Annotated in this window: 56 protein-coding genes (1 of these 56 running past the window's edge); 7 read left to right on the top strand and 49 right to left on the bottom strand. The window is 44.9% G+C overall.

Features of this window, described 5'->3' with window-relative positions; translation table 11 throughout:
* From ACJMM4_RS09990 to ACJMM4_RS09880, 23 genes are all read right to left on the bottom strand, one after another.
* Nucleotides 1-164: the start of an MlaD family protein gene (locus tag ACJMM4_RS09990; RefSeq protein ID WP_405380414.1), read on the bottom strand. It extends 1,105 nt beyond the left edge of the window; the window shows 164 of its 1,269 coding nt (coding positions 1-164); its start codon is at nucleotides 162-164; its stop codon lies beyond the left edge, outside the window.
* Nucleotides 151-906, bottom strand: a complete 756-nt coding sequence (locus ACJMM4_RS09985; protein ID WP_405380442.1) for an ABC transporter ATP-binding protein — start codon at nucleotides 904-906, stop codon at nucleotides 151-153. Before ACJMM4_RS09985 ends, ACJMM4_RS09990 begins: the two co-directional genes overlap by 14 nt.
* 27 nt (nucleotides 907-933) lie before the next feature.
* Nucleotides 934-1,704, bottom strand: a complete 771-nt coding sequence (locus tag ACJMM4_RS09980) for an MlaE family ABC transporter permease (RefSeq protein WP_405380412.1) — start codon at nucleotides 1,702-1,704, stop codon at nucleotides 934-936.
* 71 nt (nucleotides 1,705-1,775) lie between these two features.
* Entirely contained in the window at nucleotides 1,776-3,431 is a 1,656-nt protein-coding gene (locus ACJMM4_RS09975; protein ID WP_405384274.1) for a SpoIVB peptidase S55 domain-containing protein, read from the bottom strand.
* Between the two features lie 146 nt (nucleotides 3,432-3,577).
* The gene (locus tag ACJMM4_RS09970) at nucleotides 3,578-4,957 is read right to left on the bottom strand and encodes a phosphodiester glycosidase family protein (protein WP_405384272.1); all 1,380 of its coding nucleotides are present in this window, start codon (nucleotides 4,955-4,957) and stop codon (nucleotides 3,578-3,580) included.
* Nucleotides 4,958-5,211: 254 nt separating this feature from the next.
* A complete protein-coding gene (locus tag ACJMM4_RS09965) occupies nucleotides 5,212-6,237 on the bottom strand; it encodes a rod shape-determining protein (RefSeq protein ID WP_405384270.1) in 1,026 nt (341 codons plus the stop codon).
* 33 nt (nucleotides 6,238-6,270) lie between these two features.
* Complete coding sequence (gene murA / locus ACJMM4_RS09960) at nucleotides 6,271-7,533, bottom strand: UDP-N-acetylglucosamine 1-carboxyvinyltransferase (protein WP_405380404.1); 1,263 nt, start codon at nucleotides 7,531-7,533, stop codon at nucleotides 6,271-6,273.
* A gap of 118 nt (nucleotides 7,534-7,651) precedes the next feature.
* Nucleotides 7,652-7,837: a hypothetical protein gene (locus tag ACJMM4_RS09955; RefSeq protein ID WP_405380402.1), complete on the bottom strand. Its 186-nt coding sequence runs from the start codon at nucleotides 7,835-7,837 to the stop codon at nucleotides 7,652-7,654.
* 122 nt (nucleotides 7,838-7,959) lie between these two features.
* A complete protein-coding gene (gene ftsH, locus ACJMM4_RS09950) occupies nucleotides 7,960-9,834 on the bottom strand; it encodes an ATP-dependent zinc metalloprotease FtsH (RefSeq protein WP_405380400.1) in 1,875 nt (624 codons plus the stop codon).
* Nucleotides 9,835-9,937: 103 nt separating this feature from the next.
* Nucleotides 9,938-10,483: a hypoxanthine phosphoribosyltransferase gene (gene hpt / locus ACJMM4_RS09945; RefSeq protein ID WP_405380440.1), complete on the bottom strand. Its 546-nt coding sequence runs from the start codon at nucleotides 10,481-10,483 to the stop codon at nucleotides 9,938-9,940.
* Between the two features lie 40 nt (nucleotides 10,484-10,523).
* Nucleotides 10,524-11,552: a tRNA lysidine(34) synthetase TilS gene (gene tilS, locus ACJMM4_RS09940; protein ID WP_405380398.1), complete on the bottom strand. Its 1,029-nt coding sequence runs from the start codon at nucleotides 11,550-11,552 to the stop codon at nucleotides 10,524-10,526.
* 62 nt (nucleotides 11,553-11,614) lie between these two features.
* Nucleotides 11,615-12,064 carry a S1 domain-containing RNA-binding protein gene (locus ACJMM4_RS09935; RefSeq protein WP_405380396.1) on the bottom strand — a complete coding sequence of 150 codons (450 nt, stop codon included), beginning with the start codon at nucleotides 12,062-12,064 and terminating at the stop codon, nucleotides 11,615-11,617.
* 94 nt (nucleotides 12,065-12,158) lie between these two features.
* Complete coding sequence (locus ACJMM4_RS09930) at nucleotides 12,159-12,464, bottom strand: septum formation initiator family protein (protein ID WP_405380394.1); 306 nt, start codon at nucleotides 12,462-12,464, stop codon at nucleotides 12,159-12,161.
* A gap of 72 nt (nucleotides 12,465-12,536) precedes the next feature.
* On the bottom strand, nucleotides 12,537-12,815 hold the full coding sequence (locus ACJMM4_RS09925) for an HU family DNA-binding protein (protein WP_405380392.1): 279 nt from the start codon (nucleotides 12,813-12,815) through the stop codon (nucleotides 12,537-12,539).
* Between the two features lie 158 nt (nucleotides 12,816-12,973).
* Nucleotides 12,974-14,521, bottom strand: a complete 1,548-nt coding sequence (gene mazG, locus ACJMM4_RS09920; RefSeq protein WP_405380390.1) for a nucleoside triphosphate pyrophosphohydrolase — start codon at nucleotides 14,519-14,521, stop codon at nucleotides 12,974-12,976.
* Nucleotides 14,522-14,535: 14 nt separating this feature from the next.
* Entirely contained in the window at nucleotides 14,536-16,092 is a 1,557-nt protein-coding gene (locus ACJMM4_RS09915) for an oligosaccharide flippase family protein (RefSeq protein WP_405380388.1), read from the bottom strand.
* 51 nt (nucleotides 16,093-16,143) lie between these two features.
* Nucleotides 16,144-19,428, bottom strand: coding sequence for a transcription-repair coupling factor (gene mfd, locus ACJMM4_RS09910; protein ID WP_405380386.1), 3,285 nt, complete (start codon nucleotides 19,426-19,428; stop codon nucleotides 16,144-16,146).
* Nucleotides 19,429-19,498: 70 nt separating this feature from the next.
* On the bottom strand, nucleotides 19,499-20,461 hold the full coding sequence (glpX, locus tag ACJMM4_RS09905) for a class II fructose-bisphosphatase (RefSeq protein ID WP_405380384.1): 963 nt from the start codon (nucleotides 20,459-20,461) through the stop codon (nucleotides 19,499-19,501).
* A gap of 97 nt (nucleotides 20,462-20,558) precedes the next feature.
* A complete protein-coding gene (locus ACJMM4_RS09900) occupies nucleotides 20,559-21,122 on the bottom strand; it encodes a YIP1 family protein (protein WP_405380382.1) in 564 nt (187 codons plus the stop codon).
* A 5-nt stretch (nucleotides 21,123-21,127) separates the two neighbouring features.
* Nucleotides 21,128-22,078, bottom strand: coding sequence for a signal peptide peptidase SppA (gene sppA, locus ACJMM4_RS09895; protein WP_405380380.1), 951 nt, complete (start codon nucleotides 22,076-22,078; stop codon nucleotides 21,128-21,130).
* Between the two features lie 57 nt (nucleotides 22,079-22,135).
* On the bottom strand, nucleotides 22,136-23,752 hold the full coding sequence (locus tag ACJMM4_RS09890) for a CTP synthase (protein ID WP_405379098.1): 1,617 nt from the start codon (nucleotides 23,750-23,752) through the stop codon (nucleotides 22,136-22,138).
* Nucleotides 23,753-23,794: 42 nt separating this feature from the next.
* Nucleotides 23,795-25,462, bottom strand: a complete 1,668-nt coding sequence (gene argS, locus ACJMM4_RS09885) for an arginine--tRNA ligase (protein WP_405379095.1) — start codon at nucleotides 25,460-25,462, stop codon at nucleotides 23,795-23,797.
* Nucleotides 25,452-25,889 carry a DUF1934 domain-containing protein gene (locus ACJMM4_RS09880; protein WP_405379093.1) on the bottom strand — a complete coding sequence of 146 codons (438 nt, stop codon included), beginning with the start codon at nucleotides 25,887-25,889 and terminating at the stop codon, nucleotides 25,452-25,454. The genes argS and ACJMM4_RS09880 overlap by 11 nt, the downstream gene beginning before the upstream one ends.
* A gap of 286 nt (nucleotides 25,890-26,175) precedes the next feature.
* Between ACJMM4_RS09880 and ACJMM4_RS09875 the strand changes: the two genes are divergently transcribed.
* Together ACJMM4_RS09875 and ACJMM4_RS09870 are read left to right on the top strand one after the other, a co-directional pair.
* Nucleotides 26,176-27,627, top strand: coding sequence for a sodium/proline symporter (locus ACJMM4_RS09875; protein ID WP_405384268.1), 1,452 nt, complete (start codon nucleotides 26,176-26,178; stop codon nucleotides 27,625-27,627).
* Between the two features lie 217 nt (nucleotides 27,628-27,844).
* Nucleotides 27,845-29,326: a DASS family sodium-coupled anion symporter gene (locus ACJMM4_RS09870; protein ID WP_405379087.1), complete on the top strand. Its 1,482-nt coding sequence runs from the start codon at nucleotides 27,845-27,847 to the stop codon at nucleotides 29,324-29,326.
* Between the two features lie 228 nt (nucleotides 29,327-29,554).
* On the opposite strand, the gene ACJMM4_RS09865 is transcribed toward ACJMM4_RS09870, so the two are convergent.
* Nucleotides 29,555-29,878 carry a hypothetical protein gene (locus ACJMM4_RS09865; protein ID WP_405379085.1) on the bottom strand — a complete coding sequence of 108 codons (324 nt, stop codon included), beginning with the start codon at nucleotides 29,876-29,878 and terminating at the stop codon, nucleotides 29,555-29,557.
* Between the two features lie 155 nt (nucleotides 29,879-30,033).
* Here ACJMM4_RS09865 and ACJMM4_RS09860 point away from each other — a divergent pair, with 155 nt between their 5' ends.
* Entirely contained in the window at nucleotides 30,034-30,606 is a 573-nt protein-coding gene (locus ACJMM4_RS09860) for a hypothetical protein (RefSeq protein ID WP_405379082.1), read from the top strand.
* A 393-nt stretch (nucleotides 30,607-30,999) separates the two neighbouring features.
* On the opposite strand, the gene ACJMM4_RS09855 is transcribed toward ACJMM4_RS09860, so the two are convergent.
* The 19 genes from ACJMM4_RS09855 to ACJMM4_RS09765 form a co-directional block, all read right to left on the bottom strand.
* The gene (locus tag ACJMM4_RS09855) at nucleotides 31,000-31,737 is read right to left on the bottom strand and encodes a M48 family metallopeptidase (protein ID WP_405380792.1); all 738 of its coding nucleotides are present in this window, start codon (nucleotides 31,735-31,737) and stop codon (nucleotides 31,000-31,002) included.
* Nucleotides 31,738-31,795: 58 nt separating this feature from the next.
* A complete protein-coding gene (gene aguB, locus ACJMM4_RS09850; protein WP_405380794.1) occupies nucleotides 31,796-32,674 on the bottom strand; it encodes an N-carbamoylputrescine amidase in 879 nt (292 codons plus the stop codon).
* Nucleotides 32,671-33,801: an agmatine deiminase gene (gene aguA, locus ACJMM4_RS09845; protein WP_405380796.1), complete on the bottom strand. Its 1,131-nt coding sequence runs from the start codon at nucleotides 33,799-33,801 to the stop codon at nucleotides 32,671-32,673. Before aguA ends, aguB begins: the two co-directional genes overlap by 4 nt.
* Nucleotides 33,798-34,958 carry a carboxynorspermidine decarboxylase gene (nspC, locus tag ACJMM4_RS09840; protein WP_405380798.1) on the bottom strand — a complete coding sequence of 387 codons (1,161 nt, stop codon included), beginning with the start codon at nucleotides 34,956-34,958 and terminating at the stop codon, nucleotides 33,798-33,800. Before nspC ends, aguA begins: the two co-directional genes overlap by 4 nt.
* Nucleotides 34,933-36,192: a saccharopine dehydrogenase family protein gene (locus ACJMM4_RS09835; RefSeq protein WP_405380800.1), complete on the bottom strand. Its 1,260-nt coding sequence runs from the start codon at nucleotides 36,190-36,192 to the stop codon at nucleotides 34,933-34,935. The genes nspC and ACJMM4_RS09835 overlap by 26 nt, the downstream gene beginning before the upstream one ends.
* A gap of 17 nt (nucleotides 36,193-36,209) precedes the next feature.
* The gene (gene speE, locus ACJMM4_RS09830) at nucleotides 36,210-37,064 is read right to left on the bottom strand and encodes a polyamine aminopropyltransferase (RefSeq protein WP_405380802.1); all 855 of its coding nucleotides are present in this window, start codon (nucleotides 37,062-37,064) and stop codon (nucleotides 36,210-36,212) included.
* Between the two features lie 129 nt (nucleotides 37,065-37,193).
* Complete coding sequence (locus tag ACJMM4_RS09825; protein WP_405380804.1) at nucleotides 37,194-38,642, bottom strand: aminotransferase class I/II-fold pyridoxal phosphate-dependent enzyme; 1,449 nt, start codon at nucleotides 38,640-38,642, stop codon at nucleotides 37,194-37,196.
* Between the two features lie 418 nt (nucleotides 38,643-39,060).
* Nucleotides 39,061-40,728 (bottom strand): biosynthetic-type acetolactate synthase large subunit, encoded by a 1,668-nt coding sequence (ilvB, locus tag ACJMM4_RS09820; RefSeq protein ID WP_405380806.1) that lies wholly within the window; start codon nucleotides 40,726-40,728, stop codon nucleotides 39,061-39,063.
* Between the two features lie 27 nt (nucleotides 40,729-40,755).
* A complete protein-coding gene (gene ilvN / locus ACJMM4_RS09815; protein ID WP_405384266.1) occupies nucleotides 40,756-41,289 on the bottom strand; it encodes an acetolactate synthase small subunit in 534 nt (177 codons plus the stop codon).
* Between the two features lie 178 nt (nucleotides 41,290-41,467).
* Nucleotides 41,468-42,151: a DUF554 domain-containing protein gene (locus tag ACJMM4_RS09810; RefSeq protein WP_405384264.1), complete on the bottom strand. Its 684-nt coding sequence runs from the start codon at nucleotides 42,149-42,151 to the stop codon at nucleotides 41,468-41,470.
* Nucleotides 42,152-42,254: 103 nt separating this feature from the next.
* The gene (locus tag ACJMM4_RS09805) at nucleotides 42,255-43,979 is read right to left on the bottom strand and encodes an LTA synthase family protein (protein ID WP_405384262.1); all 1,725 of its coding nucleotides are present in this window, start codon (nucleotides 43,977-43,979) and stop codon (nucleotides 42,255-42,257) included.
* Nucleotides 43,980-44,232: 253 nt separating this feature from the next.
* Nucleotides 44,233-45,405: an O-antigen ligase family protein gene (locus ACJMM4_RS09800; RefSeq protein ID WP_405384260.1), complete on the bottom strand. Its 1,173-nt coding sequence runs from the start codon at nucleotides 45,403-45,405 to the stop codon at nucleotides 44,233-44,235.
* 41 nt (nucleotides 45,406-45,446) lie between these two features.
* Nucleotides 45,447-46,466, bottom strand: a complete 1,020-nt coding sequence (gene rfbB, locus ACJMM4_RS09795) for a dTDP-glucose 4,6-dehydratase (RefSeq protein ID WP_405384258.1) — start codon at nucleotides 46,464-46,466, stop codon at nucleotides 45,447-45,449.
* A 125-nt stretch (nucleotides 46,467-46,591) separates the two neighbouring features.
* Complete coding sequence (locus ACJMM4_RS09790; RefSeq protein WP_405384257.1) at nucleotides 46,592-46,909, bottom strand: nucleotidyltransferase domain-containing protein; 318 nt, start codon at nucleotides 46,907-46,909, stop codon at nucleotides 46,592-46,594.
* Nucleotides 46,910-46,932: 23 nt separating this feature from the next.
* Nucleotides 46,933-47,325, bottom strand: a complete 393-nt coding sequence (locus tag ACJMM4_RS09785) for an HI0074 family nucleotidyltransferase substrate-binding subunit (protein ID WP_405384255.1) — start codon at nucleotides 47,323-47,325, stop codon at nucleotides 46,933-46,935.
* Between the two features lie 130 nt (nucleotides 47,326-47,455).
* On the bottom strand, nucleotides 47,456-48,244 hold the full coding sequence (locus ACJMM4_RS09780; RefSeq protein ID WP_405384253.1) for a DUF4422 domain-containing protein: 789 nt from the start codon (nucleotides 48,242-48,244) through the stop codon (nucleotides 47,456-47,458).
* 2 nt (nucleotides 48,245-48,246) lie between these two features.
* Entirely contained in the window at nucleotides 48,247-49,338 is a 1,092-nt protein-coding gene (glf, locus tag ACJMM4_RS09775; protein WP_405384251.1) for a UDP-galactopyranose mutase, read from the bottom strand.
* Between the two features lie 60 nt (nucleotides 49,339-49,398).
* The gene (locus tag ACJMM4_RS09770; protein ID WP_405384249.1) at nucleotides 49,399-50,586 is read right to left on the bottom strand and encodes a glycosyltransferase; all 1,188 of its coding nucleotides are present in this window, start codon (nucleotides 50,584-50,586) and stop codon (nucleotides 49,399-49,401) included.
* 23 nt (nucleotides 50,587-50,609) lie between these two features.
* Nucleotides 50,610-51,374, bottom strand: a complete 765-nt coding sequence (locus ACJMM4_RS09765) for a glycosyltransferase family 2 protein (protein ID WP_405384247.1) — start codon at nucleotides 51,372-51,374, stop codon at nucleotides 50,610-50,612.
* Between the two features lie 272 nt (nucleotides 51,375-51,646).
* Here ACJMM4_RS09765 and ACJMM4_RS09760 point away from each other — a divergent pair, with 272 nt between their 5' ends.
* Nucleotides 51,647-53,443, top strand: coding sequence for a phosphoethanolamine transferase (locus tag ACJMM4_RS09760; RefSeq protein ID WP_405384245.1), 1,797 nt, complete (start codon nucleotides 51,647-51,649; stop codon nucleotides 53,441-53,443).
* A gap of 70 nt (nucleotides 53,444-53,513) precedes the next feature.
* Here ACJMM4_RS09760 and ACJMM4_RS09755 read toward each other — a convergent pair whose 3' ends face one another.
* The 5 genes from ACJMM4_RS09755 to ACJMM4_RS09735 form a co-directional block, all read right to left on the bottom strand.
* Nucleotides 53,514-53,849, bottom strand: a complete 336-nt coding sequence (locus ACJMM4_RS09755) for a YrbL family protein (protein ID WP_405384243.1) — start codon at nucleotides 53,847-53,849, stop codon at nucleotides 53,514-53,516.
* Nucleotides 53,795-54,136, bottom strand: a complete 342-nt coding sequence (locus ACJMM4_RS09750) for a YrbL family protein (RefSeq protein ID WP_405384241.1) — start codon at nucleotides 54,134-54,136, stop codon at nucleotides 53,795-53,797. Before ACJMM4_RS09750 ends, ACJMM4_RS09755 begins: the two co-directional genes overlap by 55 nt.
* Before the next feature lie 28 nt (nucleotides 54,137-54,164).
* The gene (locus ACJMM4_RS09745) at nucleotides 54,165-54,440 is read right to left on the bottom strand and encodes a YrbL family protein (RefSeq protein ID WP_405384239.1); all 276 of its coding nucleotides are present in this window, start codon (nucleotides 54,438-54,440) and stop codon (nucleotides 54,165-54,167) included.
* Nucleotides 54,441-54,462: 22 nt separating this feature from the next.
* Nucleotides 54,463-54,789, bottom strand: coding sequence for a YrbL family protein (locus ACJMM4_RS09740; RefSeq protein ID WP_405384237.1), 327 nt, complete (start codon nucleotides 54,787-54,789; stop codon nucleotides 54,463-54,465).
* A gap of 244 nt (nucleotides 54,790-55,033) precedes the next feature.
* Nucleotides 55,034-55,702, bottom strand: a complete 669-nt coding sequence (locus ACJMM4_RS09735) for a Fic family protein (RefSeq protein ID WP_405384235.1) — start codon at nucleotides 55,700-55,702, stop codon at nucleotides 55,034-55,036.
* Nucleotides 55,703-55,917: 215 nt separating this feature from the next.
* Here ACJMM4_RS09735 and ACJMM4_RS09730 point away from each other — a divergent pair, with 215 nt between their 5' ends.
* Nucleotides 55,918-56,199 (top strand): hypothetical protein, encoded by a 282-nt coding sequence (locus ACJMM4_RS09730; RefSeq protein ID WP_405379374.1) that lies wholly within the window; start codon nucleotides 55,918-55,920, stop codon nucleotides 56,197-56,199.
* Entirely contained in the window at nucleotides 56,186-56,458 is a 273-nt protein-coding gene (locus tag ACJMM4_RS09725; RefSeq protein WP_405384233.1) for a type II toxin-antitoxin system RelE/ParE family toxin, read from the top strand. The genes ACJMM4_RS09730 and ACJMM4_RS09725 overlap by 14 nt, the downstream gene beginning before the upstream one ends.
* Nucleotides 56,459-56,613: 155 nt before the next feature.
* Here ACJMM4_RS09725 and ACJMM4_RS09720 read toward each other — a convergent pair whose 3' ends face one another.
* The gene (locus tag ACJMM4_RS09720) at nucleotides 56,614-56,946 is read right to left on the bottom strand and encodes a nucleotidyltransferase domain-containing protein (protein ID WP_405384231.1); all 333 of its coding nucleotides are present in this window, start codon (nucleotides 56,944-56,946) and stop codon (nucleotides 56,614-56,616) included.
* A 428-nt stretch (nucleotides 56,947-57,374) separates the two neighbouring features.
* Between ACJMM4_RS09720 and ACJMM4_RS09715 the strand changes: the two genes are divergently transcribed.
* The coding region (locus ACJMM4_RS09715) for an S-layer homology domain-containing protein (protein WP_405382778.1) at nucleotides 57,375-57,671 on the top strand (297 nt) is incomplete at its 3' end.

The raw sequence follows: 57,671 nt of genomic DNA, 5'->3' as shown, positions 1-57,671 counted from the left end.
CGCACTACATGACCGGGCATCAAACCGCTTACCTGAGGATACTCTACCCGCAGTTCGTAACCCTTTTTGCCAAAGGAAAACGCTCCCATAAAGGTGATGATGCCTGCCAGCACCACAGCGCCGCCTAAAGCAAAAGCGCCTACCTTAACTTCACTGTTTCCCATCTGCATCCTCCTCTTTCCACTCCAAGCCGTTTACGAAAGCGTGCACGACCGGATTTGTGCTATTCCTGATTTCGTCCGGTGTCCCCACTTGGACGATTTTTCCTTTATACAACATGGCAATCCTGTCAGCAGCGTAATAAGCACTGTCCATATCATGAGTTACCAAAACTGATGTCACACCCAGCTGCTGCTGAGTCTTGCGAATCAGTCTGCTGATATTCATCGTCATTACCGGATCAAGTCCGGAAGTAGGCTCGTCATAAAAGACTATGGCAGGCTGCATAGCTAACGCCCTTGCCAAGCCAACTCTTTTCTTCATACCGCCGGAAAGCTCCGCAGGCAGCATCGCCTGTGTTCCCGGCATACCTACTAAATCTAAAAGCACTGCCACTCTGCGTTGGATTTCTTCCTCCGCCAGTTGAAAGTGACGTCTTAAACCAAAGGCTACGTTTTCCCCTACAGTTAAAAAGTCAAAGAGAGCAGAATATTGGAAAACTACGCCCATCCTGCTGCGCAAGGTATCCCATTCTTCTTCACTGTAGGTGCTGGTCTCCTTGCCGCCAATGATTACACTGCCATCATTGGGAGCCAAAAGCCCGGTCAACACCTTAATTACCGTGCTCTTACCTGTACCGGAAGGCCCGATAATCGCCAAAGTTTCACCTTTATATACATCCAAATCTAAATCATCTAGGACCACTTTGCTGCCAAAGGCTATTTTCAGTTGGCGTATTTTAATCATCGTTTCTGTATTCATCACGCCAACTCCTTACACATAAATAAGAATGGACAAAAAGTAATTAAAAATAAAAATCAGAATAATGGACAACACTACGGAAGCAGTAGTTGCCAGGCCAACGCCTTCCGCACCATTAGGAGCATTCAAGCCCTTGTAGCAACCTACGATAGAGATAATGGCGCCAAAAACGCAGCTCTTCAGCATACCGCCAAAAACATCGTAGAACTCTGCCAAGGTACGGATGGAATTTTCATAAGTAAATGTACCAATGCCTGCGTAGTAGTGGGCAACAACCCAACCACCGATATTGCCAATAAGATTAGCGAACACCACTAGTACCGGCATCATCAACACTACCGCAATAAAGCGCGGCACAACAAGATAGCTGATAGGATTGGCTGCCATTACCCTTAGTGCGTCGATCTGCTCCGTAACCTTCATGGTTCCCAGCTCCGCAGCAATGGCCGCGCCAATGCGCCCTGCCACAACTACGCCTACCAAAACAGGCACCAGTTCACGGGCCATAGCAATGGCCACAATACCGCCAACTGTGGAGGCAGCGCCTAGACGGACAAACTCCTTGGCAGTCTGCACGGAGAAAACCATACCTGTGCAAAGGATAGTCATCAAAACAATGGGCAGAGAATCTGCACCCAAAAGCGCCATCTGGCGCACAACTTCCTTCAGGTCTGCGTCTTTGAGGCGCTTCAGCGTCCCCAAGAACAGCAGTGTCATTCTGCCGCTAGCAGCGCAAAATAACATTATTTGTTTGCCTATTGCTGCACAAATCGACTTTAACATAGTAAGCATCCTTTTCTATCTTGCTATTTTTATTATAGCCTAAAAATATGGCATACTTGTGGCAAAAGCAATTATTTTTCCACAGTCAAAACTATTTCGCTTTCACCATCAATAATAAAATCAAAGGGATATTTCTGTTTGAAAGGAGAACCTTGCAGCAAGCCAATCAAACCTGCATCATTTTGTTCGCCGGCAGGAGCCATATTAGGCTGCGCCAAATCCACGACGATTTCGTTATTCTTATCAGCGTTATTTACGCTCTTAATATAATCCTGCAAAGTGCGGCGGACTTCCTTCTTCTTAGCTTCCGGAGCGCCTTCCTGCTGCTGTTTACGCAGCAGCTCGACAACCCACGCCATGCTGCTGCCACCGCGTACACTAAGAGGTAGCTTGCCGCCTACATGATCTTTGGGAACCTTGAAGTAAACCGTACGGGTAAATTCCTGCCCGCGGAAAGGTTTCAAAGTAACGTCAATGGCTACCTTTTCGCCGGGTTTTACTTTGCGGTTCAAAGTTTTTACGGACTGAATTTCTGCCACTTGGGCTTCATCGCTTACCTGTGCTTCCACAGTAACGCCATAAAGCTGTACCGCATCAAACTTATTCCGCATCAAAGTGGACAGTGCTTCCGTCATTTCCCCAGTCACATTCTTCAATAAAGCGTCACCGGAATAATACATATTCTCGCGATCAATTAGGATATTTCCTTTTTTGCCGTCCACACCGGTAATCATAAAACGCAGCTTGGCAGTACCACCGCCACCACGGTCAACGGACTTGCTCAAACCATTGGCAACTACAGCATCTACGATGGCAGGCAAAAGTTTTTCGTCTTCTGCCACACGCACACGCAAACTGCAACCACGCCCACGTCCCAAATCATTCACATTAACAAAGACAGGAACGGAACTAGGCAACTTGCCTTCCACACCACCGATACCGCTGCTGCGGTCCTGGGTAAAGCTGCCCACAGCTTCGCCTAAATTGCCAACTTTATAGCCGCTCTGCAGATTGGGGACAACGCCCAACACCCAGGCTTTAGTCATATAAAAATTACTATCGCCTCTCTGCATGAAGGGATGACCAAAAGCCAGCACATGACCTGCATCATCGGTCCAAGTAACTGTGCCCAAAGCGCCCAAAGTCATATCGCCCTGCATCAAGGACGCACCTACGGCGCTGCCTGCTTCTAAAGCTTTAGTTGAAGTTTGACCTGTACTGCCGCCGCTGACAGCATCCAGGCCCAAGGGCTGCAGTTTCTCCTGCAAGTAAGCTAAACCGGCTTCCGTAAAACCACCAGCCTGCAAAGCAGTACCTTTAGGAATCCAATCGGAGGGAGTGTTGAAAGGCTCGTCTACCAAAGGCAGCATCCTGCCAATGGGAGTTAGGAAACAATAGTTAGGATCGTTAAAGACCTTGCCAAAAGCTACTGCGCCTACCAAACGGCCATCCACATAAACAGGACTACCACTCATACCTTGAGCAACACCACCTGTTTTATCAATCAAATCACCATATAAACGCACAAAAATACTGTAACCGGTGGCTTCGTTACCGCTAACGCCTAAAATCTCTACGTTAAATTCTTCGATAGTATCGCCACTGATAACAGTTTTGCCTATGCCTTGCATCCCCGGTTTAATATCACGGACAGGCATCAAGGGTACGTTCGCCGCTGCCATTACCATTTGACAGCACAGAAGGAATGTTAAAAGTAAAATCTTCATTAATTGCTCCTACACGCCCTTGTTCAAGGGCTAATATTTCAATACCGGCGTGGAAATCACGCCGGCACATGTTGCTGACTAACTAGTCTACTATTAAATTAATTATACAGCCTGCCTTATCATTTGACAAGTTAAGAAACTGTGTATTATTGCGCTACAAGCCCCAAGCCAATGCTTACGAGACGTTCCCTGCCATCGGAAGGTTTGTTGACCACCTTGCCATTGATAGCCATTACGCTGCTGCCGCCGCCATCAAAATTTACTGCTTCTTGCGCACCTAGACGCAGCATATAGGTTGCCAGCTCCTGCAGCGTCATCCCAGCGGAGTTATTGCTACGCCCGTCCACAACTACTAAGAGCAGACTGCCATCCTTCTTGATACCTACGGCAGTACGGGGAGCACGGCCTCTGGCAATATCATTGGCAATCGCTTCTTCCTGCACCCGTACATTAACACGTCCATGCTCTACTAAAAGCGGTCCGCCGCTAACCACGGTCTCCGCAGCATCCGCAGCACTATTGCCTAAAGTTTCCTGCAAAGCAACTCTGTCACCAACGTGCAATTTCAACAAGGCATCTTTGTTAGTACCATGACCGCTGACAATAATGCTATTGGCAGCAATGACCATATTGCCTTTCGTAGAAACATCTGTTACGCGGTTGTTAATAAGCTTAACTTCACAGCCCCATTGGTTAGTTTTAGTAGTGGGAGCAAAATGATGATTGTACAGCACTAAATCTTCGGCAACACGCAGACGGTTCATGCCTTTAATGTGCAGTTTCCTGCCACCATTGATGGTCAGCGTACCTGTATAGGCAATATCCTTCACGATATCCGGCTCACCATCTTTAATGACAAGACCGCTGCGCGGCTGCTCATCCATGGCCAGCAGTTCCCCATCCTTCTTTACATTACCGATAACCCAGCCATCCGTATCGAAGTAGGAAGCATTAATAGCAGCCAGCATTTTTTTTGCAGCAGCCTGTCTAGAAACTAAGCCCCTGCCATTATACGCGCCCGCTGCAGAAAAAGGTTGCAGTTTGTACTTGGCTTTCGGAGCAACACTTACTACGTACGCTTGAATCTGCCTGCCGTTCATTTCGTCCTGCGCGTAAGTATAAGTCACGCCCTTGGCGAGTTCCCTGCTCTGCTTAATAATATTAATGCGGAAAATATCTACTACCAGACGATGAGGATTAGGTAAAGCATATACTTTATATTGGCAGTCCTTTTTTAAGTCAATAATAAGTTTAGCTGCTTTATTGCCTACGGGAACTAAGCGCACGCTCTTAACTGCAGCATCCTTTAAAGGTGCCTGCTGTTTAACAGCCGTACTTTCAGGCAGTTCCACTTCCAGTTGTAAATTATCCTTATCCACCTTGTAGGCGATGGGCTCTTTGCTATCAAGCACCACCCGCACCCTAGCCGGACTTACGCTGGTTCGCAGCTTTTCCACAGGCGCAGCGCTGGCTACTGATACCATTGCCAACATGGCCATCGCAACACCTACAATGAGTTTCCTCATACTATGCAACCTCCATGTTTCACGCGAAAAAGAGACCGTGACAGTGGTCAACACATCATATTCCCAGACGAATCATTGCGAACTTAGCTCATGAGTGCCTAGAATCACCGAAGTGAAGCGAACAGCAGCTTATTCTATGAACAAGCTCGGCCGCGAATCTTCGCTGTGATTCTGCACGAAATGAGCGTTAAGAAATCGCATGTGAGGCGGGAATAGATATATTGACGAACTTCGTCACAGCCTCTCAAATTTACTTACATATCTAAATTAGAAACAGTATAAACAGTTCCTGGATGCAGCTTGTCTAAGTTTTCCAGTGCTTTACCGGTGCCTAAAGCCACACACTCCAAGGGATTATCAGCAATATGAGTGGTAATACCGGTTTCGCGCTGCATAACTTCTGCCAAACCGTCCAGCATTGCGCCACCACCAGTCAGATAGATACCATTATCCACGATATCTGCAGCCAGTTCCGGCGGGCATTTTTCCAATACTTGGCGCACAGTAGCGATCAAAGAAGCAATTGCATCCTCCAAAGCAGTACGGCAGTCATCGCTGCTAACTTCAAAAGTTTTCGGCAGACCTGTCACCATATCGCGACCGCGTACAGTAATGCTTTCGTTTCTGCCATCAGGTGCTACAGTAGCAACCTTGATTTTGATTTCTTCCGCAGTACGCTCGCCAATCAAAACATTGTGTACTTTTTTTACATGACGGACAATAGCTTCATCAAAATGGTCGCCACCAATGCGGATAGAAGAATCAACTACAATACCGCCCAAGCTGAGGACAGCAATATCGGTAGTACCGCCACCGATATCCACAACCATGTTGCCACGCGGTACAGAAATATCAATACCTGCACCTAAAGCCGCAGCTAAAGGTTCTTCAATCAAATAAGTTTTAGAAGCACCGCCTTGAGTAGTAGCTTCCATAACGGCACGCTTCTCTACGGAAGTAATACCGATGGGCACACAGGTCATAACACGGGGCTTGAAGAACAAGCTCTTGCCTGCTACCTTTTCAATTACGTAAGCCAACAATTTTTGGGTTACGGTATAGTTAGCAATAACGCCCTCTTTTAAAGGACGGATTGCCACAATGCTTCCGGGAGCACGCCCCAACATTTCGCGAGCATCCTCGCCCACTGCCAACACTTTGTTGTGCACTTTGTCAATAGCCACAACACTGGGCTCCTTCAGCACCACGCCCTTGCCCTTAACGAACACAAGGATATTGGCGGTGCCCAAATCAATACCTATATCCATACTTTTAAACATAATCTGTCTCCTCTTTTTCGTAAAGCCAATGGATTAGTCTACATCAATACGCTCAATTACAGCGCCCAAGCCACGCAGCTTGTCCACAATATGCTCATAACCGCGGTCGATATGGTGCAAATCACCAATACGGGTAGTGCCTTCTGCCACCAACCCAGCTAAAATCATAGCAGCACCGGCGCGCAAGTCTGTGGCACGTACATCGCAGCCTGTCAACTTGCTGGGACCTTCAATCACAGCACTTCTACCTTCAGTGGTAATATCAGCGCCCATGCGGTTTAACTCAACCACATGCATAAAGCGGTTCTCAAAAACAGTTTCCGTCACCTTGCTACGGCCTTCAGCAATAACCATCATGGCCATCATCTGCGCCTGCATATCCGTGGGGAACCCGGGATAAGGCAAAGTTTTAATGGACACAGCCTTCAAAGGCAGCCTGCCCACCACACGTACCTTGTCGATATCTTCCTCAACCAAAGCGCCTGCCTCACGCAGTTTAGCAATCAAAGGCTTTTGGTGTTCAGGCAGCACGTTTTCTACAATGACGTCGCCACCGGTCATAGCAGCTGCAATCATATAGGTACCTGCTTCAATGCGGTCGGGAATAATGGTATAGTCGGCGCCATGAAGTTCCTTCACACCTTCAATACGGATGGTGTCCGTACCTGCACCGCGAATCTTGGCACCCATCTTATTCAGATAGTTGGCAAGGTCGACTATTTCCGGTTCTTCCGCTGCATTTTCGACAATAGTAACCCCTTCAGCTAAAGATGCTGCCATCAAAATATTTTCGGTAGCACCTACGCTGGGGAAATCAAAATAAATATTGGTACCCTTCAAACCGTTGGGAGCAGTAGCATCAATGTAACCATGACCTTGTTCAATCTTCACACCCAAAGCTTCAAAAGCTTTCAAATGGATATCGATGGGGCGGGCGCCGATAGCGCAGCCACCGGGCATGGAAATGCGGGCTCTGCCCATACGCGCCAGCAAAGGGCCCATAACCAAGAAAGAAGCACGCATGGTACGTACCAATTCGTAAGGAGCCTCACAAGAGGTAATCTCTCTGCTATCTATATCAAGCACATTAGGCTCAGGGCAATTTACCTTCATCCCTAAGCGACGCAAAACTTCACTTATAGTATGCACATCTTCCAACATAGGCACTTCGTCCAAATGGCTAGGCGTGGTCCCCAAGATAGAAGCAGCAATAATCGGCAATACAGCATTTTTAGCACCGCTTGTTTTAACAGTACCCTGCAAGCGGTTGCCGCCTTTTACAACTAACTTTTCCAAAATAGTCCTCCTACACGAGCATAACTGGGAATAAAAATTATCGTAAATTATATTTTATCATCATTACCGGAACTTTTTCAATACTTACACACAGAAAAAGCCGGCAGTTGATTCCGGCTTAGTAGTTGATGCGCTGGCGGTCTGCAAGGATATTGTAGTATGTTTCTTTTTCCATCAGTTCGCGACGGATGGCTTTCTTGGCATCTTCATCAGTGCATGCTGCCAAGCGCTCCCGCAAAAAAGCAATATCCTGCTTGAGCATCAGCATCTTGTTGCCCGCTAGGCTTTCAGCAATATCAGTCATCTTACAGTCCTCCTTTTCCATATATAGGATACTATAAACACAACCATTCTGCAAGAATATTATTAAGGAAAAATTGTAAAAAAGAGGTCGGAGTTATTCCGACCTCTGAGAAATTATTTTCTTTATGCTTCAGCTTCAGCAGCGTTAGCAGCTTCTTCTTCCGCTACAGACTGCTGTACCAAGTACAGTTTTTCTTCTGCAGAAAGAATATGGCCATATTTGACCAGTTGGTTGATTTCTTCCTCATCCAAGGTTTCTTTTTCCATCAACGCTTGAGCGATAACATGCAGCTTATCAATGTTTTCGCTTAACAGCTTTTCAGTAGCAGCGTAAGCATCTTCCAAGAAAGCACGTACTTCCTTATCGATTTCCGCAGCAACCTCTTCACTGTAGTCTTTATCGCGAGCAATATCGCGACCTAAGAAAACTTGGTCTTGACGATGACCAAAGGTTACAGGGCCGATGTTTTCGCTCATACCGTATTCGCAAATCATTTGACGTGCCAATTGGGTAGCACGCTGCAGATCGTTGCTGGCACCACTAGAAATTTCCTTCAGCACCAAAGCTTCCGCCACACGACCGCCTAAGAGCACCTTCAACTCGTCCAGCATTTCGCTACGGGTTGCGTAATACTTATCCTCTTTCGGCAAGCTCAGGGTATAGCCACCGGCACGGCCGCGGGGGATAATGGTAACCTTATGGACAGGATCAGTATGTTCAAGGAGCATACCTACAATGGTATGACCGCCTTCATGATATGCAGTCAGGCGTTTCTCCTTATCGCTGATAACACGGCTCTTGCGTTCAGGGCCCATGATAACGCGTTCAGCAGCTTCTTCCATTTCCGGCATGTTGATGACTTTTTTGTCCTTACGGGCAGTCAACAGTGCAGCTTCGTTGACCAAGTTGGCCAAATCAGCACCGGTAAAGCCGGGTGTACGTTGAGCGATTACGTCCAAAGAAACGTCGTTGCCAACGGGTTTGCCTTTTACATGAACACCCAAAATTTCTGTTCTGCCTTTGATGTCAGGACGGTCAACCACGATTTGACGGTCGAAACGGCCCGGACGCAGCAAAGCTGGATCTAGAATATCAGGACGGTTGGTAGCAGCAATCATGATAATGCCTTCGTTAGCACCAAAGCCATCCATTTCTACCAACAGTTGGTTCAAGGTTTGTTCGCGTTCATCATGACCGCCGCCTAAACCGGCACCACGTTGACGGCCTACAGCGTCGATTTCGTCAATGAAGACGATGCAGGGAGCGCTTTTCTTAGCCATATCAAACAAGTCGCGGACACGGGAAGCGCCTACACCAACAAACATTTCTACGAAGTCAGAACCGGAAATGCTAAAGAAAGGCACGCCTGCTTCACCGGCAACAGCTTTAGCCAACAAGGTCTTGCCTGTACCAGGAGGACCATAAAGCAGTACGCCTTTAGGAATCTTGGCACCCAAATCGTTGTACTTTTGGGGGCTCTTCAAGAATTCTACAACTTCTTCCAGTTCCTGTTTAGCTTCAGCTGCACCTGCTACATCTTTGAAGGTTACCTTCTTTTTCTCATCATCATAGCGACGGGCACGGCTCTTACCAAAGTTCATCACCTTGCCACCACCGGCACCGCCTTGGTTCATCATCATGAACCACAGGCCGACGATAATCAGCATGGGCAGCAGGCTGCTTAAAATGCTCATCCACCAAGGTGGTTGCGGGGGCAGCTCAGCTTTAATATCAACATTTTTGGCTTCTAGTTTTTCCACCAGCTTGCTGTCATTAGGAGCAACGGTAGTAAAATCTTTGCCATCCTTCAATTTACCGCTGATAACATTATCAACAATCTTTACCTGGGTAATTTCTTCAGACTGAACATGCTGCATAAAGCTGCTGTAGCTAATCTCATCAGCCTTAGGTGTTTTCTGCCCGTAGAAATCAAACATCCAGATAAGTACCATGATTACCAGCAGATAAAAAAGTACGTTCTTAAAAAATTTATTCAAGGACGTATCCTCCTTCCACTTTACGGTAATGTTTTTATTATATTATAGTAAGCAAAATCAAGCAACTATTTTGGGGAAATTTTCCTTTTCACCCCGAGCCCTATTATTTTCTAGCATATACAGAAGGTTTCAGTACCCCGATATAGGGCAGGTTGCGATAGTCGCCTGCATAGTCCAAACCATAGCCTACAACAAATTCATCAGGAATCTTAAAGCCCACATAATCTGCCTGCAAACCGTTTACGCGACGCTCAGCCTTGTCGCACAGGGCAGCAGTCTTTAAAGATGCAGGTTTATATTGGCGCAGCATATCGCTGATGGCAGCAAAGGTTACACCACTGTCAATAATATCGTCAATAACTAAAACATCCTTACCCTTAATATCTTCGCTCAAGTCCAGTTTTACCTTTACATTGCCGGTGGTGCTGGTGCCGTTACCATAGGAAGAGGCAACCATAAAGTCCACACGCAGGGGCAGGTCGATTGCACGAGTCAGGTCGGTAGCAAACCAAGCTGCACCTTTTAACAATACTACAACAACCAAATCCTTGTCTTTGTAGGCTTCAGTGAGTTCCTTGCCCATTTCTACAACACGGGTATCAATTTGCTCTTTAGTCAACAAAATAGTTTTAATGTCGTCATGCATGATAAAAACTCCTTTTATAAAATTTCTTTGACATATAATGTATTTATTCGGAAAAATCTTTCCTACCTGCAACACGTAAACGTCGGAAGATAAGCACACCCTTGGCGCAGCTAACAATGACGCCATCAGGAAGCTGTACCGTCTTACCACCTGCATTACGTACGTATAAATCGTAAACTGCTTGAGTACGCTCATAGCTCAATGTTGCTCTGCTTAAAGCAGCATAGGCTTTACGAATAACTCTTTTGGCTACAGCAGCAGGGTATTTTTTCAACTTTTTGCCGTAAATACGTACACAGCAACCATCGGTTTCCGCCCCTGTATCTACAGCTGCAGCTTCGGCAAAAGCCTGCCAAGCAACAGCATCTAAAGCATCATTTTCTTCCTGCATCAGCATCGCCATCGTAGTTAGACTGCTACACAAATTACTGTTAAAATTTTGCTCTAAATAGGTAACAAGCTCGTGACGGATACGGTTTCTGGTATAAACTAAATCATCATTGCTGCTGTCATGACGATAAGCGATTCCCTGCACGCGGCAGTATTCTGCCAATTGAGCGTGGGAAAAGCCTAACAGGGGATGTAACCCTGCATGGCTGCAGCTACGGATACCGCCCAAGCCTTTCAGCCCTGTGCCACGCAAAATGTTCATCAGCACCGTTTCCACCTGGTCATCGCTGTTATGAGCGAAAACGACAGTGTCGCACTCTTCCCGCAAAGCAACGCTTTGCAAAACACCATGGCGCAGATTCCGGGCAGCTTCCTCTACAGAAAGCCCTTGCTCCGCCACTTGGGCAAGCACGTCCACATGTTCTACAAAGCAAGGAATACAGCGCTCCTTACAGAAGCTTGCAACAAAATCCGCATCAGCGATAGCTTCCTCGCCCCGCAGACCGTGCTCCACATGACAGACGCTATACGTACCATAGCCTTCATTTTGCAAAGCTATACAAGCACTCAAAAGCGCCATACTGTCAGAACCGCCGCTAACGGCAAGCAAATAATGTTTGTCAGCCTCCAGCGCCTTGCGTAATGCTTTATGCAGTTTGAATACTAATGCATCAATCTTCATAGCTTTATATTCTGCTACATGAAAATAAAGGGCACCCCGCAGAGTGCCCCTTTTCACCAAACTTATCTTTCACGTCTGGCGCCACGGCCGCCACGTTTGGATTCAGTATTGCGTTTTAAATCCAGCATGCGGTCATCGCTGTCCTTCAGGAACTTGGACAATTTATCCTCGAAAGAAAGCGGGGATGCGGGACGTGCACTTTGCTGGCGCATGCCATTGCCACGACGTTCGCGGTTTTCCGGCTGCGGACGTTGGGGCTTAGGTTGAGGAGCAGGCGGAGGAGTGAGCTGTTTAATAGACAGACCAATCTTGCCACGCTCATCAATGGTCAATACTTTGACCTTAACCTTGTCATGTTCTTTTAAAAAGTCATGCACATCTTTTACATAAACATTGGATACTTCGGAAATATGGATAAGGCCTACTTTGCCTTCCGGTAATTGGACAAAAGCGCCAAAATTGGTGATGCCAGTGACTTCACCCTCAACAATTGCACCTACTTCAAGTGACATCGAGAAAAAAATCCCCCTTAAAAATTCTTTAATACTATTGTATTATACTCTTAACAAAAGAAAAGTGTCAACAAAAAAAGCAGAACAAAGACCATTACTTTTGTTCTGCTTGCTTTTGGTCCTCTACTATAAAGAGGGGCACCTCATTTTTACCCACCATATTGTAATCCTCGCGGGCCAGCTTTTCAATATAACGCGGGTCATGCAGTCGCTTCCGCTCCGCTTCCAGCTCTGCTTTCTGCTTCTGCAGAGTTTCAATACGCAGCGCTGTAGCTTCCTGCTCCTGCTTGATCTTGTAGATGCTGTACTCCTGCCTGCCAACTACAAAAGTGCACATGGCGATGACTACCAGCATGAACAGCAAAAAGCCGCGAGATTTACGTCTTTTACGCCTTCTCATGGGTACCTCCTGGTTTTACGTCAAAAAAACACATAATGCCCGACTACAAAGCCGGGCATTTAGCAAACAAGATTATTTTGCGTTTACAACGTCCTTGAAAGCTTTACCAGCTTTGAAAGCAGGAACGGTAGCAGCAGGAATTTCTACTGCAGCCTTGGTTTGGGGGTTCTTGCCCATGCGAGCTTTGCGGGTGCGTGCTTCAAAAGTGCCGAAGCCTACAACCTGTACCTTACCGCCTTTAGCTACCTCTTCCTTAACGGTTTCCAGAGTAGCGGAAATTGCCTTCTCCACGTCTTTTTTGGTCAAGCCAGCTTTTTCTGCAACAGCGGCGATTAATTCAGTCTTGTTCATTAAAAAATCCTCCTTCAGTTATAGTCTTCGAGCTTCAATCAAATTCAGAGCACGCGGCTCATCTTGACTAGCATATAGTATTCTACACGCTAAAACAGTTTCCTGCAAGCCTTTTTTAGAAAATTTCTTCCAATTCCCCGTATTTATAGGGGTTTCCCTTACTTTTCTGCTGCTTTAGCCTCATCCCAGAAGCGATCCAGTTCAGCCAAAGTAAAATCCTGCCATGTTTTACCGCTTGCTTCCACTTGCGCTTCCACATGGGCAAAACGGGTAGCAAAGCGATTATTAGTCCCATTTAGAGCAACTTCGGGCTCAATTTTATAATGACGCGCATAGTTAACGATGGCAAAAAGCACGTCGCCTAATTCTGCTTCTGCCGCTTCCTTGTCCCCTGCCTGCAGTGCTTCCTGCAGTTCGCCCAATTCCTCCTGTACCTTTGCCCATACACCGGTGGTATCAGGCCAATCAAAGCCAACTTTAGCAGCCTTGCTCTGTAGCTTGTACGCACGCATCAGTGCAGGCAAGCCTTGTGCTACACCATCAAGAATATGCTTGCGCTCAGTCTTCTCCGTTTTCTTGATAGCTTCCCAATTTACCAGCACTTCATCGCTGCCATTAACATGAGTTTCGCCGAAAACGTGGGGATGACGGCGAATCAATTTATCCACTACTTCGTCAATAACATCCTGCAAATCAAAGCGACCCGCTTCTTCCGCCATACGGGCATGGAAAACAATCTGCATCAGCACATCGCCCAGTTCTTCACGCATACCTTCCACATCGTCATTATCAACGGCTTCTAAGTATTCGTAAACTTCTTCAATCATGTTGCTGCGGATGGACGCATGGGTTTGCTCACGGTCCCAAGGACAACCACCGGGCTCACGCAGAGTACGCATAACATCTACCAAAGGCTGGATATCAACGTCATCAAAGGAATCAGTGTCTACCAATTCTTCATCGGCATCGTTGAAAACTTCCACATCGCTTTCCTCATCATCACCAAAGCTGACAATACCTTTAGGCATTACGCCATCTTCCATGGGAGGAATATAAGCACTGGTCAAATGGTCGATATGGGGCTGACGATCCAGCTCGAACAATTTTATAGGACGGCATTCTTCGTCAGGCAGGCCCAAATTGCGCAGGAAATAGATTTCGTAATCATCATCCAGCGTATCCATCAAGGCAATTTTCAAATCGCTAGCTACCAATTGGCTGTAAACCTGGGTAATCATCAAAGGATAATTACCTGCATCCCCTACGACAGCAAAATCTTGGGCATCAATAATACGCAGACCGGCGATAGGGTCAATGCCTAATTCTACATAAGCCAAGTCCAAGAAACTCATGGAGGGCTTAATTACCAGCTTCACGCCCTGCTCCTTAGCCTGCTCCCGCAGCATTACTACAGTGCGCTCCGCAACCAGAGGACTACCGGGCACAGCATACACCACATCGCCCTTTTGAGCAGCAGCCAAAACACGGGCAACAACGTTGCCATAAACTTCTTCGAAGGATGCTCCCTGCTCGTACAAATCATCACAGGAAGTATAGTTAACGCCTTCTTTTTCCAGTTCGGAAACAGAAGGATGCACAGCCGTGCGCAAGATAACCTGCTGACAGTTTTTCAGCAGCCCCATGGTTTCCAAGGACAAATGGCCTACAGCACCGGGACCTAAGCCAACGATAGTAATAGTACCCATAGCAATTCTCCTATCTATTTGCAAAATTTCTTAACTAATGGTAAATGACGCAGTTCATCCTTGCTCACAGCGCCCAGAAGCAGCAAAAGCAGCACATAGGCTGCAGCTGCCACAGCCATGGCCAACACCACTGCCACCACGTTACCTAATACGGCAGCAGCAGCATAGACATTGACGGCTACAGCACCCATCAAGGCAGCTGCCACCATAATTCTAATTATATTATACCAACGAAAGGTAATTTTGTAATAGCCCAAAGCTAAAATATTCAATAGCGCGGTAACGCCAAAATTAATATTGGTGGCCCACGCTGCCCCGACGATACCATACTCGCCTGCTGTCAAGGGCGACAGCACAGCCAGCTTGGCACCAATGCCAATCAACATGTGCACCATGGGCAAAGCACTATACCCCATACCTTGCAGTACACCCGTGGTTACTTGGTGCATTCCTAAAAACCACAGTGCAGGTGCAGAATGCAGCATGGCGACGCCTGCCTTCCCGGTTCCGTACAAAAGACGGCTGATAGGTTCCGCCAACACGCCCATGCCCACTGCCGCAGGCAGCGTCAACAAGCAGCAAAGCTTCACGGCCGTTGCCGCCTTGTTCTCAATTACATCCCACTTGCCCAAGGCATGAGCCTCGGAAATAGCAGGCACCAGGCTTGTAGCTAAGGAAATGGTAGGGATAGTTGCCAAAAGTAACAAAGGCTGCGCCATACCAGCCAAATAGCCAAACTGGGTGGTCGCCTGTTCCACTGTCAAACCGCTACTAATCAAGCATCCAGGCACCAGCAACACGTCAATGCTATTGGTAACTGGGACCAGCACATTGGCACAGGATACAGGCAATGCCAAAAACAGCAAACGTTTAACTAAAGCGCCACGCTCCAATTGCTCCCGAGGTTGCAAGTCGCCATACTGCTGCCGCCAAATTTTGCGGTAATGGTGATAAAAGCAGCCTAGCACTACCATGCCTAGCAAACTGCCCGGCACAGCGCCAAAGGCAGCACCGGCAGCAGCGTACTCCAAACCGTAAGGTAGCAGTACATACGCTAAAACAATCATGGTAACTACGCGGATGAACTGCTCCAAAATTTGGGAAACAGCAGGAGGCGTCATCAGCTGATGACCTTGGAAAAGGCCTCGGAAGCTGGCCAGCACAGTGCCAAAGAACACTGCCGGTGCCAACGCCACCAAAGCATAGTACGCTCTGCCGTCGCGAATAACGCCTGTGTCCACCAACCAGCCTGCCCCGGCAACTAGGAGCAACGCCAGCACCAAGCCTAAGGAGGCCATCACAGCTAAGGACAGGTGGAACACCCGTCGCACATTACCGTAATCCTGTTTAGCTAAATAACCGGAGACGATAATGGAAATGGCAACAGGAATACCTGCGGAAGAAATGGCCAGCAAGAGCAAATATACAGGGTAAGCCATTTGGTACAGGCCAATGCCTTCCCCGCCTAACAGACGTGAAAGCAGAATGCGGTTGACTGAGCCAATTATTTTTACCATCAGCCCTGCCAAAGTCAAAATCATTGCTCCCCGCAGGAACTTATCTTTCCCCATCTGCCTTCACCTCCTTCTTTCGAATAACATAAAACTTATATTGAAATAGATTTACTTATTAAATTTATTACCTAAAGCCAGCACCGGCAGCGTACATTCCAACCAGTTTAAAGGCTGTTCCTTCATACTGCCCGTACGGTACACTAGTTGGGGCTCCGCTCCGTTTTTAAAGGTCATGGTGTTCTTATGCACTGCTAGCAATTTCATCAACGCTTCCGGCTCTACCTGCGCCTTAGCATCAAAGGTAATGCGGATCGCCCCTTGACGGACGTTGATGCCCCGTACCTTCATCAGACGGCACAGGCCCTTCAAGCTAGCCAAACGCCACAGCATGGTAACTTCTTCCGGAGGATTGCCAAAACGGTCGATGAGTTCGTCCAGCAAATCGTCCCTTTCCGCATATTCCATTTCTGCAAAACGACGGTAAAGCTCCATCTTGTACCGGGGATCGGCGATATAGCTGTCGGGAATATACGCTTCTGCAGGAATCTCCAGCACAGGTTCCGGTTCAGGCACAGCCACTTTGCCATTCTTCAGGCGGTTGATAGTCTGCTCCAACATTTCGCAGTAGGCAGCAAAACCAATGCCCACAATGTGGCCATGCTGCTGACTGCCCAGCAGATTGCCTGCACCACGAATTTCCAAATCACGCATAGCAATCTTAAAGCCTGCGCCTAGTTCCGTAAAGTCACGGATAGCCTGCAAACGTTTTTCCGCAATTTCGCTTAACGCCTTATTAGGCTTATAGACGAAATAGGCGTATGCCAAACGAGAACTGCGGCCTACACGCCCACGCATCTGGTACAGTTGGGACAGGCCGAAGTTCTCGGCACCATCGATAATAATGGTGTTGGCCAAAGGCACATCCAAACCATTCTCCACAATGGTAGTACACAAAAGCATATCACAATTGCCTTCGTAGAAGGTAATCATCGCGTCTTCCAACATTTCTTCGTTCATCTGCCCATGGGCAAGCTTAATGTTAATCCCGGGCACAAGGCGGCGAATGCGGGTCGCAATAGCCTCCAAGCCGCTGACACGGTTATGAACGTAGTAAATCCGTCCACCACGGCGCAGTTCGCGCTCAATAGCCTCTTTAATCATGCCTTCGTTGTATTCGCTGACATAAGTTTCTACAGGCAGACGATCCTCCGGCGGTGACTCAATGACGCTCATATCCCTGCCGTTGACAAGGGCCAAATGCAGTGTACGGGGAATGGGCGTTGCGCTTAAAGTCAACACATCAATACCCACACGCCATTTTTTAATTTTTTCCTTTTGAGCAACGCCAAAGCGCTGTTCTTCATCAATAATCAACAAGCCCAAATTAGGAAAACGCACATCAGGCTGCAGCAGGCGATGAGTACCGATTAAAATATCTACTTTGCCGTCCTCCAAATTTTGCAAAATCCGCTTTTGCTCCTTGGTAGTGCAAAACCTGTTGAGCATTTCTACGGTCACACCGAAATTGCGCATTCTCTCTTTAAAGGTTATGAAATGCTGTTGAGCCAGTACCGTGGTGGGGACCATAACCGCTACCTGCTTTCCGTCCACCACTGCCTTGAAGGCAGCACGAATAGCAACCTCTGTCTTGCCATAACCAACATCACCGCAGAGCAGTCTTTCCATAGGCTGCGGTTTTTCCATGTCTGCCTTGATTTCGGCAATCGCCTTCAGTTGGTCGGGAGTTTCCTCGTAGGGGAACTCATCCTCAAACTCCTTCTGCAAGGGTCCGTCAGGACTAAAGGCGTGACCGGGAACAATCTGCCGTTGGGCGTACAGACGCAGCAGTTCCTCCGCCAGTTCCGTAATGGCTTTAGCAGCCTTCGCCGTAGTCCTTTTCCAATCGGTACCGCCCATTTTGGACAGGCGGGGCACGTTGCCCTCACTGCCCACATATTTGTGGAGCATCCCCACTTGGTCCACAGGCACATACAGCTTATCCTCCCCTGCATATTGCAAGAGCAGATAATCACGATGAATCCCGCCTACTTCCATGTTCTCGACGCCGATATAACGGCCGATACCATGAATCTTGTGTACTACATAATCCCCTGCTTTAATATCAGAGAAATATTGCAGCTGCTGTCCTTGGTTCTTACTGTGCAGGCGCTTGCGTTTCTGCATACCGTAAATATCATTTTCCGTCAGCAAAACCCAATTGGTATCCCAAAAACGGAAGCCATGATCAAGGTCGCCGCTCATAACATTGACCTTGCCCTCCTGCAGTCCAGTCTGTACATATACACCCTGCAAATTGTAGTTGCGCATATTTTCCGCCATACCGCGCGCCTTCATAGCAGAAGAAAGCATAATAATGGGTACCAAGCCATCACTGAGCCAGTTGTGCAGGTCTTCTACCAACATATTGATATTCTTATTATACGGTGCCACTGCACGGACAGGTACATTCACCGCCGGCAATTCCGGCAGATAGCTGTGCCCTAAAGCAGAAACAAGCTGTACACCGGCAGTTGCACATTGGGCAATGATTTCCGCCTGGGCAAACAGTTCTTCGGCGTTGCTTTTGTTTTCTTTGTCCAATTTTTCCAACATGGAGAACACACGGACAGGCTCATCCACAACGACCAAAGTAGAAGCAGCACAGTAATCAAAGATGGAAGCATCAAAAACTTCGTCATCTTCCACCTTGATGGGAGCAATCTTGATTTCTTTTAAGGTTTGCAGGCTCCGTTGGTTGTTGACATCAAAGCTACGGATAGCGTCCAACTCATCATCAAACCATTCTACACGGATGGGAGCATTGCTATTAATGGGGAACACATCCATAATGTCGCCACGAAGGCAGAACTGACCAATAGCATCTACCTGATCAGTACGCTCGTAGCCCATATCCAGCAAACTCTTCAGCACATCTTGCTGTTCCACCACCTGGGCAACAGTTAACAGCAGGCTATTGCCACCCATACCGCTGGGGCGCAGCTGATGCTGCTGCAATGCTTCTGCCGTAATAAAGACAATACCACGTTCCTCGCCCTGCAAAAAGCGCAAAGCAGCAGCCCGTCCTGCTTGCAGCTCCAAACTTTGGGTATCTGCCTGCACACGGGGCAAGCTGACAGGATAAAGCTCCTGCATGGGCAAATCAGGATAAAAATAGTTCAGTTCCCTGCGATAAGCACGTATTTCTTCACGGGAAGAAGTTATAAACGCCAAACTGCCGGTAGCACCGCATAATTTGTCCACGGCAGCAAAAAAGACCGGCTTGCTGCTTGCTGCCAACCCGGTTAAAACGCAGGACTGTTTATTTTTGTGTAGCTCAGCAGCCCGTTGCACTTCGGCAACTTGGGCAACCTGCTTGAGAAGTAAATTTTCCATAATAATTTGAAAGACACCAAATAGGGCATGAAATTACTTCATGCCCTATCCAGATATATTTTTATAAGAATTACAGTTTTACTGCCAGTACCTTCTTATCCAAGCTATGGATAGCATCTACGAAACGAACGGTACCGGTTTTATAACGAGCGGAAATAGTGTGGGTACGAACGCCGTCATTGAAGTAGCGCAGGCCGTTCAGCATATTGCAGTTGGTAATTGCAGTTGCAGTGAACATGCAGTCATCGCCTTTTACCAGATCATCCAAAGTCAGTACTTTGTTAACATCGGTAATGCCCATTTTCAAGCAACGTTGAACTTGTGCTTCGTCTTCGGGGCACAGACGTGCTTGCATGTCGCCATCCAAGCATTTAACGGCAACAGCACCCAAAACGCCTTCCGGAGCACCGCCCTTACCAACATACATATGCACGCCGCTACCTTCGATGCAGCATTCAACAATGGGGTTAACGTCACCGTCAGTGATCAAAGAAATACGAGCACCTGCTTTACGGATTTCTTCCATCAGCGGATAATGACGTTCACGGTCCAGCAGAACAACGTTCAAGTCAGCAATTTTACGGTCCATAGCTTTAGCAACGCGAGCCAGGTTTTCGCTAATAGGAGCGTTGATATCAATGCAGCCTTTAGCACGAGGACCTACAGCGATCTTGTCCATGTACATATCAGGAGCATGGAGCAGGCAGCCACGCGGAGCAATAGCGATTACAGCAATGGCACCCGGTTGACCTTTTGCTACCAGGTTAGTACCTTCTACAGGGTCAACAGCAATATCAACTGCAGGACCGCCGGCACCAACTTCTTCACCAATGTACAGCATCGGTGCTTCATCCATTTCGCCTTCACCGATTACAACAGTACCACTGATGTTTACGGTATCGAAAGCAGCACGCATAGCGTCAACAGCCAAGCCGTCAGCGCCGTTCTTATCGCCTCTGCCAACCAAACGACCGCAAGCAATAGCTGCAGCCTCGGTAACACGTACAAATTCCATAGAAAGCTCTCTGTTCATTATTTACACCACTCCTTAATATATTGATAATCTGGTTATTTATCAGATATGTCTTTGTTTATTATGACACTAACCGTCTTTTTTCGCAACTAAAACTTTATAAGCTGCGCAGCAGCATACCAATCAGCATCTGCCAAGGCAGCACCATCACAATATATAACAACAGCAGGCTGAACAACACCGTAACGCCTGCCCGCAGCCAGTCAATCAGGTAGACTGCCTCCAGCGACCGCACTAACAGATACAGCATCCACACGCAGCCTACGGCCGTTAGAATCCCCAATAAAGGCAGACCTTCCAAGCCCATTTTACCTGCCAGTAGCGCTCCAGGCGTCAACACTAGGAAAGGCAGGGTCGTATAGCCCAATAGGCAAATCAAGCCCACAGGATCGCCTGCCAGCGCCCCCAGCGTTTCCATAATGCCATGGAGCAAAAAACCGTACAGCGCCAAGGCCGTCCCTGCAATCAGCACCGTAACGATGATAATGGCAAAGCGTACTTCCAAAGGCTGCTGCAACAACCAGCTGTTAGTAACAACGCCGGTAAAAAAGCCCACGCTCAAGGTGAAGTACAACGCGCTGCGCCAAGGACAGGGCTGCTTTACCAAGGTAGCCAGACCAACCTCCGGTTCAAAAAGCACATCAAAGGTTTTGCGACGCATAGTCCTTACCTCGCTACATTTTGCACTGCATTGCCTTGCAAGCTGCCCTGCAATTGCTGCATAATCGCAGTTTGTACTGCTTCCGCAATTTTAGCGCTAAAGAAATACTCCCAAGGCTGTTGTTTGGACTGAGTCTTTACAGGCGGCAGACCATCTTCGCCCAGCTTAATACCGCCCAGCTCACCTGCAGCAGCCAAAGCATCGTAATAGTCGCCTACTTCATCTACCAAGCCCAGGTTTTTCGCCTGCAGACCTGTATACACGCGTCCGTCTGCCAAACGGCGCACACTGCTAGCTTCCATTTTGCGCCCTTTAGCAACTGCATCAACAAACTGCACATAGATTTCATCCACAATATTTTGCAGAATCGCTCTTTCTTCCGGAGTCATAGGACGGTCGTTAGTCATAATATCCTTATAAGGACCGCTCTTAATCTTACCGGTAGAAATACCGATTTTCTTAAACAGTTCTTCCGTATTCATATAAGGCATATACACACCAATACTACCGGTCAAAGTAGTTGCGTTGGCATATACCTTATCGCTGGAGCAAACTGCAATCCAATAAGCAGCACTGGCACCTGTATTGCCCATGGTTGCCACCACAGGCTTATTGGTCTTTTCTTTAAAGCGGCGCAGTTCCCTTGCCACTTCTTCTGCAGCAGTAGCACTGCCGCCACCGCTATCAATACGCAAAAGCAAAGCCTTAACGCTACTGTCAGCTGCAGCTTCGCGAATTTGGCGCATAATCGTGCCACTGGTTATGCCTTGGGACTGTTGGAACAGATTATCATGGCTGTCACCACCGCTAAGGATAGTGCCGTCAATATTGATTACAGCCACACGGTCAGGCACAGTTACAGTCTTTTCCCCGTTATTATTGCCTTTCAGCAGGGAAACCACAAAACTCAGCACTGCCAACAGCAGCACAGCGCTAATAAAAATTTTCTTAAGCATACCTGCCTCCTATCAAAAAAAAGGCAGACCGCAACTAAGCAGTCTGCCTAAATAACATTAGTGTTGTTCCCGCAAAGCAGCTGCGATAAAGTCTCTGAACAGCGGATGGGGATTGGTGGGGCGGGATTTGAATTCCGGATGGAATTGTGCACCTAAGAACCAAGGATGTACGGATTCCGGCAGTTCAACAATCTCTACCAGACGGCCGTTAGGCAGGGTACCGCCCAGTACCAAGCCTTTATCAACGATTTCCTCACGGAAAGCGTTGTTGAATTCATAACGATGACGATGACGTTCGTAAATCAACTCGCTGTTATAAGCCTTTTCGGTGAGAGTACCGGGATAAACTTTGCAAGGATACAGACCCAAACGCAAAGTACCGCCCAAATCTTCTACATCCAATTGTTCCGGCATCAGGTCGATAACAGGATGGGTGGTCTTCTCATCGAATTCGGAGCTGTTAGCGTCGGTCATACCGCATACGTGGCGTGCATATTCAATAACTGCGCATTGCATGCCTAGGCAGATACCGAAGAAGGGCACCTTGTTCTCACGCGCATATTGAATAGCTTTGATTTTGCCTTCGATACCACGGTTGCCAAAGCCACCGGGAACCAAGATACCATCAACGCCTGCCATCACTTCAGTCATATCGGTATCAGCAGCTTCAATCTTTTCTGCATTAACCCATTTAATATCCAACTCTGTTTCGTTAGCAACAGCAGCATGGCGCAGGGATTCGGTAATGGAGATGTAGGCATCCTGCAGCTCCACATATTTACCAACAACAGCAATGGTAACCTTGCGGTCATATTTTTTCAGGATGCGGGCAACCATATCATGCCAACCGCTCATATCCTTGGGTTTATCTTCCATATCCAGTTTACGCAGTACGATGGTGTCCAAGCCTTGGTCTTCCATCAGCATGGGTACTTGGTAAATGCTCTTAGCAGTCAGGTTTTGGATTACTGCATCAGGATCTACGTCGCAGAACATAGCCATTTTTTCACGCATACCTTTGGAAATAGGCTTTTCGCTGCGGCATACCAGGATGTCGGGGCTGATGCCGATGCTACGCAGTTCCTTAACACTGTGCTGAGTCGGTTTAGTTTTCAGTTCGCCGGCTGCGGAGATGTAGGGAACGAGGGTTACATGGATGTAGAGGACATCGTTGCGGCCTACTTCCTTCTTAACTTGGCGGATTGCTTCCAAGAAGGGCAAGCTTTCAATATCGCCAACAGTACCGCCGATTTCAGTGATTACGAAATCAGCATTATCTTGTTTGCCAACCAAGAAAACACGCTCTTTAATAGCGTTAGTGATATGGGGAATAACCTGTACAGTACCGCCCAGATAATCACCGCGGCGTTCCTTGTTAATTACGGATTGGTAAATCTTACCGGTAGTAACGTTGGAGTTTTTGGACAGGTTGATATCGATAAAGCGTTCATAGTGGCCCAAATCCAAGTCAGTTTCCGCACCATCGTCGGTTACGAAAACCTCACCATGTTGGTAGGGGCTCATAGTGCCAGGGTCAATATTGATATAGGGGTCGAACTTTTGAATTGTTACACGGTAGCCGCGGCTCTTCAGCAAACGGCCTAAGGATGCAGCGGTAATACCCTTACCCAGGGAAGAAACTACGCCGCCGGTTACGAAAATATACTTTGTCATCTTTACCCATCCCTTCTTTATCTAAACTTATATTTTAACAAATTACATATGCTCAGGAGCAGATACGCCCAAAATGCCTAATGCGTGACGAATTACGTGACCGACTGCCATCACCAAGGCAATACGTGCTTGCTGCAAATCGCTGTCCACACCCAAAATACGGCATTGGTTGTAGAAGGAGTGGAACAAGCCTGCCAGCTCGTGTACATAGTGAGCTACATTGTGTACAGCGCGGTCGCGAGCTGCACGTTGCAACATTTCCGGATATTCGCCCAACTTTTTAATCAAGGCCAGTTCTTCAGCCTCTTGCAAAGTATTCAGTTTCAGGCTCGCTTTATCTGTAGCCACAGCAATGCCTGCTTCCGCCAATTGGCGCATAATGCTGCAAATGCGGGCATGTGCGTATTGGATATAGTAAACAGGATTTTCATTGCTCTTTTCCGTTGCCAAAGTCATATCGAAGTCCAGTTGGCTGTCAATAGAACGCATGGTAAAGAAGAAACGTGCTGCGTCAGTGCCAACTTCTTCAATCAACTCGTTCAAAGTTACGCTTTGACCGGTACGTTTGGACATTTTTACCAATTCACCGTTACGGTACAGACTAACCATTTGCAGGATCAACACTTCCAATTGGTCGGGATTGTAGCCCAAAGCACCAACAGCAGCCTTCATGCGGGCAATATAGCCATGATGGTCTGCGCCCCACAGGTTGATTACGCGGTCAAAGCCACGTTCAAATTTATTGCGATGGTAAGCAATATCAGCAGCGAAGTAGGTAGGTACGCCGTTATCACGAATAACAACGCGGTCCTTGTCATCACCATGTTCAGTAGCTTTCAGCCACAGAGCACCGTCCTTTTCGTACAGGTAGCCGCGTTCAGTCAAAAGGTCGCAAGCTTTATGAATAGCATCTGCGTCATGGAGAGACTGTTCGCTGAACCATACATCAAATTCAACGTTGAAAGCAGCCAAATCTTCTTTCAGTGCTTCCAGCTTTTCTTTCAGAGCGATAGTACGGAACTGTTGCAGACGTTCTGCTTCATCCATGTGCAGGAACTTGTCACCGTACTTTTTCACAATACGCTCTGCAGTTTCTACAATATCGTGACCATGATAACCGTTTTCAGGGAACTCTACAGTTTGGCCCAGTTGCTCCAAGTAACGAGCGTTGACGGATGCAGCCAAATTATTGATTTGGTTGCCGGCGTCATTGATGTAGTATTCACGAGTTACATCGTAGCCTGCAGCTTTCATCAGGTTAGCCAGCGCACTGCCAACAGCAGCACCACGACCATGGCCTACATGGAGCGGACCGGTGGGGTTAGCACTAACATATTCCACTTGGATTTTTTCTTTGCAGTCGCTAACCAGATTGCCGTAGTTTTCGCCTTCAGCAATAATCTTCGCCAGCATATCATACATCCAATCCTGTTTCAGATAGAAGTTGATAAAGCCTGGGCCGGCGATTTCAGTTTTAGCAATATATGCGCAATCCAAGTTATCGATAACTGCTTGGGCAATCATCCGGGGATTGCATTTCAGGCTGCGGGCAGACTGCATAGCGAAGTTGGTAGCAAAATCGCCAAACTCCTTTTGAGGCGGTACTTCCAGCAGCACCTCCGGCAGAGCGCCTTCTTTTAATGTTCCATCAGCAATAGCTTTAGCAGCAGCGGCCTTAATGGCAGCAGCCAAGGTGTTTTTAATGTCCAACCTGTATATCCTCCTCAATTTCAATTAATATCTTCATATCACCATAGGGACTGCCCCCATGATGCAGCGTATATTCAACTTCCAAATGCCAAACGCCGTCGCGGAAATATGTATAAACGTAGCTCGTTTCCGTGGTCAACGCCAATTTTAAGTAAGGCGTTACATAAATGCTTTTGTCAATATAGCCTCTGCGGAACTCCTGCCTGTGGTCCACGGTGCCACTGCGCAGGATCAGCACATGCTCCCCATCCCATTTAAGAGTGGTCTTCGTCCCCTCCAACCCGGATTGGGCATCCTCATGGTACATAACGTAGTATTTACCATCTTTCTCCCGCATAGTGCCTTGATAGCGTTGCTCCGTATTTTGGAGACTGCCATCTGCGTCCTTCAGAGTGCTTAAAATACGAATTTTTACCGGTTGCATCATTCTTCTCCGTAAACACGACTAGAGCCTGCCCCTTTCTTAGAAAATTCACTTGATAACGAAAGGTTGCAAGCCCGGGATTTCTTTTTAATCCAATGCCTGTCGAAAATGCATAAAAAAGACTATTATATTCTTAAATATTATATATCAGCTACTTTCCTGCGTCAAGAAAAGTCGTTTTTTGTTTTTGCATCCGCCCATTTTCCGTCTAAAATTATGCAATTGCACTTGTTTACCCTCGCTTTTGCATATATAATGTTATATATCTATTTTTTGGAGGGGTTGTCCTATGAATTATACAGAAGTCTTTATATTCTCACTTTACCTAATCTTTATGATTGCTATAGGTGTGTGGTTCTTTGTTAAAGATAAGAACGGTGGCGAAAAAACTTATTTTCTGGGCGGACGTGAAATGGGTCCTTGGGTTACGGGTCTCAGCGCCGGCGCCAGCGACATGAGTGCATGGGTACTGATGGGTCTGCCTGCTTCCGTTTACGCACTTGGTCTTGGTCAAATGTGGATTGGTGTCGGCTTGCTGATTGGTTATACCATGAGCTGGTTATTTGAAGCGCCCCGTCTGCGTTCCTTCTCCATTGTGGCAAAGGACTCCATCACCGTGCCGCAATTTTTAACCAACCGCTTTTTATCTAAATCCCGTGCTTTGCAGGTTATCTGCGCCGTGGTCTTCCTGATTGCCTACACTGTATACGCTGCTTCTAGTATTAAAGCCTGCGGCACTTTGTTCAACACCGTAATTGGTATGGACGCAACTGTTGCTATGTACATGGCAGCTATCATCATCGTCAGCTACACCTTCTTGGGCGGGTTCTCCGCAGTGTGCTGGACGGACTTTTTCCAAGGCTTGATTATGCTGGCAGCCCTGTTCATTGCACCTATCTTTGCCGCTTCCTTAATTGGTCCTGATGCAGTTTCCCACATTCCTACTGACTACTTCAACCCTTACGCTGATTGGCGCGACGTTGTTTCCGGCCTCAGCTGGGGCTTAGGCTACTTCGGTATGCCCCATATCATCATCCGCTTTATGTCCTTAGGCTCTCAAAAAGACATGGGCAAATCTGCAGCCATCGGCATTTGCTGGACTACCTTGATCCTCGTCTTCGCCGTACTGGTTGGCGTTATCGGCCGTATGTACTTAGGCTTTGACGAAAACATCAGTAAAAACTCCTTGGTCTTCATCGCCATGGTTCGCCAAATCTTCCCTGCTGTTATTTCCGGTCTGCTGCTTTCCGCAGTTTTGGCAGCTTCTATGAGTACAGCTGACAGCCAACTTTTGGCAGCAGCTTCCTCCTTTGCCAGCGACGTTTACAAACCCTTCTTCCGCAACGACAAAGCTACCGATAAAGAAATGCTTTGGGCAGGTCGTTTCGTTGTTTTGGGCATTTCTTTGACTGCACTGTACTTGGCAGCTAACCCCAATGCAGGCAGCATTATGGCGTTGGTATCCAACGCGTGGGGCGTGTTCGGTGCAGCCTTCGGTCCTGCTATTATGCTCAGCCTGTTCTGGAAACGTTTCACCTTCCAAGGTGCTGTAGCAGCCATCATCACCGGTGCTGTCGTTGACTTAGGCTGGTTCGCATTCCTGTCTTCTACCGGCATTTACGAAATTCTCCCCGGTTTCTTTGCCAGCCTCATCGTCGGCATAGTTGCTTCCCTCATGAGTCCGCCTCCTTCCGAAGAGGTTATCGCCCTCTACAAAGAAGCTACTAAATACGAAGACTAAATGTAAACTGCTTTACAGAAAAAAATTAAGTAAATAAAAAAATACAGTCTAATTAACATTTTTCTTGCTTTTTAGAATAATCGCGATATACTGTAGCCAAGGATTAAACCCCGATATGCCAATGAAGGCGCATATCGGGGTTTTCTGTTTTTAGGGAGTGATCGCATTGATCCCTATTTATTCTTTTTATTTTTATTTTAATGAGGGGTGAATATCCATGACAGAAAAACAGACTATAAAACAGGAAGGCTTCTTCAAGAAGTACGGTTTTTACATCGCGCTTATCGTTCTCCTAGGCATTATCGCTATGCCCACACCGGAAGGACTTTCCGTCGCAGGACAGCGTATGCTGGGCGTAATGGTCTTCTCCGTAATCGTTTGGGCCACTACCGCCATCTCCTATCCAGTCAGCGCCGGTGTTATCATTACGCTGATTGCTCTTTTAATTGGCTTCTCTCCCAATCCTGCTACAGGAAAGATTTTTGGTACCTCCGCAGGACTAGCCATGGGACTCAAAGGCTTTTCCGCTACCGCCTTCTGCTTAGTTGCAGCAGCAATGTTCCTTGCCACTGCCATGACCAAGACAGGTCTTGACAAACGTATTGCTTTGGTTATCCTGTCCAAGCTAGGCGCCAAAGCTAACCGCGTCGTTATCGGTGTCATCTGCTGCGGTTTCATCCTCAGCTTCTTCGTCCCCAGCACCACCGCCCGTGTTGCCTGCCTGGTCCCCATTGTTATGGGTATGATTCAAGCCTTCGGCGTGCCCCTGAAAAGTAAATTTGCAGGTATGCTGATGATTACCGTGGCCCAAGTCGACAGCGTTTGGAACGTGGGTATTAAAACTGCAGCGGCTCAGAACATGGTTGCTGTAAACTTTATCCGCAGCCAATTAGGCGTAGACATTTCCTGGCTTGATTGGTTCATCGCCGCCGCTCCTTTTGCTATGCTGATGAGTTTTGCTTTGTACCACGTAATGATGTTCATTATGCCTCCGGAAATCGACGAAATCCCCGGCGGTCAAGCCACAGTTAAAAAACTTTTGGCTGATATGGGCAAAATTACGGCTAATGAAATCAAGCTGTTAGTCATCTCCCTATGCCTACTGCTCCTGTGGACCACAGAGAAAAAACTCCACGTCATCGATACCTATACCACTACTATGATTGCCATCACTCTGCTGATGCTGCCGAAAATCGGCGTTATGACTTGGGAAGAAGTAGTACATAAAATTAACTGGGGTACAGTAGTGCTCTTTGGCGTTGGCATTTCCTTGGGCAGCGCCCTGCTTTCCACCAAAGCCGCTACCTGGCTGGCTAACGTTATCGTTACCACCTTTGATTTGGCTAACTCCTCCACTTTGATGGTTTTAGGTATTATGGCACTGTTCCTCATCATCGTACACATGGGTTTCGCCAGTGCAACAGGTTTAGCTGCAGCCATTATCCCCATCGTTATCAGCGTACTGCAGCATCTAAAGACTCCGGGCGTCAACATCGTGGGTATGACCATGATCCTGCAATACGTTGTAAGCTTCGGTTTTATCCTGCCGGTTAACGCACCGCAGAACATGATTGCCTACGGTACCAACACCTTTGAAGTTAAAGACTTTGTCCGCAGCGGTATCCCCATGACCATCATTGGTTACGCATTAATTATGTTCTTGGGCATGACCTATTGGAAGTGGATGGGTCTGGTATAAATAAAAGCCGTGATGTATCTAGTCGCGTTATCATATCCCGGCTCACTAGCAATTTTGACGCTCATTTCGTGCAGAATCACAACGAAGATTCGCGGCTAATCTTGTTCGTAAAACAAGATTCTGTCGGGTACGCTTCACTTCGGTGATTCTAAGCACTCATGAGCTAAAATTGCAAATGATTCGCCTTTGGATATGATAACAGCGACAGCATCACGGCTTTTTACTATCTTATTGCGGACCGGGGAACGCATCCACAAATTGAATTTTTAAATCTTCAAAAGCATTAACATATTGAATGGTAAAATCTTCGCCACTGGTAACGAATTGCCATTCACCAATATCGTCAGGAAAATTGTTGACCTTTTTCACCCGCAAATCCGGGAAAGAGTTTACTACTTTGACCTTTAAATCAGGAAAGCTGTTGACCACCTTTACACGACCGCACAGTTTAATTCCTTTGCAATAACCTGAATTGGCACGTCCTGCAAGGGCAGGCACCGCCAAACCCATCAGTAAAGCTAACGTACAGAGAATTACGCCTAACTTTTTCATAGTCAAACCTCCAATCGTTATACCGGCATAATAGCACAAGTTTAAATTACGATTTAGAAACTTTGTCAGCTGAAGAGAATTATTTGCCCTTCAGCTGTAATTATAATATACTATGAGTAACGAAACTTGTAAAGATTTCCGCGGAGGTAAAATTGATGGGTATTTTCGGCAACATTTACTTAGCTTATTGGTTATATAACCAGATTTTCTTTCTAGTAGGAGCTTTGGGCTTTCTGCTAGTGCTTTTCATCGTTGGTCTTTTAGGCTTAGGCGCTTTAGACAGCGTTATCGGTTTCGCCTTTGACTTAGTGCTGCTCTCCATGCTCTACAAATGGTTCGGGCGTTTCTACTGGCGCACCAAACTAGAGGACGCACGTCCGTGGCCCGGGGCAGCAGCCCGTGCAGCAGTAGTGCCTGTAATCCTTGGCAGCATCATCCTCACCATCTGCTTTGCCTTTGCAGGCGGCGACCACAAAGCAACTATGCTGGGCATGCCCTTCTTAGCGGTAGTGAATTTAAGCTTTGCTTATCTGCCTTTGGCCAACAGCGTTTGGACCATGCTGGTAATTGCCATTGCCTTTAATCTGCTCACCATTTTCTGTTTCTCCCGCTATTGTCAAAAATATGCCAACATCAAATTACCATTGGTAACCATGGCGCAGTATCTGCTGCTCTGCTTCGTTTTGTGCACTGTTGTTATCTATTACTTTACGCTGCAAGCACTGTAAGGGTAAGGTAATTCTAAAGTTCAAAATGCAGGCATTCTCTATAATTGACAAAAAAATTCTCTAGAGATATAATAATAGCAAGAGATAGCTGGCTCCGACAGGCTGGCTCTCCTCGTTGTTTAGTGTTTGAAGGAAGCCGCCTACCGTTGTTTAGGCGGTTTTTCTCATTTTATGCGAAATAAAACGAGAGAAGTTGCACTACGATCTTAATAACATCCAATAATATTAAAAGGACATCAAAAATTGTCATAGGCTCACCTCCCTACTTTGGGAGTAGGAAAACCAGCCGCCAACTGTCTCTTGCTATATAGATTATAACATAGAGTGCATAACTCCACAATGAAATATAAACAAATTATCGATTGTTTGTCTAAATTATTATTTATGCTCCCCTTACACCCTTTCGCCCCACTCTCTAAGCAGCTTTTTCCGTTCCTTCCAGTCCGGCATAAAACGCTCCATCCAAGCGTAAAAGCTCGGACCATGGTTATGCTCGAAGAAGTGGCAGTATTCGTGGAGCACTACGTGGTCAAGGCATTCTAGAGGCATGTGCAGTAAACGTGTATTAAGAGTAATAATCCCATCCCTATATTTGCAGGAACCCCAACGGGACTTCATCCTGCGTAGCTTTAGCTGGGGCTGAGGCACACCATAAGGTTGCAGAATTTTGCACCACCTATCTATGGCATCCTGAAACACCTGCCAACAATAATCGTTTAAAGCTTTGTTAAGCACCTTAGCAAACAGTTCTTCATTCTGAACATCACGCAAAGTCAGCACAATGCGTTCTGCTTCCACCATGCCGCTGTTTTTGCTTCCTTGAAGAACAACGATTGCTAAAGACCGTCCCAACACAGGGATGGTCTTATTTTTTTGTATTTCTTCCTGCAGTTGCTCCTTCTGCTCGCTTCTAGTAGCTATACGCTGACGCGCCTGCAAGATGAAATCAACTTTAGCTTTCACAAAGGCATCCACCGTAGCAAGAGGAATCCCTAAGTTGGCAGAGACGGCAATCGTGCCATCGACTTGCACCCGCAGATACATATTCTTAATAGCTTTCCGCGTTAGGACATAAGCAATTTCTAAACCACCGACTTTTACTTTCCGTATGCTTTTACTAATTTTTGGCATTGGACATTCTCCCTAAAAAATAAGAGGCTGGCATAACACCAGCCTCCGTAAGTTTAATTTATTTACCGACAATCGCACCATAGCATTCCGGACGACGATCACGGAACAACCCCCAGCTCAAGCGGTCCTGAGCCAAAGCATCCAGATCATATTCGGCATAAAGGATTTCTTCCTTATCACGGCTGGCATCCTGAATCAGGGCACCGGTACCATCGGTCATAAAGGAAGAACCATAGAACTCTAAAGCAGATTTTTGACCTGCATTTTCCTCGCAAGGCTCTACAGTTTCCAAGCCAATGCGGTTAGCAGCAACCACAGGCATCAGATTGGCAGCGCTGTGGCCCTGCATTACTCTGCGCCAATGAGGCATACTGTCCGTATCCAAAATAGGCTCGGAGCCAATAGCAGTGGGATAAAGCAGGATTTCTGCTCCGCCCAAAGCTAGGCAGCGGGCAGTTTCGCTGAACCATTGATCCCAGCAAATACCAATGCCAATCTTGCCGTAACGGGTAGCAAAAACCTTAAAGCCCGTATCGCCAGGTTTAAAATAGAATTTTTCCTGATAAAAATGGTCGTCAGGAATATGGGTTTTGCGATACACGCCTAAATTAGTGCCATCTGCATCAATGCAGGCAATGGAATTATAGAGCTGGTTTACATCACGCTCAAAAAAGCTGATAGGCAGGACGATGTTCAGCTCCTTTGCCAAACGCATACCCATCTGCACTGCAGGATTTTCCTCCACAGGCAGTGCGTAATCGTAATATTCATAACGGCGCTCCTGGCAGAAGTAGGGACGTTCCCACAGCTCCGGCAACAGTACCAGCTGGGCACCATTGGCCGCAGCTTGGCGCACCAATTCTTTTGCATGGCGCAGGTTATCTTCTACATTAGCAGCACAACGGAGCTGTACTGCAGCAACTTTAATCTTTCTCATTGGCGTACTCCCTCCGGAATCTGCTGAGTGATACAGTGAATATTGCCACCACCGGTTAAAATAGCTCGCGCCGGAATTTGCACAATCTTGCGCTCCGGACACAGCTGGGCAAGAATTTCTGCAGCCCGCTTATCGCTGGCTTCGTTCTCACCGCCAAAAGCAGGCAATACTACACTGTCATTGCTAAAATAAAAATTTACATAGGACGCAGCCAAACGTTCCCCTGCTTCGCGCATATCTTCGCCTTCTACAAAGTCGAAGCCTGCAACTTCTTCCGCAGAAATGCACACCGGAGTGTCGGGAACAGGCAGCTTGTGCACGATGATTTTGCGTCCTTGGGCATCAGTTTCTCCCCCCAAATAATCAAGGGAAGCCTTGCTCAACGCATACTGAGGATCATCCTCATTATCAGTCCAAGCGAGAACAACCTCACCGGGACGGATAAAAGCGCACACATTGTCCACGTGCTCATTGGTTTCGTCATTGTAAATGCCACGTGGCAGCCACAGCACCTTGCTCACGCCCAAATATTCCTTGAGCATATCCTCAATCTGCTCTTTAGTCAGCTGGGGATTACGTCCTGCGCTAAGCAGACAGGAAGCAGTTACCATGGCAGTTCCTTCACCATCACTATGGATGGAGCCGCCTTCCAGCACAAAGGGAGCAGCATCAAAATAGCTGTAGCCTTCTTTCGCCATAAATGCTTTAGCAAAGGCATCATCCTGCTCATAATCAGGATAAAGGCCGTCCACTTCGCCACCCCAGGCGTTGAAGCGCCAATTAACGCCCTTTACTAAGCGTTGACCGTTTGCGTCCTTCACCACAAAGGTGGGACCAATATCTCGAGCCCAGCTGTCATCGGTTCCCTGCAGGAAAAGCTCCACATTGGCAATACCTTTTAGCGCAGCCTCCGCCTTAGAAAAATGTTCCTTGCCGCAGGCTACGTAAACCTTCTCGCTGACAGCAATGGCCTTAATTACTGCCGTAAAAGCAGTGCAGGCAGCTTCCGCCCCAAAGCTCCAAGAGCCCGGGCGTTGGGGCCAAACAATAATGCAGCCTTCATGCTTTTCAAATTCTGCAGGCATGTGATAGCCACAGGCAGCAGGAGTAATAGCTTTCTCCATCATGACAAACGTCCTTTAAAATCATTATAACCAAAACGGCGCACCAATTCCGTAGTACCATCCTGCTTAAGCAACACAATATCCGGCAAGGGCATACCGTTAAAAGTATTATTCTTAACCATACTATAAATGGCCATATCTTCAAAAATCAGCTTATCGCCAATCTCCACAGGCTTTTCGAAGCTGTATTCACCTACAACATCACCTGCCAGACAGGTCATGGAGGACAAGCGATAGGTGTAGGGCTTTTCTTCCGGCAGATAGCCGTTGCGGAGAGGAGGACGATAGGGCATTTCCAATACGTCGGGCATATGGCAGGCAGCGGAAGCATCCAGAATCAAAATATCCAGACCATTATGGACAATATCCAAAACTTCCGTTACTAAATAACCTGCGTTCAGCGCCACTGCCTCACCGGGCTCCAAGTACACTTCCACCTTATAGGTGGAACGGATATATTTAACCAAGTCGATTAAATCCTGCACTTGGTAATCTTCACGGGTAATATGATGGCCACCACCCAGATTAATCCACTTCAGCTTATCAAAATACTTGCCGAATTTGGTTTCAAAAGCCTTAAAGGTAGTGATAAGGTCGTCAGCATTCTGCTCGCAGAGGGTATGGAAATGCAGACCTTCGATTTCCGCAGGCAGCTCTTCCGGGAAATTAGCCAAAGTAACGCCCAAGCGACTGCCATAAGCACAGGGATCGTAAATGGCGTGCTCCCCTTCTTGGGTGGAACATTCCGGGTTTACACGGATGCCCACACTAACCCCTGCTGCCTTGCACACATCCTTGTGCAGCTCAAACTGGCGGAAGGAATTAAAAATAATATGGTCGCAGATTTTCACCAGCTCCGCCATATCTTCCTTTTTAAAAGCAGGAGCGAAAACATGGTTTTCCTTGCCCATTTCCTCATAGCCCAATTTAGCTTCAAAAATGCCGCTGGCAGTAGTGCCTGCCAAATATTTCCCCATGAGGGGGTACAGGCGGAACATGGAGAAGCATTTCTGCGCCAGCAGAATGTGGCAGCCACTTTCCTCCTGTACATATTTTAAGAGCTCTAAATTTTTTATCAGCTTTGCTTCGTCCACTACATAGCAGGGAGTCTGCAATTTTTGCAATACATCCATCTTAGTCAACCAGTACGGGGTTTTCATCTACAACCCAAGGCAGACCATATTGGTTCAGCATATCCATATACGGATCGGGATCGAACTCTTCTACGTTGAATACGCCTTTACCCTGCCATTGCTTAGTTACAACCAGTGCAGTACCAATCATTGCAGGTACGCCGGTGGTGTAGCTGATTGCTTGGGAGCCAACTTCTTTGTAGCATTCTTGGTGGTCGCAAACATTATAGATAAAGAGGGTTTTCTTTTCGCCGTTCTTAGTACCGGTAAAGATGCATCCGATATTGGTTTTACCAACAGTGCGAGGACCCAGGGAAGCAGGATCCGGCAGCAATGCTTTCAAGAATTGGATGGGCACGATTTCCTTGCCTTCATAGTTGATGGGCTTAGTGGACAGCATACCAACATTTTCCAGGCACTTCATGTGGGTCAGATAGCTTTGACCAAAGGTCATGAAGAAACGGATGCGTTTTACGCCGGGAATATTCTTAGCCAAGGATTCAATTTCCTCGTGGTGGAGCAGATACATATCCTTCATGCCAACTTGGGGGAAATCGTATTCACGTTTAATAGCCATAGCGGGAATTTCAATCCATCTGCCATTTTCCCAATAGGAACCGGGAGCGCTAACTTCACGCAGGTTGATTTCAGGATTGAAGTTGGTAGCGAAGGGATAGCCGTGGTCGCCACCATTGCAGTCCAAAATATCAATAGTATCGATTTGATCGAAGTAATGTTTCAGCGCATAAGCAGAGAAAACGCTAGTTACACCGGGGTCGAAGCCGGTACCCAACAGTGCCATGATGCCTGCTTCTTCAAATTTTTTCTTATATGCCCATTGCCAGGAATAATCGAAATATGCAGAGAAGCCTTCTTCCTTGCAACGCTTGTCATAAACTGCGCGCCATTCCGGATCGTCAATATCTTCAGGCTCGTAGTTGGCAGTATCAATATAGTCAACCTTGCATTCCAAGCAAGCATCCATAATGGTCAGATCTTGGTAGGGCAGAGCTACGTTCAACACTGCATCCGGTTGGTAGGCTTTAATCAAAGCAACCAGCTCGTCCTTGGAATCAGCATTTACCTGTGCGGTAGTAATCTTAGTGGTAGTGGTAGGTTGCAGCTTTTCTGCAACAGCATCACATTTGGATTTAGTACGGCTGGCAATGCACAGCTCGGTGAAAACCTTGGAATTTTGGCAGCATTTAGCAATAGCAACACCTGCTACACCGCCACAACCAATTACTAATAATTTACTCATTTCCAATCAACTCCTTATTATTTTTCTTCTTCTTCAAGCATATCCTCCACATATTTGGGCAGCATAAAAGCGCCTTTGTGCAGGTTTGCGGAATAGTACCAAGTTTTAATGCCCCTTGCCTTCCATTTTACAGGATCAAAATCCTTCAAGGGATGGTATTTTTTAGAGGTAAAGCCAAACAGCCAGTAACCGGAGGGACAGGTAGGAATTGCTGCCTGATAAACACGGCTAATGGGGAAGCTGTGGCTAGCTTTGCGGTGCATAGCGCGACAGGTTTCTTCATCCTCATCGTAGAAGGGACTGCCATGCTGATATACCATGATGCCATCCTCCTTGAGCGCGCGATAGCAGTTACCATAAAACTCTTTGGTAAAAAGACCTGCCGCATGGCCCAAGGGGTCGATAGCGTCATTTATAATCAAATCATATTCATTAACTTTGGAGCGCAAAAAGCGCAGACCGTTAGCGTTAAATACGGTCACGCGTGGGTCATCCAGACCAATGGCGTTATCAGGGAAAAAGTCGCGACACACATCAATAAAGACATGGTCAGTTTCCACTACGTCGATTTCTTCAATTTCCGGATAGCGGGAAAGTTCGCGGGCAACGCCGCCGTCGCCACCGCCGATTACCAGTACCTTGCGCACACAGGGATGCACAGCCATAGGCACGTGGACAATCATCTCGTCATAGACGAATTCGTCCTTTTCGGAGAAAACAATGGAACCGTCGCAGCTGATAAAACGCCCAAATTCTTTGGATTCAAAAACGTCAATGCGTTGGTAGTCCGTATCTTCGCCAAAAAGCTGCTTTTCTATTTTTACATCCAGCTTCACATCATCTGTGTGAAAATCAGAAAACCATAATTCCAAACCATCACTTCCAGTCTAATATATATTCTAACTGCTCTTTTAGGGAACTGTCAGCGAAACCGCCTCATTCTTGGCTCTCCTTGGGGAGAGCTGTCAGCGAACATCGTGAGCTGACTAAGAGGGGATAATCTACACCAAAACGTTGATATTATTTACGTCAGGATCCTCAGGTCCCTGCATGGAGCAGCCTTTTTCCTTGGCGTAACAGATATACTCAATAATTTCTTTAGTGATAACCTCGCCCGGAGCCAGAATAGGAATACCGGGAGGATAGCACATAACGAACTCACTGCAAATACGGCCTGCAGTTTCCCTAATAGGCAGGGATTCGTCCTTCGCATAGAATGCTTCTTGGGGAGAAACAACTACCTGAGGCGCAATGTATTCCGTTTTGAGCATCTTAGACGGGTCGCTAGAGTACAAGCGCTTAATATCTGCCAAAGCGCCTACTAAACGTTCAATATCAGGATAGCGGTCGCCAATGGAAACGTAAGCCAGAATGTTAGCGATATCGCCTAATTCAATCTGAATATCGTACTCATCACGAAGCAGGTCATAAACTTCAATGCCCGCCAAACCAATATCGCGAGTATAAACAGAAAGCTTAGTTACGTCAAAATCGTAAATGCTCTTGCCGTTAATCATTTCCTTGCCATAAGCGTAGAAACCACCAATGGAGTTAATTTCTTCACGGGCATATTCCGCCATTTCCGCTACTTTGGCAAAGGAACTTTCGCCGCGCATATACAGGTTACGACGGCTAATATCCAAACTTGACAGTAGCAGATAAGACGCACTAGTGGTCTGAGTTAAGTTGATAACCTGGCTTACATATTCCCAATTCACATTTGGTCCTGTCAAAAGCAGAGAGCTTTGGGTCAGGCTACCACCGGATTTATGCATGGAAACGGACGCCATGTCCGCACCTGCAGCCATGCCGCTAATAGGCATATTGGGACCAAAGTAGAAGTGGGTGCCGTGAGCCTCATCAACCAAGCAGAGCATATTATGCTCATGGGCCAATTTGACGATGGAGCGCAGGTCACTGCAAATACCATAGTAAGTAGGATTGTTGACCAAAACGGCCTTGGCATCGGGATTAGCTTTAATGGCAGCCTCCACATCACCAATCTCCATGCCAAGGGCGATGCCCAATTTGTTATCTACCTGCGGATTAATATAAACAGGTACAGCACCATTCAATACTAATGCGTTAATAACGCTTTTATGTACGTTACGAGGCAGGATAATCTTATCCCCCGCCTTAGTGGAGGAAAGCACCATGCTTTGTACGGAAGAAGTAGTACCGCCCACCATAAAGAAGGCATGAGCAGCCTTGAAAGCCTCCGCTGCCAACTGCTCCGCATCCTTAATAACGCTGACAGGATGGCACAAGTTATCCAAAGGCTTCATAGAGTTAACATCCAAGTTAACGCAGCGCTCGCCTAACAGCTCGCGCAATTCCGGATTGCCACGACCGCGTTTATGGCCGGGCACATCAAAAGGCACCACGCGTTTTTTACGAAATGCCTCCAGCGCTTCGTATACAGGTGCCGACAATTGAGATAAATTTTCCATAGCTTTCTCCCCAACAAAAAAATAAAGGACAGATGATATTATCACCTGTCCTAAAATCCGCTTGCAGCTTTGCGCTGTCAGATTTAAGACGCAACTTACTTTCAGAGTGTAGGGCAAATATTATGAGAAAAGCCTTGCACAGCTATTCCAAAACTACTCTTATTGACCGTTTCACAAGTGATATTTTGATTGCAAGCAATCACCTTATAAAATTTGAGTTTAAACTCAATCAATAATGTGGCCAAGGCCACTCGGCAGCAGTCCCGCCTGTCCGATGGCTTAACTAGAACGAGGGTTCTAGTGGACTAATATTTGCATGAAAGCAATTCGCATCCATGTTAATTTAATTGTAGCATTTTTGTTAGGTTTCAGCAAGTGTTTCACAGAAATAAAAGACATTAGCTATGTTAAACCTGTGTTATTTCGTAATTCTTTCCTCTTTAACAAATTTTACATAGTCGTTAATGCCCAGTCCCGGAGCAACCATGGGCTGTACCATGTTCTTGGGATTGATAGCAACCTCGATTACGTAAGGCTCTTCCTTCGCCATAGCTTTAGTCAAAGCCTCTGCCAAAGCTTCAGGAGTGTCTACGTGCTCGCCTTTAATGCCAAAGGCCTCCGCATATTTGACAAAGTCCATATAGCCCGGTAGTTCGCAGGCCGTAAAGCGTTTGTTGAACTGTACCGTCTGCAGCTGGCGAATCATGCCCAGTCCGCTGTTATTGAAAACAATGGCGATAACAGGGATTTTGTTGCTAGCGATAGTAAAGAGTTCGGAGCCCGTCATTTTAAAGCCGCCGTCACCGCTAAGGCTGATAGCACGGCTTTTAGGGCGCGCCAATTGGGCACCCATGGCTGCAGGCAGACCAAAGCCCATGGTACCCAAACCGCCGCTAGTAATCAACTGGCGGGCGAACTGAATCTTGATATGCTGGGCCGCCCACATTTGGTGCTGGCCTACATCCGTAGTAATGATGTAATCCTTATCCTTGATAACAGGGTTCAACGCTTTAAAGAAAGCCGGTGCTTCCTCATCGCCGAAATCCGCATCCATGTCAGGCCAAGTAGCGATCAAATCCCACCATGCTGTCAGATCATGGGGCACGCCGCCTTTTTCCAGCATGTTCAAGGTCATATTCATGTTACCGGTAATGCCGATTGTAGAGTCAATGTTTTTATCCAGCTCCGCAGGGTCGATATCCAAATGGATAATAGTCTTATTAGCGCTATAGCGTTTGCGCTCGCCCGTAACGCGGTCATTAAAACGGCTGCCCACTGCCAAAATCAAATCTGCTTCCTTAATGGCGTTATTAGCGCGTTCGTGACCATGGAGACCGGTCATACCAAGGAACAGACTGCGGTAGGCGCTAATGGCGCCCAAGCCCATCAAAGTGCTTACTACAGGAATATGCAGCTTTTCGCACAGATGCATTGCATCGTACTCCGCATCCGCACTAATGACACCGCCACCAATGAGCATTACAGGGCGCAGCGCTTTGTTGATAGCATCCACTGCAGCCTGTACCTTTTCTTTATCAGGCAGCACAGGCGGCAGTTCGTGGAGACGATCAGGAACGTAATCAATCAAAGCTGTTTGTACATCACGAGGTACGTCGATAAGCACAGGACCGGGACGACCTTCCTTCGCCAGTTGGAAAGCCAGGCGCATGGTCTGCGCCAAATTTTCAGGATTCTTTACCAAAAAATTATGCTTGGTAATGGGCATGGTAATGCCTGTAATATCTACTTCTTGGAAAGCGTCATGACCAATCAGTTCCTTGTTTACCTGGCCGGTAATCGCCACTACAGGAGTGGAATCCAGGAACGCCGTTGCTAAACCTGTTACCAAGTTGGTTGCGCCCGGGCCGGAGGTAGCAATGCACACGCCAACCTTGCCGCTAGCGCGGGCAAAACCGTCGGCAGCATGGGCTGCACCCTGTTCGTGGGCTGTCAATATATGTTCAATGGGAGATTCTCTTAATGCATCATAGAAGGGCAGGATTGCTCCTCCAGGATAGCCAAACACTGTAGTTACGCCTTCTTCTGCCAATACTTTGACCATTATTTCCGCACCGGTCATCTGCATAGGCTCACATCCTTTCTCTATCTCAACCTAGATGGTCTTTTTTTCACCGTTGGGCCATTGGAAACGTGATTCTTCTACACCAAGGGTAGTATCGCCGCGTTCCAAAGCAACAAGACCGGTCTGCACCATTTCTGTTACGCCGTAAGGACGCAGAACATCCACAAAAGCTTTCAGCTTGCCTTCGTCACCGGTAGCAACAAAGGTCAAAGATTCGCCGGTGACGTCCACAGCGTGGGCACGGAAAACTTCTGCCAGCTGCAGCAGTTCCATCCGCTTAGGACCTGCGTGGACTTTAACCAGCACCATACTTCTGGTAGCGCTGGATTTAGGCGGCAGCACCTTTACTTTTTCCACTTCCACAAGTTTCGCCAACTGTTTGCACACCTGCACCACCGTGGGCTCATCTGCTTCCATAGTCACGGTCATACGGGAAAATTCCGGATTTTGTGTCGTACCTACGGCTAAGCTATCAATATTGTAACCTCTACGGGAAAACATACCTGCTACACGCATCAGAACGCCTGGCTGGTTGCGTACAACGATAGAGATAATCTGCTCCATACCTGTCCCTCCTATAAATAACGCCCCCATCTGCAGCGCAGACAGGGGCAAGCCTGTTAGGGTAGATTATCACAAATCAGCACAAGTTTGTCAAGAAAAATTGTAACATTTTCCCAATTTACCTAAAAATATATTATTTTTTGTTAAGAAGCATAACATTGTTTACACTTTTCGCCTGCTACTTTAAGAGACTCATCAATGCGTAGAACAGAGGCGGAACCACAAGGGAGGGCAACATATTCAGCGTTTTGCAATCGCGAATCTGCAAAATGCCTAGTCCGGAACTCATAAGGAACACGCCACCTAAAACAGAAATTTCGCCCATCAAGGCAGGTGTCATGTAGGGAGCGATTACCCCTGCGAACATGTAAATGCTTCCCTGCCAACAGAAGAGCACCAAACCTGCAATGACAATGCCGATGCCATAGGCCGATGATAAAATGATGGAGGACACAAAGTCCAAGGTAGCGTTGGTGAAGAGATAAGTATTGTTGCCATTAAGTCTGCTTTCAATAGGTCCCAAAATGGACAGCGTACCGATGCAGAACAGCAATATGGCAGTGGACAAACCCTCCGCTAGCTTGGAGCCACCCTTAGCTTTTTCCAACAGCGCATGGAATTTGCCATCTAAATCGAAATAAGTACCAAGAACTGTACCGATGGCGATGCTAGCGATAAACAGTACAGGATAGCTTACCTTGGGCATATTACTGACGAAGGCATTAGCACCCAAGCCTACTGTCGCTAAACCCAAGCCATCAAAAAGCGCTTTCTTGTATTTTTCATTAATACCGCGGCTGACAAAGCTACCAATGACGGAGCCTGTCAAAATGCAGCCTACATTGACGATTGTTCCTAACATGTTTTCTCCCCATTCTTCCATACTACTTGCAGCGAATTCTAAACTCACTGCACAATTACTTTTTATTCTATACCATTATGCAAAAAAGTGCAAAGGAAATAAGTTACTGAATTTTATCGCCTTTAAGCACGCGCCAAGCAGCGACCTTTCTTTGAGCAGCGACTACTTTACCGAAATCTTCTCTTTCAGAAAGCATGCCGATATTTTCTTTATCAGCATATAGTTTATGATTATACACATCCACATGTGCAAACATAGATGGTAGCAAGCTGCTATAGGTAAATCCTGCAGGAGCAACCATTTCCGCCAATGTTCCTGCCAACTGCATATGACAACCTACTGTAAGATTCCCTAGTGCCTGTTTAGCAATCATAGAACCATAAAAAATGCACGGTAGTGCAGATGTAGTTTTTTTATCCTGTTCTTTAGCAAAACTAAAGCGTTCCGAATGATCACCTGTTATAACAAACAACGTAGCTGGTATTGTTTTTTCCGCAATTCTAACAAAGGCACCTACAGTTTTATCCGCATACCACAGATGGCCAAGCTCTTTCAACATTTGCTCATTATTATCTATATCCGCAGGCAATTTACTAGCAACTGCCGCTTTTGGGAAACCAGCCTTTTCCACATCTACGGAATATGGTGGGTGATTGCTAGTAGTAAGAATCAAGTGGAAAACTTTCGCATCCCCTTGTTTTGCCATATACTCCTCTACCTGAGCAAAAAGCACTTCGTCATGTACTCCCCACGCATTGCCATCATTTTTGCCAAATTCATCAGCACAATGAACTTCGTCGAAGCATTGGGCAGAAGCAAATTTTTCTAAATCCTGCCATCCGGGAAACCCACCATACCAAAAGACAGTCTTATACCCTAATTGTTTCATAATATAACCAATGCCCGTCTGGTAAGGTCCTTTAAAACTTTGTGGCTGGTAATTTTCAAAAAGACCGCTGGCGGGCAAGCCTGTTAACAAGGCGTTTACTGCGGAAATAGTCCCATCACCGCCGGAAAGCATATTTCCGACACTGACGCTGTGAACATCTTTGCTCAAACGCAATGTTTCGTTATATAAGCCAAGGTTTTGGAACTTAGGCAGCATAGGCCACAAACCAAAGCTTTCACCTGTTACGACCACGATATTTTTCGGTTGCACCGCCAACTTAGGCTGTGCAACTTGGCGCATAAAAGCATCTGTAATCGTAGCATCATCCTTGCGCCCACCTGCCAAAGCAATATAATCCCGCATTTTGGCAGGCGAGATGTTGACATTGGTAACCTTATGCAACTTTTTCTTCATGTGGTACACGCGGTATAACGCCTGCCCATCATCAAGAATTGCTTCATTGAGCAGGTTGGAATTAGTGCGTGCAGCGCTCTCCCAGTTAATGGAATCGTCATAGCGGAAGGCGCCACCATAACGAACAAAAACACACAGCACAGGAATAAAGATCACTGTGCCAACAGCATACAATACCCCCTTGCCTGCAGGAATATGGTCAATCAATACGCCCTTAGCCAGTATACGTTTTAAAATGTACGCCAAAAGCAAGCCTGTTACAATGGCTAATGGCAGTCGCACCAGCAACTGGTACTCTCGTACTGCTGTAATAAAAGTGGCATAAATGTCATCATGGACGCCATTAATGAGCATCATGTTAAAGCCAGAGTTAAAAATTCTATAGTACGGAATCCGTGCATAAAAGCAAATAGAGAAAAATAGTAAAGCAAAGCTGTGCCACATCCATCTGATTTTTGCTTCCGGCCATTTGCACACTACTACCTTGGCAATGTCGCCAAGATAAAGCCTACCATAGAAATCCATCCTGCAGTTTTAAGGCTTAAACGCAACCCCAAAAACATGGCGGTCAAGACATCTTCCATGCCACCTGTTAGTTGACTAGCGTAAATGGCAATAAAAACTGCACGGAAAACTGTAAAAAGCAGACACCAAAGCAAAAACGCTTTGATGTCCTGTTGTATACTAATTAAAAAATTTTGAAAACGGAGCAATGTTTAACACCTCTAAGATTATCTATTGTTAATTTATAAACTGAACTAGAAACTAAGCACTACAGTTACTCCTTGCTGTTCCACCATTCTCGCAACACCAAGCTACAAGCCAGTACAAGCCAATACATTTTCATTACAATAGAGTTACCTGCGTTGTATTCAGTAAGTCCTTGAACCATGATAGCAACAGTTGATACAACAATATTTAGTGCATAAGGATTCTTATTTTTAATCCAACTAAACATATTATTCAACAAAATATACCCAAACATTACCATGAAACCAGCAAAACCAACTATACCATTTTCTGCTAGCATCTGTAGATAGTTATTATGTGAATGGCCCAACTTGGGTTCCTTAGCTTTGGGAGAAATATACTTCTTGTGATAATTATCCTCCCACTGCCCTAAGCCAACACCGGTTACTGGGTGATCCTTAAACATTTTTAAAGAACTTTCCCAAATCAGCAAGCGCTCTGTATGTCTCTTAATATTAGTAATCGTACCTGCACGTTTATGAAAACTAGGATTTATATAAAATATGCCTCCTACCATAGCCATAATAACAAAACCACTAATAAGACTCCGCTTATCTATTCCGGCAAAACTGCAAACCACAACCATAAATGCTACTGCCACTCCGAGCCAAGCCCCACGTGTTCCATTAAAACCCAAAGCCAAACATCCACATGCAAGCAGAAGTGCATATACAATTCTTAAACGTCTCTCTAATTTATTATCCAACACCCCCACTAATAGTAATGGTAAAAATATACAACTAAAGCCAGCATAAGTCATAGGATGTCCAAAAAAGCCATTAGCTCTGCTCATACCATGCATCCCCTGCCACAGTACCATGGCTGTTGCCAATCCAAATCCAAGATATCCTGCATACAAGACATTCTTAGCCGTTCTTTCTTCTCTTATGGTAGTCATGACAATAACAAAAGGCATCATACGCCAAATCCAAAAATCAGCCCACACCTTTAGTCCACGTCCAATTTCCCCACTACAAAGAGCAGAAAGCAACATTGATGCCACGAACACACCTATTGCCTTGTAATACCCACTATAAGCACAATCTATACGAAACCCTTTTTTATAAATACTCCACAAAAAGGTTGCGGTTGCTAATCCGAGGAAGATATTACCTACGGCAATGGAAACAACACCACCGATAGCAAACAATTTCAAAAATAAAGTTTTATCAGAGTTTAGTGTCATCATTTTTAAATTCATTAATCTCCCTTGTATTTAACCTATTTATTACAAACTAAGTATTATCTCTTACTATACATCTTCTCGTAATAGTTTTTGTACTCACCGCTGATAATGTCTTCCCACCACTTGCGGTTCTCCAAATACCATTTAATAGTTTTCTTAATACCATCCGCAAATTTTGTCTCCGGCAACCAACCCAGCTCGTTGTAAATCTTGGTCGGGTCAATAGCATAACGCATATCATGTCCTTTGCGGTCGGTAACATGGGTAATAAGGCTTTCCGGCTTACCCAGTTCCTTACAAATCAATTTTACAATATCAATGTTGGGCATTTCGCAACTAGCGCCAACATTATATATCTCGCCAACTCTCCCCTTATGAATAATAATGTCTATAGCCTTACAATGATCATCCACGTAAATCCAATCCCGCACATTCTCCCCGGAACCATAAATAGGCAACGCCTTGTCCTGCAAGGCATTACTAATCATTAAGGGTATCAACTTTTCTGGAAATTGGTATGGCCCATAATTATTACCACAGCGGGAAATAGTTACAGGGAGTCCATAGGTACGCTTGTAGGACAGCGCCAAAAGATCCGCCGATGCTTTAGAACTGCTATAGGGAGAACTAGGACGCAGCGGTGAAGTTTCTGTAAAACTCAACTCCGCTCTATCCAAAGGCAAATCACCGTAAACTTCATCCGTACTTACTTGGTGGTAACGGGTAATGCCAAATTTGCGGCACGCGTCCATAAGCACTGCTGTGCCCATGATATTGGTCTGCAAAAAGATCCCAGGGTCTTCAATGCTGCGGTCCACGTGGCTTTCCGCAGCAAAGTTGACTACGATATCAGGATGTTCTTCTGCAAAAAGCTGCTCCACTGCCTCACGGTCGCAAATATCTGCTTTCACAAAGCGGAAGTTGGGATTATCCATCACACCTGCCAAAGTAGATAAATTACCTGCGTAAGTCAATTTATCCAAACAGATGATACGGTAATCAGGATATTTCGCCAGCATGTGGAATATAAAGTTAGAACCAATAAAACCGGCACCACCTGTAACGATAATAGTCACGCGAAAAACCTCTAAAAAATACTCTTCATAGATGTAAAGTCTAATGTAAAGTCACTACACATTCAGCTTATAAATAAACTTACGTCCTTTACCACTTGGTACTTTATAAAGCAAATTCATAGCAATCAATCTTTGGCATACAACAGCACGCCTTCCTTACGAATAGACTGTAGAAGTTCTTCTTGCACAGGCTTGCCTAAGTCTACGACGTCAAAAGAAAGCAGTGTATAAGTGTCTTCATCCATAGCCAAGATAAATCTGCTGGCATCGCCGCCAATAAAGGCTAGGTCGATATCGCTACGCTCTTTGTAATCACCTCTAGCACGGGAGCCAAAAAGGTATAGCTTCTCTACACCATACTGTTTAGCGTAGCCGATAATTTCTTCCACGAGTGTTACCTTTAGCCCCGTGTTTTTATATAAAGGTTGTTGTTCAGTACTCATAAATAAACCTCTTATGATAGATCTCACATTATCCAATTCTGTTCTAATTCCTGCTGTAATTTTACAAACAGGGCGTAATATTTCTCCTTAGTTTCGCGCACAATATTTAACGCTATTGCCTGATTATAAGCATGGGACACATTATTGCGTGCAACAAGCGCCTCTAGCCAAAGCGCTTCGTCATCTATCATTTTTGCTTGGTATGCAGTACGCAGAATTTGGCGTGGTGAACCGGTCTTAGCTTCCGAATATCCTTGGGTATCCAAAATTTCTTTCATGGCTTTCCATGATTGCTCAAAGCAAATTTCATATAAACCAACTAAACCTGTCAATATAACATTGCTATAAGGCTCATCGTACGCAAAGATATCTTTTAAATTCTCTAATGCCCTAACAAAATTCTCATATTTCTTCATACAGCAATGCTCCTTCCAAGTAATAAAAATCTCTATTCTTCCACCAACTCAAACCTATACTTCTGCTTTACATCCGGATATTTTTCGTGGTCCACTTCGGACAGAAACATATCAGATTTATAATTTAGAATCAAATTAGTTCTTCTAATTTTTCTATAACCCTATACTTTAAATTTCTAATTAGTCTGTGCAAATAAATATGATTATTGGTTTCTTCTATGTTTTCTACCATTGCATAAGCAGCCTTGAGTTTTTTATGTGCTACCCACACATTAAAAAGACGCTCACTTAAAAAACCATATACTCTAGATTGATACGTATCATAGTTAGATATATCAGTTCTTTTTTCAACTTCAAATAATATTGCAAAAAGCCACGTACAATATTCATCAAACAACTTCTTGTTCATAACAAACATATTGAAAAAGAACATTTTTCTATTTGACATAAAAGAATCAAAGCTATCAATATACTCTGGATAAAGTTCGCCAACAACATCTCTCGTCACTTCTAAATCGCGACCATAATGCGATGCACAATATTGTTCCTTTACAGTTTTCTTGCTCACCTTAGATTTAAAAGGTAAAATTATATCATTATTTTTAAGCAATTGTTCATATTTTTCTTTTTGGAAAACATTTTCTTTACGACTATCTGGATTACCGGACACTGATGGAAAACAGAAATACCTACGATAATGGCATAATCCTATATAATCACACTTCAAGTTTTTCCAAGCCCAATACATACCTGTTAATTCACAATACATAGAATTTTTAGTTGAAATATTATCTCCTGTATTATCGCCCACGTATCCAAGGTCATTCTTACCTTCACGCCCTACATGCAATGGTAAATATACCACATCTTCGGGCATCCAGTAGTTTTTATGTGTAGCTACTAATATTTTTATATCCATGGTTATATTTCCCTCTCAGCCAACGCAAGGGCGTTTTCAACAATCTTATCCATATCATAGTATTTATATTCAGCTAGTCTTCCACCAAAAATGGTTTTTTCTTCTAAAGAAGCTAATTCAGCATACTTCTGATATAATCTTTGATTTATTTCGTCATTAACTGGATAATACGCTTCCATTCCAGGAATCCAATTGCATGGATATTCTCTTGTAATATATGTTATAGGCTGTTTACCAAACTCAAAATGTTTATGTTCTATAATTCGTGTATAAGGCACCTCTCTTGCAGTAAAATTCATCACTGCTACACCTTGATAGTTTTCTTTTTTTATACATTCTGTTTCAAAACGCAGACCTCGATATTCCAATTGTCCCAATCTATAATCAAAATATTCGTCAATGGGGCCAGTATAAACAATCTTCTTTGCTACATTATCATATTTGTTCCGTTGCTTAATAAAATCTACATTTAGTTCAACATCACTGTCAACCAACAGTTTCTCGACAATAACATTATACCCCCCCATTGGAATTCCTTGAAAGCGATCATTAAAGTAATTATTGTCATATGTGTAGCGTACAGGTAATCTTTTGATTATAAATGCAGGCAACTTAGTACAATCTCTTCCCCATTGCTTTTCAGTATATCCCTTAATAAGTTTAGTATATATATCAGTGCCAACCAAGCTGATGGCTTGTTCCTCTAAATTTTTAGGTTCTCCCTTAATAGTAGTCTTTTGGTGAGCTATTATATCCGCCGCTTCCGCTGGAGTAGAAATTCCCCACATTTTACTAAAAGTATTCATATTAAATGGTAGATTATAAATCTCTCCGTTGTAATTAGCAACAGGACTGTTTATGTAGTTATTAAATTCTGCAAACTGATTAACATAATCCCACACTCTCTTATTACTTGTATGGAAGATGTGGGCACCATATTTATGCACATTAATTCCATCAATGCTTTCGCAGTAAATATTACCACCTATATGATTTCTACGATCTACAACCAAGCACCGCTTACCTCTTCTAGTTGCCTCATGAGCAAAAACACTGCCAAAAAGTCCAGCACCAACTATCAAATAATCATACATAAAATTTCTCCTTCTATCATTAACAACTTAGCATTTAACATTTACACACTTGCAGTACTATTACCGCCCGTTTCCCTTAACTACCTTCTCTACTAACTCTTCCCACTTATCCCACACCCTCTTCGGTGCATATTCCAACATCGCCTCTTTCGCAGCCTTGCCCATGCGTACACGCATCTCTTGGTCGCTCATCAGCTTATCGAGTCCAACCGCAAAAGCATCTACGCCCTCATCACACAGAATACCAGTCTTGCCATCAATAATCATCTCGTTAACAGCAGGACAATTTTTATAACCAATAGAAGGTAAGCCTGCACTCATAGCTTCACCCAAAGCAAGCGGAAACCCTTCATATGCACTTGGGAAAGCATAAATATCTGCTTCTTTCAGCTTTTCGCCAACCTTATCCGTAGTCCCTTTCAAGAAAACTTGTTTTTCTAGATGATTGCTAGAAACAATATGCTCTAACTCCTTATAATAAGCAGGTCTGTCCTTGGCGCCCCAAAGTTCCACCTGCCAATTAGGATACTTCGCAGCCAACTTAGCAAAAGCACTAATCAACAAATGCGGCCGCTTATGATTTTTAGTCAATCTACCAACAAAAATGATCTTGTGCACAGGCTTATCTTTATCCAGTTCAGCTTGAAAATCATATTGAGGGATAGCATTACCAATCGTAATAGTCTTGGCTTCAGGATCATGATTTTTAATGTGCTGCTCAAAAGGAGGTAGCAAAACCTGACACACCGCACTCTTTGTCAAAGAAGGTAACTCTGCCTTGGGATATGTATGGAAATAGTCCTCTGGATCACAATGAGACATAGTAATAACCGGAACACCTGCCTTGATATCGCACAAAATCAGCTTGCTTGCAGCAGGTTGTGATGTGATTACAATGTCAGGGTTCTCTTTTTGCAAATATCTACGCATATTTTCCACTAAAAATTTTTCGTTGAAAGCATTATTCACAGTACGAGCCTTGATTTTGCTGCCACTGCGTAAAATCTCTCGCAAAATCTTTAAATACCAAGGATATTTTATAATGCTACCATCAGCACATTCTCTAAGATTATACCTTCTTACCTCATCACATACATAATAGAAAAACTCTCCTACATGCTCATCATCATAAACTAAGCTAACTTCATGCCCTCTATTAATGAACTCATTTGCCATAGCACAAGTAACCTTGGCTAGTCCACCGGTATCACCAACCATTTTGGATACGCAAGCCAACATAATCTTCATAATCGCACCTCACTCTTTATCAATCACAAGCTTTTTCTAGCTCTTTCCTTCATCAACTTCAACTTCACATACTTATTCAACGTATAATTAGCATAATTTAGGCAGAGCACAAACCCTAACCAACCTTCTAAACACCCTTTTTTCAAAAAATACATCTTGAAAAATGCATAAACAGGTCGCAATACTAAATCGCCAATAACGCTGACATTTTTCCCTTTAGCTTTGTTATTCTCCGCACCCATGGAGGAATACACATTCATTTTCTCCAAATACGTAGCAAAACTGTCATAAGTATAATGCTTGATATACCCCTTCAGCAACTTTTCCTCCAACCCTGTCACTGGGCGCTCATGCACCTTGTCCACCCATTTGACAGCAGCCGTAGGGAACAACCTAACCACAGAATCAGGCCCTAAAACCCCATAATTAAAATCACGACCGAAAGCACTGTTCTTGCGTACCATCCTGTAGGATGCAGGCGTTCCTTCTTCTAACACTGTAACAACGGCTTCGCACAGCTCCTTATTCAGCCTTTCATCTGCATCAAGATACAGAACCCACTCTGTCGCCACATGCTCCAAAGCAAAATTACGCTGAGCAGAGAAATCATTATCCCACGCACGGTATACTACCTTCGCACCGTGTTCCTCCGCCAACCACACTGTCTTATCCGTACTACCGGAGTCCACAATCAAAACATGGGGCGTAACCTGCTTGGCATTTTTTATAACATCAACAATATTCGCTTCTTCATTTTTAGTTAAAACAACTACAGTTAAATCGTTCATTGCACACCTATCAAAAAATTTATTTTACAGTTTAATACCACTCGTAAATGTGTTATTGCAGTACACGCTACTTCACTTTATAGTATAATCTCTTACACTATAAAAAACAATGGCTATGACTTTATTTATGCACTCGTTCCCCATAAGAAAATGCAAAACTTCTGCTTTTATCACTTACTTCCTATGACCTCAAAAAATTTATATACAATTAATATTTGTAGTATAATATAGTTGATGTTTTCGCCAATGATATTTATCTAAAGGAGTCTGCCATGTATAAACCATATCTAATTCTCGCTTTCGTGCTTTACGTTCTCTCATATTCTTTTTATTTGCTCATCTCCCATGGTCTTGGCAACAAAGCCACCTATTTGCAAATGCGTCGCTATATTCCCTGCGCCTTGGCAGCTGTTGCTCCCATCGCCCTAGTTGGCATCAGTATCCAAGCTCCATTCTTTCTAGGAGCTTTGTTTATCGCTTTTATGTGGATTTTTACCTATCCCACACTTTTTTACATCAGCAACCACAAGGTTTCTCCGGACTTTGAATTTCATTTTGAAGCAGTCTTCGGTTACTACCTAGTCGCTTGGCTTTCCTCCCTGCTGATTATCGCTCACTACCTGCCTGCATGGGCAAATATTCCTGTAGCAGTATTAGTTACTATAGTGGAAGTACTCATGTTCCTCATCCCCGTTTCCTTGATTATTTACTACTTACTCTATAAAGAATGCATCAGCGAAACCGGTATGCAAATGCTGCAGGACACAAACTACAACGAAATTATAGAGTTTTTCAAGCAAATGCCCGTCGTCCTAAATCTGGTCAGCATTCTTGCCGTCGGAGGCAGCTGCTACGGTTTCTTCAAAATAAACTATGCTTTCTTGCAAAGTTCTATAGAACTCAATATCTACCAAGCATGTATTTTAGGTGCCCTAGCGATCTTTTTAACTGACTACTTGTGGAAGAAGAAAAAAGGCGTTTTCGTTAGAACAGGTATTGGCGAATTTTATCTTGATGTAAAAGAATACCGTGATAATAATAAAAGCTATAAGGCTAATACCCAAGCCCGTATGGATTCCTTGCGAGTAAAAACTTTAACCCGACCTTTTGATAAACCTTCAACCATAGTTATGGTTATTGGCGAATCTGCCTCTCGCGACTATATGCACGCTTTTAATGAAAATTATCCTCTGCCAACAACTCCTTGGCTGGATAAATTAAAAGCTGATAAAAACTGTATTCTAGTTCCCCATGCTTACTCTACGGTTCCTAATACAGTAGCATCACTATCTAGAGCACTAACAGAATTTAATCAATATAATGACAAAGAGTTTGTTACATCTTGCTCCATTGTTGACATCGCCCACAAACTAGGCTATAAAGTGCACTGGTACAGCAATCAAGGCCATCTTGGCTGTGCAGACACGCCCATTTCTTTATTAGCAGAAACCTCCGATGTAGCAAAATGGACCAAGCAAAAGCTTAATGAAGTGCAGTTCGACGAGTCTTTATTAAAATATTTGGATGAAATTGATCCAAATAAAAACAATTTCTTGGTAGTGCATTTGAAAGGTAGCCATTTTAACTTTCTCAACCGTTATCCGGAAAGCTTTACTAAATTTGGCACACCCGGCAAATACGATTTAGAAGTAAATTACGCCAATTCTATTGCTTATACCGACTACGTCTTAAGCCAAGTTTTTGCCTATGCTCAAGCAAAGCTCAATATGCAGGCTTTCGTCTATTTCTCCGACCATGGCTCAATGCCTGATAAACGGCGATCTCCCAAATTTGAAGGCTTTGGCAGTGTACGCATCCCCTTGTTTGCATATTTCTCTGACGAGTATATTCAAAAGAACCCCGTAACTTACGAAGCCCTTAAAGCTAACAGTCAAAAATATTGGACCAACGACTTAGCCTACGAGCTTATGTGCAGCGTATTTAATATCGAATCCAACCGATTTGTCGAAAGCAATTCGCTTGCATCTCCTAAATATAAATACTCCAAAGATACATTGCTCACAAACTTAGGCAAAACGCCTTTATCCCTCGACACAAGCGAAGATTAAACACAAACGGCCAACATTCGCATTCTTCCCCACTTTAGGAAGCACGCGGACGTCGGCCGTTATAAATTTATTATTTTAATAGTAGCTGCACTTCTTTATCCGTAATTATTGTGGGATATTCCCTATGAAGCTGCTTTACGAAACGCAACCAATACCGTTCTGCTCGTTTTTTAGCGAAATAATCAAAGTAATAAGCTAAAGGAATCTTCACAGATGTGCCAATATTGTCAATAATCTTCAGCACCGCCTTACCAGGTGCTAGAACTTGCAAAATATAATTTTTGGAGTCAGTATTAGAAACAGCTACACATTCGCTAAACCAATTTTTCTTGAAATCTAGCAGCAACTCCATTACATCAAAAGCAACGTCTTTTCCTGCAGCCTTATCACGTAGTATATCTTCCAAAGAGCGAGATCCCCCCCATCGTAGTCACGGATCATTTCAAAGACATATCCGCGACCTAAATTAGTCTGCACGATTCCATAATATTTAGGCAACAGTATAGAATTAGCTAATCTCTTTTTACATTTCTCCCTTAACTCCAACTCTCGATCAATATCAGGATCAGGTTCAGAGTGAATCAATTTAACGCATAAGGAACTATCACTAGGATGCTTATATGCTGTTTTATGATTACCAACGCCAATGATTAAATCCTTAGTTAGTTGTAAAACATCGACTTCTTTATTCATAGATAGATTCTCCTTCAGCTTTTTTATTTTAACATTCATCTAACTTTACAAACAATTCCGGCCACAGAACTTGCGGATGCTCTTGTTGCAGCCTCGCCACAAAACGGTGCCAATACTTTTTTGCACGCTTTTTGGCAAAGTGTTCAAAATAGTATGCCAAAGGAATCATTACCGGCGTACCAATATTATCAACTATTTTTACCGTAGCTTTAGAAGGAGATTCCTCCTGCACTAAAAAGTTCACCAAGTCGACATCGGAAGTGACTATGCACTCACGTAACCAATTCTGTTTAAAATCCGACAACAATTCATAGATAAAGGAAACATTAATTTTTTCTGGGGGGGGCGTTCAAAAACTCTTTTAAAGTCTTGCTAGTGCTTCCATCATAATTACAAACACGCTCGTACACATGCCCTTCTCCTAAATTGGTAGGAATAGTACCGAAATATTGAGGCAGCAATACAGAGCTAGCTATTCTTTTTTTACACGCATTACGGAAACCAAGTTCACGTTCCATATCCGTATCCGGATGAAAATGCAAAATCTTTACGCACAACTTTTCATCAAATGGATGGCAATATGCAGACTTATGGTATCCATTGCCAATCAACAATTCTTCCGTAAGTTGTAAAACTTCATTATCACTTGCCATAATCAAATCTCCTACCTATGTATACGTTAGAACTTCCATAAATACTCGTACAGTTATTAATTCATGGAATATTCCGACCTTCTAAATATCGATTATAACATATTTTTCTAGCAATCGTAATAGCAAACTTAACTAAACCTTAACATAAATTTTACTTTCTGCAAACATCAACGGCCGACTTTCGCCTACTTCCCCACTTCAGGAAGCACGCGGACGTCGGCCGTATTTGTTGTGATATCTACTATTATGCGAAGCTTGCTATTCTTTCCTGTTCCGCACTCTGCAAACGCTTGCAAAACGCCACCATCCCTGCAATATTCGCAGTATTCAAATACATCATATACTCTTTACGCAATTCTTTAGTAATCACAATAGGCGTAATACCATAAAGCAAGCACATATAAACCATTAATGCTCTACCCACACGTCCATTGCCATCCGGAAAAGGATGAATGCGCTCGAAAACTAAATGCTGTCTGCAAATTACTTCCACAATAGCATCATTATCTTGAGCATACTCCATTTGTGCAACTAAATTTCTACGCCATTCTTCTAAATCTGTAAGCACGCGATAAGGCGGTGTAGGTGTAAAATCTGCACCAACTATGTTATTAGGTACAACTTTAAATTTACCTGGAACATGTTCAATAGTTTTTTTGCAAAGAAGTTCATGATATTTTTTTATCAGTTCAATATCAATAGGTATTTTATTAGCCACATCAGCTAACATCACGGGCATAAAATCTCCATAATTTTCTACCTCGTACAATTCACGCATTTCCACTACTCTTGGCACAATACGGTCAATCAATATGCTTTTGGTTTCACCCTGACTCAAAGAATTGCCTTCGATAGCAGTGCTATGATGCGCCATACGCACCATTAAATCATCATAATAAAGATCACTATACATATCTAAACTACCTTCTCTTTCTACAAGCGCAAGACAAACTATTTACCAACGTACTATACTGAAAAAGTAATAAATTCAACTTATATAGGTTAATTATACACCATTTCCATAAAACAGAAAATAACTTATCCCATTCACTAAAGTTTCACATGTCAAAATAGTATGCATAGTATATACTATACATATAAGGCATATCATAAAGGAGGAACTGCATCATGGCAACAGCATTACGCAAAAGCATCACCATTACGCCGGAAGAAAACCAAATTATCAGCGACTATGCTAAAAAAACAGGACAAAGCTTTTCCGAAACTTTAAGAAAATGCACCATCATTTATATACAACAAGCAGAACGCCAAGAAATGGCAGAATACATAAAATCCCACTGCGATTTCGTTTGTGCAGATGAACAGGAAGAATTTAACTCTAAATATGCTAAACTTATCGAGGAAAATACGGATGAAGGCAGGGAAATAAAAATTGATGACCTCGTATAAAGTACGCTACCTCAAAGCTGCGGAAAAATTTATCTTCAAACATAAACCTGAAGGTCTACGCTTTTTGAAAGCATTTGCAGAAATCGCTGCCGATTATCCTAATAACATCTTTAAGTACGACATCAAAGTTTTTCGTTGCACTACAGCCAACGTTTTCCGTCTGCGCATTGGCAAATATAGAGCGATATTTCAAGTACAAGATGATAAAATCCTCATCCTTGTATTTGATATTGACTCCCGCGAAGATATTTATAAATAAACAACTAACGGCCGACGTCCGCATTCTTCCCTCACTTTAGGAAGCACGCGGACGTCGGCCGTGTTTGTTGTAATATTCAATGTTTTGCTATTTCCGTTACCGCCCAAGAAAGTATCTCTTGTGCAAACCGCAATGCTTCTTTAGCATCCTTTACATTATTGTCCATACACAAGAATTCCTTTCGTAGCAACCTCTTGCTCTACCGATAACGCCCAAGTTTTACGCTTTTCAAAAGTGCTTTCCTTTCCTACGACAATATCGACCGGACGAGATTTATAACCACGAATAGCACGATATGCTTTGGTCGCAGTTTTCAACGTACTAGCTGTATCATCCCCAACAACAACGTAGAAATCGTAGTCACTATCAGCACCTTCCTTATTTTCTGCTACTGAGCCAAACAAATACACCTTCACAGGCATCGTAGCATCTACAATTTTATGCACCAACGTTGTAATATTTTCTGCTTCCTTCAAATGGTCAACCATCTCGTCACCCCCTCGCTTACCTTAATTATAACGCACCTTCATAGAGTTTACAAACAAAATCTAGCGTCCTCCCCCACCCTTCCCCTTGTATACAATATATTTATCATACAGCACCTAGCATTGCATCATACTGTTCTTTCACACTGCACACGTTCACAGCTTTATCCATCTAGCACACACAGCTACTCTATATAGAAGTTTTACTAATGAATATATAAGCAATGAGAATTGTATAATTTACATAAAGTTTACTATAATTTATCCATAGCAAAATACTTTGCTGATTATGCTTATAGAACATTTTCAAGGTAGCTGAAACGGAAATCAATAGCAGAGGAAACAAGGCAACTCTTGCAAGGTTTGATGGAAGGGCAGGCTCCCGAGGAATGTTTTATAAAATAAACATTTTCCTAAAGGAGGAAAACACAATGAAAAAATCTTTAGTATTAGCTATGGCTATGGCTCTGGGCGTAACTGCTTCCGCATACGCTGCTAACCCGTTCTCCGATGTACCTGCTGGTCATTGGGCTTATGACTCCATCAACAAACTGGCTGCTGCCGGCGTAATCGACGGCTACGGCGACGCTACCTTCGGCGGCGACAAACTGATGACCCGTTATGAAATGGCTCAAATCGTTGCTAAAGCTATGGCTAAAGGCGCTAACGTTGACAAACTGGCTGCTGAATTCGCTGACGAACTGGACAACCTGGGCGTTCGCGTAGCT

The sequence above is a fragment of the Phascolarctobacterium sp. genome (assembly GCF_045124115.1).
In the GTDB taxonomy this organism is placed as follows: Bacteria; Bacillota; Negativicutes; order Acidaminococcales; family Acidaminococcaceae; genus Phascolarctobacterium_A.
Note: the sequence above shows the minus strand (reverse complement) of the source record. Positions and strands in the feature narration are given on the sequence as shown.

What these genes read in the sequence shown, in the direction of transcription:
- ACJMM4_RS09955 (WP_405380402.1), bottom strand. Translation starts at nt 7,837, where the DNA reads ATGACTGATATTGCTGAAAGCCTAGCGGGCAACAAGATGCTGATGCTC.
- ACJMM4_RS09985 (WP_405380442.1), bottom strand. Translation starts at nt 906, where the DNA reads ATGATTAAAATACGCCAACTGAAAATAGCCTTTGGCAGCAAAGTGGTC.
- ACJMM4_RS09925 (WP_405380392.1), bottom strand. Translation starts at nt 12,815, where the DNA reads ATGAACAAGACTGAATTAATCGCCGCTGTTGCAGAAAAAGCTGGCTTG.
- ACJMM4_RS09860 (WP_405379082.1), top strand. Translation starts at nt 30,034, where the DNA reads ATGGGTATTTTCGGCAACATTTACTTAGCTTATTGGTTATATAACCAG.
- nspC (WP_405380798.1), bottom strand. Translation starts at nt 34,958, where the DNA reads ATGAAAACCCCGTACTGGTTGACTAAGATGGATGTATTGCAAAAATTG.
- ACJMM4_RS09915 (WP_405380388.1), bottom strand. Translation starts at nt 16,092, where the DNA reads ATGGGGAAAGATAAGTTCCTGCGGGGAGCAATGATTTTGACTTTGGCA.
- ACJMM4_RS09930 (WP_405380394.1), bottom strand. Translation starts at nt 12,464, where the DNA reads ATGAGAAGGCGTAAAAGACGTAAATCTCGCGGCTTTTTGCTGTTCATG.
- ACJMM4_RS09810 (WP_405384264.1), bottom strand. Translation starts at nt 42,151, where the DNA reads ATGTTAGGAACAATCGTCAATGTAGGCTGCATTTTGACAGGCTCCGTC.
- ACJMM4_RS09800 (WP_405384260.1), bottom strand. Translation starts at nt 45,405, where the DNA reads ATGAATTTAAAAATGATGACACTAAACTCTGATAAAACTTTATTTTTG.
- ACJMM4_RS09880 (WP_405379093.1), bottom strand. Translation starts at nt 25,889, where the DNA reads ATGATGCAACCGGTAAAAATTCGTATTTTAAGCACTCTGAAGGACGCA.
- sppA (WP_405380380.1), bottom strand. Translation starts at nt 22,078, where the DNA reads ATGCTTAAGAAAATTTTTATTAGCGCTGTGCTGCTGTTGGCAGTGCTG.
- mazG (WP_405380390.1), bottom strand. Translation starts at nt 14,521, where the DNA reads ATGGGTACTATTACTATCGTTGGCTTAGGTCCCGGTGCTGTAGGCCAT.
- glf (WP_405384251.1), bottom strand. Translation starts at nt 49,338, where the DNA reads ATGTATGATTATTTGATAGTTGGTGCTGGACTTTTTGGCAGTGTTTTT.
- ACJMM4_RS09870 (WP_405379087.1), top strand. Translation starts at nt 27,845, where the DNA reads ATGACAGAAAAACAGACTATAAAACAGGAAGGCTTCTTCAAGAAGTAC.
- ACJMM4_RS09825 (WP_405380804.1), bottom strand. Translation starts at nt 38,642, where the DNA reads ATGGAAAATTTATCTCAATTGTCGGCACCTGTATACGAAGCGCTGGAG.
- ACJMM4_RS09890 (WP_405379098.1), bottom strand. Translation starts at nt 23,752, where the DNA reads ATGACAAAGTATATTTTCGTAACCGGCGGCGTAGTTTCTTCCCTGGGT.
- ACJMM4_RS09735 (WP_405384235.1), bottom strand. Translation starts at nt 55,702, where the DNA reads ATGTATAGTGATCTTTATTATGATGATTTAATGGTGCGTATGGCGCAT.
- ACJMM4_RS09740 (WP_405384237.1), bottom strand. Translation starts at nt 54,789, where the DNA reads ATGGCAAGTGATAATGAAGTTTTACAACTTACGGAAGAATTGTTGATT.
- ACJMM4_RS09750 (WP_405384241.1), bottom strand. Translation starts at nt 54,136, where the DNA reads ATGAATAAAGAAGTCGATGTTTTACAACTAACTAAGGATTTAATCATT.
- ilvN (WP_405384266.1), bottom strand. Translation starts at nt 41,289, where the DNA reads ATGGAGCAGATTATCTCTATCGTTGTACGCAACCAGCCAGGCGTTCTG.
- ACJMM4_RS09765 (WP_405384247.1), bottom strand. Translation starts at nt 51,374, where the DNA reads ATGAACGATTTAACTGTAGTTGTTTTAACTAAAAATGAAGAAGCGAAT.
- aguA (WP_405380796.1), bottom strand. Translation starts at nt 33,801, where the DNA reads ATGATGGAGAAAGCTATTACTCCTGCTGCCTGTGGCTATCACATGCCT.
- ACJMM4_RS09975 (WP_405384274.1), bottom strand. Translation starts at nt 3,431, where the DNA reads ATGAAGATTTTACTTTTAACATTCCTTCTGTGCTGTCAAATGGTAATG.
- tilS (WP_405380398.1), bottom strand. Translation starts at nt 11,552, where the DNA reads ATGAAGATTGATGCATTAGTATTCAAACTGCATAAAGCATTACGCAAG.
- ACJMM4_RS09865 (WP_405379085.1), bottom strand. Translation starts at nt 29,878, where the DNA reads ATGAAAAAGTTAGGCGTAATTCTCTGTACGTTAGCTTTACTGATGGGT.
- ACJMM4_RS09900 (WP_405380382.1), bottom strand. Translation starts at nt 21,122, where the DNA reads ATGCGTCGCAAAACCTTTGATGTGCTTTTTGAACCGGAGGTTGGTCTG.
- ACJMM4_RS09720 (WP_405384231.1), bottom strand. Translation starts at nt 56,946, where the DNA reads ATGGTTGACCATTTGAAGGAAGCAGAAAATATTACAACGTTGGTGCAT.
- glpX (WP_405380384.1), bottom strand. Translation starts at nt 20,461, where the DNA reads ATGAACAGAGAGCTTTCTATGGAATTTGTACGTGTTACCGAGGCTGCA.
- aguB (WP_405380794.1), bottom strand. Translation starts at nt 32,674, where the DNA reads ATGAGAAAGATTAAAGTTGCTGCAGTACAGCTCCGTTGTGCTGCTAAT.
- ACJMM4_RS09760 (WP_405384245.1), top strand. Translation starts at nt 51,647, where the DNA reads ATGTATAAACCATATCTAATTCTCGCTTTCGTGCTTTACGTTCTCTCA.
- ACJMM4_RS09730 (WP_405379374.1), top strand. Translation starts at nt 55,918, where the DNA reads ATGGCAACAGCATTACGCAAAAGCATCACCATTACGCCGGAAGAAAAC.
- ACJMM4_RS09835 (WP_405380800.1), bottom strand. Translation starts at nt 36,192, where the DNA reads ATGAGTAAATTATTAGTAATTGGTTGTGGCGGTGTAGCAGGTGTTGCT.
- ACJMM4_RS09965 (WP_405384270.1), bottom strand. Translation starts at nt 6,237, where the DNA reads ATGTTTAAAAGTATGGATATAGGTATTGATTTGGGCACCGCCAATATC.
- ACJMM4_RS09855 (WP_405380792.1), bottom strand. Translation starts at nt 31,737, where the DNA reads ATGCCAAAAATTAGTAAAAGCATACGGAAAGTAAAAGTCGGTGGTTTA.
- ACJMM4_RS09935 (WP_405380396.1), bottom strand. Translation starts at nt 12,064, where the DNA reads ATGTCACTTGAAGTAGGTGCAATTGTTGAGGGTGAAGTCACTGGCATC.
- ACJMM4_RS09770 (WP_405384249.1), bottom strand. Translation starts at nt 50,586, where the DNA reads ATGAAGATTATGTTGGCTTGCGTATCCAAAATGGTTGGTGATACCGGT.
- ACJMM4_RS09970 (WP_405384272.1), bottom strand. Translation starts at nt 4,957, where the DNA reads ATGAGGAAACTCATTGTAGGTGTTGCGATGGCCATGTTGGCAATGGTA.
- ACJMM4_RS09785 (WP_405384255.1), bottom strand. Translation starts at nt 47,325, where the DNA reads ATGAAGAAATATGAGAATTTTGTTAGGGCATTAGAGAATTTAAAAGAT.
- ACJMM4_RS09790 (WP_405384257.1), bottom strand. Translation starts at nt 46,909, where the DNA reads ATGAGTACTGAACAACAACCTTTATATAAAAACACGGGGCTAAAGGTA.
- ACJMM4_RS09875 (WP_405384268.1), top strand. Translation starts at nt 26,176, where the DNA reads ATGAATTATACAGAAGTCTTTATATTCTCACTTTACCTAATCTTTATG.
- mfd (WP_405380386.1), bottom strand. Translation starts at nt 19,428, where the DNA reads ATGGAAAATTTACTTCTCAAGCAGGTTGCCCAAGTTGCCGAAGTGCAA.
- ACJMM4_RS09805 (WP_405384262.1), bottom strand. Translation starts at nt 43,979, where the DNA reads ATGGATTTCTATGGTAGGCTTTATCTTGGCGACATTGCCAAGGTAGTA.
- ilvB (WP_405380806.1), bottom strand. Translation starts at nt 40,728, where the DNA reads ATGCAGATGACCGGTGCGGAAATAATGGTCAAAGTATTGGCAGAAGAA.
- ACJMM4_RS09980 (WP_405380412.1), bottom strand. Translation starts at nt 1,704, where the DNA reads ATGTTAAAGTCGATTTGTGCAGCAATAGGCAAACAAATAATGTTATTT.
- ACJMM4_RS09780 (WP_405384253.1), bottom strand. Translation starts at nt 48,244, where the DNA reads ATGGATATAAAAATATTAGTAGCTACACATAAAAACTACTGGATGCCC.
- ACJMM4_RS09725 (WP_405384233.1), top strand. Translation starts at nt 56,186, where the DNA reads ATGACCTCGTATAAAGTACGCTACCTCAAAGCTGCGGAAAAATTTATC.